We start from the raw sequence: 57671 nt of genomic DNA on the forward strand, positions 1-57671 counted from the left end.
CGCCGGGGGCGCTGACTGTTGTCTGTCCGTTTTCACTTCGTAAAGAAGCGATGGCGTACTGATATTCGCCATCAGCTAAAGGCGTCGGCTCGCCGTCGATGTAGCTTTCCGTCAACACGTCGTCGAATCGCTTCCATTCTGACAATTCAACTTCACCAGGAGCTTTACGATACAACGCATATCCCGCCGCACTGCCCACCAGACTCCAGTTCAAGGCAACTCGTCCGCCAGGTAAGGCTTTGCCCGTCAACTGATCCGGCGCGCCCAACGGAGGCAACTCACCTTGATAAACCTGGAAGCGTATATGCGCTGGCACAGGCTTGGCGGCGTTACCCAGATCATCCTGGGCGGAAAGTAAAAAGCCGAGTTGTTCCGCGTTGGGCTGACCATCCTGATCCTGCCCCGCCGTCAACGGCAATCGCATGCGCCCAACATAGACTGGGCGTCCTTCCTGGGAAGATCCGTCTTTGCTCAGCGTAATGCCGTCCTGATAATCAGCAATAACCGTTGGCGCGCCATTTTCCTCAATAAACGGAACCAGTTTCGGTTCCTCTCCTGGATTGACGTCATCCGCCAGGGTCAGGACAACTTCAACTTCTTTGCCGGCCGGATCATCGTTACGAATCGGCGCAGCGGGGTTGACTGTCAAAGTACGGACATCCGGCCCTTGCGTATCAATGCGCAGATCGCCGCCGCTTACCACTAGTGATCCACGATTGCCGACACTATCAAACGCCGCCAGCACAGGCGTCACCACACCAGTAGGCGTAGTAGCTTCGATTTCAAACTGGCCGCGGTATAAAAGCTCATCATCAAAATCCCGCTCCAGCTCTACTGTCAGCGGCAAGGCATTTTCCATCGCCAATGCAAAGTATGGGGGGTTACGCAAAGGCTCATCGAAGGTTACGGTCAGATCCACCAGGCCAGGACCAAATCGGCCGCTCGCTTCATCTTTGGCGCCGTACGCCATGTACTCAACTTTGATCGCCTTTGGCGCTTCGCTGTCAGCCCTTGCTTCTACGCTCTCGGATAGTTCACTCAGGCTACCCAGCTCATTGACGCTGGCCACGCGATAGAAATAAACACCATCGGTGAAAGGAACATCCGTATAACTGGTTCCAGTAATCAGCTTCTGATTTACCGGCGCGCCAGCTTCAGCAATCGTGCTAAATGAATCGGTAGAACGATACAGGTTATACCCTTTCACTCTGGGGTCATTGACCGGCATCCAGCCCAGCGCCACTTTCCCCAGCGCTTTTCCAACCGTCGACAAACTCTGCGGCGCGTTCGGCAGTGTGTCGTCCAGAGTCACGGACAGAGCGTCGCTGGCGGCGCTCACCTTGGTGCGCCCAACGTAGGTCGCCTTGGCGGCGATCTCATTCACGCCATTCTGCAAAGACACCACGCCAGAGAACACGCCCGCTTCCGCAACACTATACGTTTCACCTTGCGCTTCACCGTTCACGAACAACTGAACCAAAGTATTTGCAGTTGCAGTTCCCGCCACATCGACTTCAACCTTGTTGGTGGTGACGCCGTTGAGCGGCGCGGTCAACTGTGGGGCCGACGGCGCGGCCAAATCAACGCTGACAGGAATATCCTTGATCTGCGTGACATTATTGAGATTGTCATAGACGGACACACTGATCGTGTGAGCGCCGTCAGTCTCTCCCGCCAGCAACCAGGCGCGCTCAAAGTCAGGATCAGCGTTCAGATCCATTCCCCAGCTCTCGCCATCCTTCTCAAATTCAACTCGACTGACGCCGGCAGGGTCATTGGCTTTTACAACGACCTTTCCATCCATCGTCAACGTCGAGCCGCTCAGCTGCGCGGAACCATTCGCACTGACAAATTCGACAGATACAATCTCAGGGCCGACGTTATCTTCTTCCGGCTTGCCTGTCACAGCAGCCACTTGCGTTTCTTCACCGCCAGAGAGGTTCACAGCCGTCACGGCCACGTAATAGGTCACACCGTTAGACAGACCTGCAATGTTGCGTGTGAGCGCGCTGCCGCTGACGGTTGTTTTGGGAGCCATGCCTGCAACACTGGAAAATACGGCGTCTTGCGCATAGATACGATATTCCTTTACCAGATTGGCAGGCTGGGAGGCTTGCCAGCTTACCTTCAACTGACCGCTTAACGGATCAGTCGTCACGCCTGCTGGGTTAGCCAACAGCGTCACGCCAGGATTAGATACAGCATCGGACTCATTGCCAGCAAGATCATAAGCTGTAATGCGAATCGGGTTCGCAGTAGCAGCTTGTAAGCCTTCGACTTTAAGGCCCACACGTCCATCGGAAATATTCGCTGAGGCCAGCGGAATATCTTTAACCTCTTCGCTCCCCGCCTTGTTTACATAGACTCTGTAACCCGCCAAATCGCCCGCAGCGTTCGCATGTTGCGCCCAGGACAGATCGATGGAAGTTGATGCGGAAAGCGCTCGTAATTCAGCGATAGGTTCTGGTTTGACAATATCTTCAGGCGTAACTGCCTGAGCGGTTACAGCCGCTCTCTTCAGACCTGCTGCATCCTCCGCCACAACAGCCACATAAACTGTCGCGCCACGCATCAGGCCGGCGAGTTTGAATGTCTTGGCGCCAGATGAGGTTGACGCCGCCGGGGTCATTCCTGCGATATCAGAGAAGTTCGAGCCTGATACATAAATATGGTAAGCAGCGATGTCATTACCGTTGGCGAACTCGTCGTAAACGCTCCAATCCAGCGCCGCCTCCGTTCCGTTACCTTTTCCATTCACGGTCAACGCCACTTGCCCTGGCGCCGCATCATCGAAACGAATGTTGGCGATGGTGGGTGTGCTGGCGTTACCGGCCAAGTCACGCAGAGTAAATGGCAAAAGGTTGTCGCCAGATACCAGCGCCGCACTGTACTGCCAGGTTGTATCGGCGTTGGGTTTTATAATCTCAGTTTCACCGAGCCATACTCCTGAACCGGCTTCTTTCGTGCCTTTAAACAAATACTGATTAATCGTTGTTACTTCAGGATAAGCCTGCAACGTCACCGAAGCGGGAGGAACATTATCCAATTCAAAAACGTAATCCTTGGCAATGGACGTATTACCAGCAATGTCCTTAATTTCAGGCCGCACTTTGTAGTGTCCAGACAACAAAGTTGAAGCAGGGACAAATATAAGCTCATCGCCTTCAATTCTGGCATCGCCGGAAATCACCACGCCATCGCGCAGCAGCGTCATGGATGAAGTTGATGCATCGACATTTTCTTCAATGAAGCGGATACGAATCTGCTCTGGAGCGACGTTGATGAGGTCGCCAGGAGTCACTGCCAAAATCTGAGGCAAAGTCAAATCCACCTGGAATGAGAGATTTATCTCTTCAGATGAATTACCAGCTTCGTCTCTGGCGGAAATAACAAGAGTGTTAGTTCCCTCAGACAGAGAGTAATCAACGGCCCAAGCCCCCTCACCGTAACTTTTTACTTCTCTTCCATTTATCCAGACAGCGACGTTCGCTGATGTTTCACCAGTTAAAGTCACTACGTCCTGATTGAGTTGATACGTTTCACCCGCGCCATGAGAAATAACACTGACAGGCGCAGGAGGAGTACGGTCTACAGTAAATTCATGGCGATATTGATCTGCAAGTTCCCCTGTCGTCCCGTTACCGTTCTGGTCCATTCCTTCACCAGTAGCGGCAAGAATCCCCGGTCCGACCAGGAGGCTATACTTGCCTTCCTGCAGCTCCCCGTCCCAGGTCACACGGTAGGTCACCGCATTCTGCTTTTCAATCTGCAGAATGTTGCGCGCTACGCCAAGACTGTCGATAAGGGAAACATCTTCGATTGTGAAAGAGGTTGGATCAATTTCGTTAATAAACTCTATATCAACCCAAGTATCTCTGGATGCAGTGAACTTATCCAAACCTGTTCTTTTTACAGCAGTAGGCGTTTTTACGTGGGATGTGTAAACAGAGCCCTTCGCGGCTTCGCCTTCATATCCGCCGGACGCCATAATCTGAGCGGCAGGGGAAAAACCATTGATATTCTGGTAGTAAAGCGCTATCCGTCCACCACCGCCATGGCCTTTAGATTGATTTCCTGAGGAACCTGATGCTGAGATGATCCCCTCACCAGAAATGGTGCGTACATTAACCAGAAGAGAGCCGCCGCTGGCGCCAGCTGTATTCAGTTCCGCCACACCGCCATTCGCACGAATATCACCTTCTAAGATCAGCTCATCTACATGAAGCTTTAACGCCCCTCCCCCCAAAGAGAAGCCTGCGCCATTCACCCCACGACCACCAATACCATAGGCCGCAGGTTCTAACTTATCGCCAAATACCGGGTTCGTCGCAGCGTCAGTTTCCGTGTCAATATCGCCAGCGCCACCGTATGAGCCGCCGGCATCACCGATAACGTCATTGGTTGGCGGCAAACCCAGGCCCGAGACATCTATCAAGGCGCCGTGGTCTATCGCCAATCGCCCAATATTCCATTCAGGTATCGGCTGCGACTCGGATGTAGCCGCCGAGGTAGTCATAATCGCACCTTCGGTCAGCCTTACTTCTCCGAAGTCATGCTTTCCAAGCACCGTTAAGGTTGCGCCTTTAACCAGCAGGCTTTTATTGCGATAGCTGTCATCGTCAGCAGCGATGATCGTATCCCTGTCAATGACTTCATCCACAACTTCCATTTGAAAGTTAACGCGGAACTTATCGTCATCGGGTTCCCCAGATACGCCATCACGATCCTGATCCATCAAGCCGCCGCCAGTCCCCTTAATCTCAGGGCCGATTTCCAGAGAATAATCTCCACGAACGCTTATGGGGGTTTCAAATAACACGCGAGCAGTAAGTGAGTCGACCATCGAAACAGAGGCGACTTGCACAGAGACCGGGCCAGCTATGTTAACGTCAGCTTTTGTGAAAGACGTTGAGTCTATGGGGTGCAGAAAGCGAATAGTTGCTTCCGTTAAAGGACTTGATAATAGAGCGCCATTAGCAGGCGAACTTCCGACAGCAACTACTGCCATGTTCTTTTGCTCTATGTGGACTGTGCCGTCTTCACCGGAACTCGCTCTATTCCCTAAACCACCTTTAGCCGCGACTTGTGATAATACAAACCCAGCATTGTCTTCGTAGTAGACAGCAACTCGACCACCACCGCCACCGCCGCCAAAATAAGTTGCATCTCCGCCGTTGGCGAAAATTGTCCCTTTGCCCTCAATCGTTCCAGTATTAATCCAAATTGACCCGCCACTACCGCCAGCCTCTTCAGTCCCTCCCTGCTTTCCATCCGCGCGAAGCACGCCATCAAGCTTGAGAGCGTGGGTCACCAGTTTTATGGCGCCGCCGCCACGAACAGAAGATGTGGATTTGCCGCGCCCGCCTGCGCCAAAGTCAATCGGATATCTTGAGTCGCCATAAACTGGCCCACTATTGCTTGAGGCGCCACTGCCGCCTTTCCCTCCGTAGCTTCCACCGGCCTGTGTCCCAGTCCCTTCGATATAATTTCGACCAAAACCAGTCACATCTATCGAAGAGGTTTCATCGATCGTGACACTATCAGCAACCCAATCGATTCCTCTAATCGATTCATCCACCGCACTGCCATGACGCACACGTGAATTATTCGCCAACAAAATATCCGTCCACCTCTGAACTTTGCTTCTAGGCGTTACAGTCGCGACAATGTACAAGCTGGAATCCATCGTTAAGCTGGAATCAGAGACCTCCAACTCACCTTCCTGCGCAACTTGGGAGTCTTTAAAAACTTGGGCTGCATTTTGAATCTTTCTATCGTGCCTAAAACCGATATTTGCTGACTGAACAACAACTCTGGAGAGGTCCGATACATCCTCAGAAATAATCGTCCGTTCACTGTTTTTGCTTTTGGAGGCTAATATCAGCTCTTTTCTATGCAAAGTCCGGTCTTCAAGGTAAACCGTACCTGCGCCACCAGATTCGCCTGTGTGACCCAACCCTCCTAAAGCAGTGACTGCTTCCAGGTTAAAGTCGATATTTTTGTCATAATAAACAGCAACACGACCGCCGCCTCCGCCGCCAGCATAATGCAAGGCATCTGCCCCATTAGCGGAAATTGATCCAGAACCGCTTAGCTCCCTAACATCAAGCCAAATTGAGCCGCCGCTTCCTCCGCCGAAGTAATTACTCCCTTTCCATCCGTCCGCGCGGATAGCCCCGTCCAGCCTTAATTGATTAACTTTTAGCTTTACCGCCCCACCACCCCGGGTGAATAGATCCCCATATCTGCCGCCCGAACCGAAGTCCACCGGATGCAAATAGCTGCCATACTCTTCTGCGCTTGCCCCATTGTTCTGATAGTGACCGCCACGCCCGCCATAGCTTCCGCCGGCCCAATCGCCGACTCCATCTATGAACTCTCCACCATAACCAGATACATTGATAGCAGAAGTGGCGTCCACGGACATCTTGTCAACAATCCAATCCAATCCTCGCTGGGAGCCTTCGGTGACATAATAGTGTCCTAAGGCTGAATTATTGCGAAGAGTGACTTCGCTCCAGCTCTGCACAACTCCTTTACGCGTCAACGTTGATATAGCAAGTAACCCTTGATCCATCGACAAAACAGCGTCTTTAGCTACAAGGTCGCCTTTAATATTAATAGCGGCAGAGTTCACTTCCAACGAACTCAGCAAAGATACATCCTCTGAAATCGTCGTTTGCTCACTCTGGAGTCCCAGGGACTCCAGTCGTAATATGGCCGTCTCCTGCCCGCGGTCGACAACATAAATCGTTCCAGCTCCGCCTGCTTTGGCGCCAGATCCGTTGCCAGCTCCGCCTTTGGCGTTAATCTGACTCAGAGGAAAATCAACATTTCTATCGTAATAAACAGCGATGCGACCGCCTCCACCGCCGCCTGCGGCAGAATACGCCCCTCCACCGTTGGCCTCTATTGAGCCTGTTCCGCTCAATTCTTCAATGTCCAGCCAAATAGAGCCGCCGCTACCTCCGCCAACGCCCGCTTGACTTGCCGGCTGCCCGTTCGCACGAACAACGCCGTCCAGCCTTAGCTTCCTCACCGCAAGCTTAATCGCTCCTCCGCCGTGAGTCGTAGAAGAGTTGTACCGGCCTCCCGCTCCAAACTCCTGAGGCCGCATATAACTGCCCCGCTCTTCCAGGCCCAGTAAGCTTCCGCCATAACGTCCGCCTCGACCACCGTAACTACCGCCTGTCTGATTTTTCGCGCCATCCAGAAAGGTTGCTCCCCGCCCCCTAACATCCACTGCGGAACTCTGGTCCACCTGCATTGTGTCTACGCGCCAGTCAATCCCTCTTACCGAGTTTTCGCTTACAAAGTTATGACTCAACAACGAATTATTAATCAGGACAACGTCCGCCCAGCTTTGCTCTTTGCTCAAAGGGGTTATAGTGGGAAGAAAAAGCTGACTTTTATCCAGCTTGAGAGACGAGCCAATGGCTTCAAGCTCACCTTCTTGATGCACCACAGAATCAATGTAAACCTGAGGCGTATTTCGAATCGTTCTAGCGTGCTGAAATTTAACATTCGCTGAGTTCACTTCCAACGAACTCAGTGAGGACACATCCTCTGAAATCGTCGTTTGCTCACTCTGGGGTCCCAGGGACTCCAGTCGTAATATGGCCGTCTCCTGCCCGCGGTCGACAACATAAATCGTTCCAGCTCCGCCTGCTTTGGCGCCAGATCCGTTGCCAGCTCCGCCTTTGGCGTTAATCTGACTCAGAGGAAAATCAACATTTCTATCGTAATAAACAGCGATGCGACCGCCTCCACCGCCGCCTGCGGCAGAATACGCCCCTCCACCGTTGGCCTCTATTGAGCCTGTTCCGCTCAATTCTTCAATGTCCAGCCAAATAGAGCCGCCGCTACCTCCGCCAACGCCCGCTTGACTTGCCGGCTGCCCGTTCGCACGAACAACGCCGTCCAGCCTTAGCTTCCTCACCGCAAGCTTAATCGCTCCTCCGCCGTGAGTCGTAGAAGAGTTGTACCGGCCTCCCGCTCCAAACTCCTGAGGCCGCATATAACTGCCCCGCTCTTCCAGGCCCAGTAAGCTTCCGCCATAACGTCCGCCTCGACCACCGTAACTACCGCCTGTCTGATTTTTCGCGCCATCCAGAAAGGTTGCTCCCCGCCCCCTAACATCCACTGCGGAACTCTGGTCCACCTGCATTGTGTCTACGCGCCAGTCAATCCCTCTTACCGAGTTTTCGCTTACAAAGTTATGACTCAACAACGAATTATTAATCAGGACAACGTCCGCCCAGCTTTGCTCTTTGCTCAAAGGGGTTATAGTGGGAAGAAAAAGCTGACTTTTATCCAGCTTGAGAGACGAGCCAATGGCTTCAAGCTCACCTTCTTGATGCACCACAGAATCAATGTAAACCTGAGGCGTATTTCGAATCGTTCTAGCGTGCTGAAATTTAACATTCGCTGAGTTCACTTCCAACGAACTCAGTGAGGACACATCCTCTGAAATCGTCGTTTGCTCACTCTGGGGTCCCAGGGACTCCAGTCGTAATATGGCCGTCTCCTGCCCGCGGTCGACAACATAAATCGTTCCAGCTCCGCCTGCTTTGGCGCCAGATCCGTTGCCAGCTCCGCCTTTGGCGTTAATCTGACTCAGAGGAAAATCAACATTTCTATCGTAATAAACAGCGATGCGACCGCCTCCACCGCCGCCTGCGGCAGAATACGCCCCTCCACCGTTGGCCTCTATTGAGCCTGTTCCGCTCAATTCTTCAATGTCCAGCCAAATAGAGCCGCCGCTACCTCCGCCAACGCCCGCTTGACTTGCCGGCTGCCCGTTCGCACGAACAACGCCGTCCAGCCTTAGCTTCCTCACCGCAAGCTTAATCGCTCCTCCGCCGTGAGTCGTAGAAGAGTTGTACCGGCCTCCCGCTCCAAACTCCTGAGGCCGCATATAACTGCCCCGCTCTTCTAGGCCCAGTAAGCTTCCGCCATAACGTCCGCCTCGACCACCGTAACTACCGCCTGTCTGATTTTTCGCGCCATCCAGAAAGGTTGCTCCCCGTCCGACCAAATCGATGGACGACGTTGAATCAACAAATAGAACGCCTTCAATATTCATATCGAGCTTGCTGGCGGATTCCACAGTATGGGTAACCGAAGCGCTATTTCTAAGCTGTAAAGAATTAAACTTATGCGCACCATTTATCACGACGGCGGCTCCATCAATGACCACGTCCTGATTGTCGTATGTAGTATTATCCGGGCCTATAGTGGTCGCTGATTTTATATATACTTCCGCGTGAAGCTGAGCCGCTAGAAGGCTGGCTAACGTCAATAGGCTCAATATGAGCTTCTTCTTTATTCCGCCCAATTTGTTACTTCCTTTACAACTTAATAATTCAACGTTTGGCATAGTTCGGCTTGAAAACAGCTATTTGTTAATTGCGTATAAATTCTGTTCGAGGGCTACTCATTGCATTTCAATAACGACATTCTCGTTATCCACTGAAAAGCGACTTCGTCCTAATAGCTCAGCATTTTCGCTTTCACTTAAAATCCTGAAAGCGACATACTCTTCTTCCTGTTGGTCAAAAACGCCATTAAGAGGATCAGCAAGACGCCAGTGGCGACCATCATGGAATAAAGCCCAATTGTGATAGTCAACGCCGGAAATCACTGTAGCTGGTCGGGAGGCGACAAATCCGCCTAATGGAATGGCCGAGATGCCTAGCTTGCGTAGAATGGCGACATAGGCGTATGTGTATTCAGTACAATCCCCGGTTTTATTGCCGAGCGCCCACACCGCTCCTTTTTCTTCTTTTATGTAATCAGATGGTTGCAGATGCTGTGTTAACCAGTCAAAAACCGCTTTGGGTTGACGTTCAAAAGGGATATTTTCAAAGAGTTTCGCGACCTCACGAACTTCGGGACTATCGACCTCTATATATTTTTCATTCTTTAGCCATAACTTAGGATCTATTGTGATAGACGCTAAGGGCAGCATAGTTAGCTCTGCGTTAATAGTGATATTTCTGGCTTCATATGAGGCCAGTTGATCCATTTTATAAATGAGCGTTTGATTCGAAATTGCATCAGTGGTCTTTTCATATCCTTGGGGTCCGTTCAATGTGGCCAGACGTTGCATTGGATAATCAATAATTGGCGCAAATAAGTTGATAGATATGTCTCTTGCGAATGCTCGCCTTTTGTTCTTGACCGTAAACTGATATCGAATCAACTTTTTAGTAGGCGAAGAAAGACTACCCATGTGCGCGGTTACTTGCCTGTATAGATTCACTCCATTCCAGGCGCCCAAGCCTAAGCACAGGGTCAACGCGACAGGAAATATTACGACCGCTATAAATCGTATTGGCGTCATATAATTAGTGCTTCCTTTGGCCTACTCTCCGCCTCGACAACGGTATCGGTCAGGGATTGAGCGCCTTTTTTCCTGAACTTTCGCCAGGCTTTCAAAGTGCTGCTCAATGGTTTCTGGACTGGCGTCATATGTGTACAGATTGCGATATTGGCTTTCTGTGTATTCTTCCAATGTCCCTTCGAGCATGATTACAGGCAGATTGCGCGATACTTCATCGCCTCCAAGCGCTTTGGCCAAAGCCATAGCGAAACTCTTCTCTCCGACAATAGGCAACACAGGAATATTGTCAGGCACATAGCGACGAACACGGTCGTACCATGACTGCCCCGCTATTAACTTAGCGTCGCCGCCTGTTAGCGCCACGACGAACTCAATTTCTGTTAGTTTGGACAGCGCAGCAATATCTTCAGGCAGTCCGGCAAGTTTATTCCCTGATAGCCGCCAAGCATGCAGGCCTCCACGCACGATTTTGACATCAATAAATCCGGCTTCTTTAAGACGGGCGCAGAGCTGCGCATTTTGACGAGTCAATACGCCCTTATTAACAAGCAATAAAGATCTGTTTTTCAGAGTACGTTGATGAAAAAGGAAGTTACCCGGAAGGTTAATGGAGCCGGGTACGAAAGCTTTCTCGAAATCATTGGGGCTGCGAGTATCTACAACGGTAACTCTACCCAGATCTACCGCATCAATATCATCAAAGCATGAGTAATCTTCAGGTAACGCTGAAACTTCGTATGACGTCGCGTTATCTATATATTCTTGCTCCAGGCGACATGCACCAGAACGTTCTTCTGAATGAGCGGCTGTGGACAGAACAAGAGTCAGCGGGAATATGGAGGCAAGGATCACGCGAACGAAAAGCGTCGCCGAAAGATGTATGTAAAATTTAGACATTACGTCCCCTGTAAAGACACCGCTGACAGCAATAACACTATGCAGTCTTGATGGCTAACTCCCTTTAGCGGAATTTACCCCAGACACCTAACCGGCGCGCAATATATCAAAAGCTAACAGCAATTAAAATTCGTTAAGGTTTCCGTAATGTTTAATTTATCAAAATTTTACATTTCTACACATTACCTTACCCTAACCAAGCCTAAAAAATACTCCAGCACTCTCCACCCCGTACGCCGCCGTCCCTTCAATAACGCACTCTTCGGCCAGCTCAGCCAGTTGATAAAACACGTTACGTCCAATCAACGCCTCCATCCCTGAGCGCACTAAAACATAGGGGGACGGCTCTTCGGTGATGGAATCTATATGCACTCTGACCGGGTGTTCCTCGGAGACCAGAACGCTTTCGTCCAGATTGGTTGTGAGCATGATGCACGGCTGGTCTGCGTCGTTTTTATAACGCTCCATTGCAGTGATCACAAAAGGGGCGTCTTCCACTTCTATTCTGGCTTTTTCGACTGGCGTGACCAGAAAATATTCATTTCCCTCTTTCCTGAGGACACTGGCGAATAGCTTGACCAAGGCCGTGCGCTCAATAGGGTTACCTTGGTAGAACCACTTGCCGTCACGTTGAATTTTGATATCAACGCTGACCTCTACTGTCGGATTCCAGGACTCGATTGGAGGTCGCTTGGCGCTGGAAATGGCCGCCAATTGCTCTGACAGTTCCGCGGCGGAACGTATCGGGGAATGTTGATCACTCAAAATTGAACTCCTGTTAGCGCCCAAATAACGCCAGATAAGACCGGAATACTACAGACCACGCTGCCATTCCTGACGCAAGCGTATCTGTTCCGGATGACTGATGGTCATATCCACCTGCTGCAGCAATTTCTCTTTATCTTTTCCGAGTACGCCTTTAAGCACTAGATAATTGGAGGCATGATCGCTACGAAAGATGGTCTTGTTAAGTTCGGTAGCGGCGAGAAAAGTCCTGACTTCCCTGAACAGCTCTTGTTGAGTCGGCATATCAAAGTCATCAAAACTCGCGCGCAGCCGCTCTTCCCCCAGCGGAAAAGAAACAACTAACATGGAAAGGTAATCGGGCTGCGCTTCATTCACCAACCTGGCGCTGTTGAGCGCATGTTGCTCCGCGTATCGACGCCCGCCCAAGCCATTTAATATCATTACCGAGCTACGCAACCCCGCCTGTTTTATTTTCAGCAAGGCATCGACAGTGCTTTCCCGGGTTTCGCCTTTCATAACTTTGGCCAAGACCAAATCATCGCCGGATTCCGCACCTACGTATAGCAAATCCAGGCCAAGCGCTTTCAGTTCAGCCAGTTCTTCAGTGCTCTTCTTCTTGATATTCCTTGGCAGGCAGTATGAGGATACTCGCTGCAAATCAGGAAAATATTGATTCAGCCACTGCAATATCTGCTTCAGACGACGGGTCGAAAGCACCATCGCATCACCGTCCGCAAGAAAAACCCTGCGCACGTGGGACGCAGTGTGGGCCACTTTTATGATGTCTTGCAGCACATCGTCTTCCGGTTTTGCTTTGAATTTCTTCTGTGAGGAAGTGTACATTTACAGGATAGTACAAGAAAAAAGGTACCAAACCCGACTTTTACTATCCACTTCATGCGCTTGCATTTGGTACCCATACCAATAAAAAAGTACTAAAAGAAATTCAAACCGATAACTTTTTTCGACTTAAGTCACTCAGTTCAAATAGCTTTGCCTAAGGCTTATAACTTCACTCCGATACCGTCCATACAATCGCAGATTCTGATAGTAGCCGCTCTGAAGACTTGTTTGTCTTGTAGAAGTCAGACTATTAACCATCAGATCTCCTAACGGCGTAGAGTCAGGATTATAGCTATCAATTGATTCACCAAACCCTTGCCCCTGTGGGCTTTCGTCCAACAGAACTGGCTCTATTAATTGCTTTTGCTTGTGAACCACTCTTGCCTCAGGCAGATCCTCTGCTATTCGTTTTGCGTAGGCGATTAGTGTTGGTTCGGCCAGTGTGAATAAATATCCTTTCAAGTCCTGCGAACTTTCCCTACGCAAGACTCGCCCTAAAATTTGTCGGTAATGCAACTCCGTTTTTATGCGAGTTAAGTGACAACATACTTGCAACCTTGGAATATTAGTCCCCTCGCTGATCATTCCAACAGACACAATCCAGGGGGTATCATTGTTCTTAAACTGAGTGATAAGTGAAGCGGACTCAGATTCTTGATAGGTTACTAGAACCACTGGCTGTTCAGTTTTCGACTGAAGATAGTCCCGAATATACTCCGCGTGTGATACAGAAGAAGCTACAATGAGGCCTCCTGCACGGGGGTTAACTTTACGAAGTTGAAACAGTTTCTGTTGAGCTAGCTCAAGCAAGCCCTCCACAATGGAAGGATGCTCAATTAATTGATGATATGAATAGCTAGAATGTGAAAGAAGTTGCTCTATACTGGTAAAAACTTTAGAAGAGCCCTGGTCCGAGATCCATTTGATACAGTCATTATCTACCACAGTAATTTGAGGCAAGCGACAAACCCCATCGTCAATTGCTGATAGCATCCCATAGGTGTAATCGCACCGAATTTGAAGGTCTTCATTTGAGTACTGCGACAGCACAATTGGGAGCTGGTCAGAGCGCCAAGGAGTTCCTGTCAATGATAACGTATAAGAAGCTTGGCACCTGATACGCTGCAATATGGTCGCCCCCCAAGCATTGGCATTACTCATTTCACTCCCAGCGCAGTGATGAATTTCGTCGAAGATCACAAGTACACGATATTCTTCAATGATCTTCCATAGTTGGGGACTAATAGTTAGCATGGCTTGATAAGTCATTGACCAGCCACGAGCCCCTATTTGGCCATCAAACCTAGCGTTTAAGCGACACTCCAAAGCATCTCGAAAATCAAGGGCGACCACAACAGATGGAGAAAAGCAAAGGACATAGTCAACCATACCTGCCTTAACCATATGGTTTGCGACTTCAGTTGCTAGTACCGTTTTACCCGCCCCAGGTGTAGCGAGACACAGATAGTGCCGGCGAGTTCGATAGTGCTCAATCGCATGCTCAAGACAGTCACGCTGCCACTGACGTAGATTCATGGATGATAGTAACTTGTCAGGAGACGGCAATAAGCGCCTCAAGCGCTTTTACCTTTCCTAAAATCTTTGAACTCTGATCACGTACGCTATCGTACCGGCTTTGTAACTCGGACTTTAACTCAGGAAAAGCCTCATATAGAGCTTCATACTCTTCCGACTCCCCTAGGCTCGTTAATAAGTCCAAGCGATAGCCTTGTAATCTGTCGATAAGCTGATGCTTCAAACTATCACTGACAGAAGAGGAAGCTGATTCTTTACTGTCCTGACTTTCAGTAACGTTGACAGAAAGCGGAACTTTTTTCTCAATTGCGAGTTCGCGAAAATGCTCCGTTTTCTGATAACGATGCTCACGACAGTTTTCAGAAGAAGAAATCTTTTCTAACAGCCCATGCTTCAAAAGACGCAGTATCTGACGATACACGGTACGCCGAGCTTCTATTATTGATAAGTTTAAGGCTCTCGACTTTTCCAAATATGCGTCACGTAACTCCGTGACTGTAAAGCTATCAAAACCAGGATTACACAAGACATCAGCGATATCGACGTCGATCTTTATTTGGGACTGATTCATAACCACCTTAAATAAGCTTTCTCATGACTCTTAAAACAAGAGCCATCCACATGTCTCGAATTTCGAGACAGTCTACTATGTCTCTAATAATGAGACAATGCGCCAATCTAGAAACTCAATTGCCTATGAGACCCTGCGAGACTGGTTAAAAAGCAGACGCAAAGACTCTGGGATGAATATCCGCACGCTAGCTGAAAAGCTTGGTGTATCGCATAGTATTGTGGGAAAAATCGAAGATGGAAGCCGAAAACTAGACATCTTTGAGTTTGTTGAAATCTGCCAGGCTTTAGGCTTAGATCCTCAACAAGAGATGGGCATAATAGTTAATGCCTTAAAAGCATCTTCTCAAAGACTAAAACTTCAACATAAGATCTAATTTTATTCTCTGAGCATTCTGCTCAAAATGCCAGCCGACTAATGCAATTATACAACTGTTACAGATTAGCTTCCTACAACTGTCGGGCAAACCTCTGGAAAGAACAACTAACCAAACATAAACCTACTCTTACCAAGGGGGACGCACAATTGAAGATTTCAACCCCGTTATAATTGCCTAGTGGGGACTTAGCCCAGAGAGTTATGAGGCATCGAAAGTCGCTTAGTGACGTGTCTAATCTTTGTGGACAGGATCAGAAGCTTCTTGCCTCCTCAATATGATCAGTAGAAAGGGCGTTCATACCCAATTGGTAAGCTACATCAAGTTCGAAGGTGCGCGCAGTGGTTGACGAACAGATATTCCACAAACCCTGCGCAGCTCCTTTTTGGCATAGGCTAGTAAAAGTTTTCCATTGACCCTCGACGAACGTTATGGCAATCCCTATCGCCAGAACTAATACAATTATGGGATGGTTTAACGCGCGCTGCTTACTCTTTTCCCACAAGGTGGGGACGACTGTGACATTGCTTAGTTCCTGCTGTTTGCCAGAGTTCATTGTGGAGTCCCTTATTTACCAAGAGGAGCCTGCTGTTTAGAGATTATAGTTGAATCGTTATATAGGGACTGATGGTGTGAATAATCGGGCTTTGGTAATTAGGGGCACTACAAATACGCCTTAAAGATGCCGTTCAGTAACCTATTAGGTTAAAAATGAGGACGAAATTTCCGATATCAGTGTTATAACATTATGAATAAAAAGGAAATATCTGCACGGAAGGTCTTTTGTGTATTCCAACTTGGCTTTTACCCCGCAAAACAATAGTATCTTTCATAAGCTGTTATCGGTGGTGTCAGAGGGGCCGATACTTCAGAACGTGTCTTGCAACTCGCCCTGATGTCCTTCCTCTTCTTTCCCCGTCGTACCAGTGACAATCCACTTACACTGGAGGTTATATGAGATCTAATCTCATTCCCCTGGCTGTTGTGGTGCTCACTATGACTATTGCCCTGCTATGCTCGGCGTCGTTCATCTATTGGCTTTCGGGAGACCTTCGGGTTGCCTTCCTTGGGCTAATACCTGCTGCAGCGGCGACAAAAGCAATGGTGGCGGTGGTGAGAAAAGTAGGCACGTGACAACACGCGCCGGCGTTCGCGCCGGCGTTATTTGCGTGTCTGGGAGGTGTTATGAAATCAATGAGGGTGAAGATTAACTTCCGCCTTAAAAGCGATACTGGTACATGGAAAGTATTCACGGTTCAGAGAGTCCCAGGAAAGAACAGCCCGAAGCAGATTCATTTGGGATACGTCCCTAGTACCGATATCATCCGATCCCGTGATCGAGAAAAGCTTGTTAGTCAGTTACGGCGAAAATGTAAGGCGATATACGGCTTTTCAGAAGCAAGGCTCAAAAAGATGGATATAGACTGGAGCGATGCAGATGAGAAGTTTCGGAAGAAGATGGCTGCTGTGGTAGCAGAGAAAGCTACTGCTCCTGTGGCCCGCCTTCAGTATCCAGGAGCACGGAAAGGCTTGCTAATTGCCTTGGCTGAAGTAGCTCAGAATCTTGATGAAATACAGACAAAATCCTGGCTGTCGCAATACGCAAACACAGAGCCACTTTTAGCTGTGGTGTTAGCTGTGGCCTATTTAAATTCCGCGAACAAAACACAATTAGCGGAGATGACGGGCTATTCACAATCCAAGACATATCATTGGTTGGTATTTGCCCTATCAGAAGGTTTGATAAAAGAAAGTACAGGGGTCGATAATCGAACTAAGTATTTTGAGTTGGATGATTGGGGGAGATCCATCCTAACCACGCCACCTGCGGACATAGACATCCCTTTAACTCGGCAATTTAAACGAGAATGAGAATCAATATACAGGTAGTATATCCTACATTAAACTTAGGAAAGGGCTCTCCACCAGGGGAGCCCTTTTTTGATTCTGTGATTTGGCCATGTCAGATCGGCAAATACTTCAGAACGTGTCTTGCACTGAGGAGCCTATCTTTCTTGAAGTTGAGTAGTAAAGTTAGCTTTACTGATTTCGCGTAATTGGGGCACTACAAAACTACCCCGGCGGCCCTCTCCCCAGGTCTGAATTTTTGACAATTTAGTGCCGCAAAAAGATAGAAAGAGAGGCGTCAAGTTTTCGTTACTAGCTGGGTAGTATGTACTACTTTCATACAAAATGAACGATTTAAAATACTAATAAAAACAATAACATAAATTATTTCATAAAATATGAAATCCATTTTACACAAGCAGGATGACAAGGTATTGAAATCCTGGCTCGTCTAAAATGAGGAAATTTGATTTGTATGTGTTCCTAAATAGGTAAAATAGTGATAAACAAGGTGCAATGAGACATAACGAAAACGCAAAATGCGTAGTTGACAGGGGTTGGAATACGCTAGATGAAAACTATTTCCGTTGCTGGTTGCTCGTCTACCTATTTAAGGGACATTAACTGGGAACAGGCTATCTCTAGACGTCCTAAACTTCTGGATGAAGAAGAGGATCTGCCAAAGTATTTACTACTGCCAGAAGTTCAGCGAGTGCTAGCCGAGGCCCTTAACGATCACTTAAACCTATTTCTGGATACTCTGTGGCATACAGGGGCGAAGGTTGGTGAAGCGTTAGCTTTGACGCCTAGCTCGTTTCACCTCAGTGGTGATTCTGATGTATTACTACGGTCGGCGGGAAAACTTGGGAAGAGTGATAATGTAAGTGTAGAGCGCTTTGTTCCATTGACTGATGCAGATTATCTGCAGAAAGTTAGGCGATATATCGTTACTAACAAGGTGAGGCCGCAGGAGCCGTTGTTCAGATATTCTGTTCGGTACTACCGCAAACTACTCGATCAGCTAATTCTTGGCCTGGGCACAGCGATTGCCGTCCCCGTTACCCTACAAACCTTCCGTCACTCGTTTGCGGTTAACTTGGTGCTGCATGGTTTGGATATCCAGAGAGTACAAAAGTTACTAGGAATCGCACATATAAAGAACACTGTTGTCTATGCGAAGGTGTTGTCTGGTGATTTACATAGCCAGATGAAAGACGTGAGATTCCATTTATAAGGAGGCTCATACTTTGATTCGTTGGGTTCATCCGGTGAAAAGGCGTTTTTATCGAGCTTCCTTACAAGTAGACCTTTTTGGTGGCCTCTATATACAGCTTGCATGAGGAAGTTTGGATAGTAAACGTGGAAATTCGATGAGAGTACCCTGCCCTACTATATCTGATGCGAGGAGTGAGTTACGCCTTATTTTCAGGGTACGGCGCAAGCATGGCTATCTGCTGTTCCCTTAAAGGAGCCGAACTTCCGGGTTGAACATTTGTTCAATCTGGAAGTGTGGCCTGCCAGGGGTTCGGGGGGGGGCGGCAAAGAGCCCCCCTGAGCTACCGCGCTTCGCTTGCTGGCAAAGCGTACAGAACAAAATGAATTTTGCCCTATACGCTCCGCTTTTCGGGTATCTAAGCAGTGAATCGCTCCGGTTTTGTCGGAGGCAGTTTTATTTGAGTCTTGCGGGATGCTGCTCAGCTACAAACTCACTACGACTTCTCTTCCCAGAACAGTAAAGGGTCCAAGCCAGCCCAAAACATATGAGGGAGTTTCGGAATGTCAGCTCCCTTATTATTAATAGAGGCATGTTTAGCCATGGCTCCAGCATACTTTTTGAATATGGGCTCCACTAACTCCATGTACTTACTACTATTGAAGCTATAGGTTCGTATAGGTTTAGAAATCTGTCGAAACTGCAATGTCACATAGCTGTCTTCACCAGTCCCCTCTTTTTTGTTTTCATATACGAATGAGTCGTAATCGTTCTCAAGTGCCCACTGACGCAGTTTAACGGACAAATTGACCCAGACGATTTCATAGTATCTCTGATCCTTCGTATCAATCCCTAGGGTCTGTTGACGTTTCACATCGGCAGCCATAAATACCCACAAGCCATGGCTACCATACTTTCATAGTTCCTCTTCAACTTGTCATACCTCGTCGCGATGGCCCGGTACTGCTTGAGTCGGGCGAAGGCGTTCTCCACCAAATGGCGACACTTGTATAAACCCCAATCCATATCGTCATTGCCTTTGACAGAGTTTCGCTTTCTCGGTATCACGGCCCTGGCTCCCTTCCTTTCGATCTGTGCCCGCACTCGTTCACTGTCGTAGCCTTTGTCTCCGACAACCGCTTCTGACAAGGGAAGCTTTTCAATCAACTCCGCCGCTGCCGTACAGTCATTGACTTCGCCTCCTGTGATCTCAAATTCCACAGGAAGACCATAGGCATCCACGGCCAGATGCACTTTCGTGGTATTGCCCGCCCGACTCTTACCAATCGCCTGAGACTCTTCCGTGCAGGCTCCTGCGCTGTGCTGATGGGCCTTCACATAGCTGCCATCAATAAACTCCCATTCCAAATCCGGCTCGCGGATCAAGCCCCGGAAGATCCTCAACCACTTGCCTTGGGCAGACCAGGAATTGAATTTTTTGAACACCGAATTCCAGTCGCCAAACTGCCCTGGCAAGTCTCGCCAGGGACACCCCGTCCGCATTCGGTACAACATGCCTTCCACCATCATTCGTAGTGTGGGCTTGTTATAGATTCGCTCTTGCAGCATGATCTCTTTCAGCTTCGACCAAAGCTCGTCACTGAGCATCAATCGGGGCATCGCAAACTCGTCTTGTTGTTGGTGTGGGAACCGCAATATGACGAGTTTGCGCCTATCTATCACCTATGACGAAACGTCAACACGCCCTAGGGCTTTAAGCCTTTGCCTTCGCTTAGAAAATTCATGTTTGAAAACTTGATTGTCTTTTTGCTTTTTAAAGATGTAATCAATTTCTGGCTCCTTCATAAGACTAGCGATCTGAACAGGATAGATAATTCCGGTAAAGGGGGGAAAAAAGCTCAGCCAGCAGCTTTCGTTGTTCAGCCGTTATATCACTAGGGGCGAATATCCCCAATCCACCACTTGCTATGGGGTCATCATCCCAACTGTCTTCCAGTCTTAGCGATCTGGTTATGTTCACACCGACTTCATAGATTGATAGACGTGATGCGAATTCGCAGAATTCCCTGAGTGTTTGCGCAACGGTCTGAAACCTAGGGAGGCTATTGGAGGAGTGACCTCTTATTGCGAAAAGGCCGTCATTGGTAAGCGCTCGGTCAGCGAGTGCAGCAAACATACCCTCCACCCTTTGGACAGCGGCTAATTTAGAGCCAAGATGCCTCATTATTGATTCTGTAGAACTTGATGACGAGCTGAAAAATAGATTCATCCTATGTAACGCCTCATACAAAAATAATCCGTTAATGCTCCTGTTAGAAACCATATAGGATTACTATTCATACCATTCAAATTACCGATCACAACAAATATCGGGTGATAAAGTTTTCTGTGAGTGACTGGGCTTAAGTCCTCTGGCGGTAATGTAGGAAACTCCTACGACAACGCTCTGCCGACAATTATCAACCGCTTTCGCAAGGCACGGGTTATCCACAATAGCAGGCCCTCGAAAGGGCTGGATGAAATCGAACAGGCTACCCTCACTTGAGTGAAGCGGTTCCACAATCATCGATTGTTACAGCCGATTTGAGATGTACCTCTCGTCGTATACGAAAACCCGCGGATAACCCCAGGTAAGCTCAATGTCGGAAGGAATAAGACTGTGAATCAACTCTTCTTGCATGCCACTACAATCCCCTTTCCGATTAGTGAACCAGACCAATTATAGATTTCAGCTAACTGATCCTACCCACAAAGATTAGACACGTCATTAAGCGACTTTCGATGCATCATAACTCTCTGGGCTGAGATACCCATTTGCGCTATGAAGGCGGGTCCGATTGTAATCCACTTCGATATACTCAAACACGGCTTCACGCATTTCTTGTCGGGTTGCGTACCGCTCTCCGTGAATCGCTTCCACTTTCAGGGAGTGAAAGAAGCTTTCCACACAGGCATTGTCATAGCAATTGCCTTTGCCGCTCATGCTGCAACGAAGCCCATGCGCCTGAATCAACGTCTGATAGGCTTCTGAGCAATATTGGGAACCTCGATCTGAATGGACGATCACCCCTTTGGGCTGACGTCGACGCCACAACGCCATGCGCAAGGCGTCACAGACCAACTCCGATTTCATTCGCTCGCTCATCGCCCAGCCTATGACTTTACGGCTGAACAGGTCCAGCACGACGGCTAGATACAGCCAACCTTCTTCCGTCCACAAATAGGGGTGAGTAGGCCGGCGGACTCTCACCGCCAGCCCCTCGCAGAACCGTACATGACACTCTCGCGTCATACGGCTCCCATCATTCGGCCTTTTGCTTGGTTACTCCAGTGCACGAAGGCATGCGGGTAACGTTGTTTCAGTGTATCAAGGTATCGCCATGCTCTGGTTTTGCGCCTTGCGAAGGATTTGAACTTGCGCATTAGCCACCGAACCAGATATCCATCGAAGCCCTTACCAACAGCCTCCAGCTTTGAACGATAGAACCGTCCATAGTATTGCCACCACCCTCTCAGTACAGGGTTAAACATACGTGATAAATCCATCAGCGACTTGTCGTTCTTTAACTGCAAGCGCCAACTACGGATTTTCCGCCGCATGTCTTTCAAGGCTGCTGGACTGACTGCCGGTAAGAAGTTGACGTAAACGCGCCCGTATTTGTCCACTGCTTTTCGAGGACGAAAACTGTAACCCAGAAAGCTGAACTCAATGCTCTCGTGATTGGTCGTACGATTGACATCCTTACAATACACAATGCGCGTTTTCCCCGGATGGATCTGCAAGCCACAGTCAACCAATCGCCGACTGACTTGGGCAAGCACCCATTCAGCTTGACGCTGGCTTTTGCAGTGGATCACACCATCATCCGCATAGCGACACAATCGCACGCTTCGACAGCGCTCTTTGATCCAACGATCCAGTGCGTAGTGCAGAAACAGGTTGGCTAGCACCGGACTGATCACACCCCCTTGAGGGGTACCCCGATCGCGTTGCTGTTCTTGCCCATCTGGACCTACCATCGGCGCTTTTAACCAGCGCTCAATGTAGAGCGCCACCCAAGGTATCTGACAGTGGCGTCTCACCGCACGCATCAGCAGGTCATGGTCGATATTATCGAACAACCCTTTGATATCAAACTCAATCACCCAATCATACTCCCAGCATCGCCGCCGCACCGTCGTCAGCGCATCATGCGCTGAACGATTGGGCCTATAGCCGTAGGAGTTTTCATGGAAGATCGGCTCTACCAGGGGTTCAAAAATCTTCTTCGCCACTGTCTGCGCGATACGATCCGATACCGTCGGGATACCCAGAACACGCTCGCCGCCGCTCTTCTTTGGGATCGCGACACCCCTGACCGCCGGAGGAAAATAGCTCCCCGACGACAGGCGATTCCAGATCCGATAAAGGTTCGGCCCCAAACGCTGCTCAAACTGCTGCAGCGACTGTCCATCGACTCCCGCTACTCCTCGGTTCGCTCTAACATCTTTGAACGCCTCCCAAACTAGAGACTTCTCAATCACAAATGGCTTTGCCTTACTCATCAGTTCATCCTGCTCGCGCAGTTGACCAACAAGCTCGGCTGAATGACGCCGCCCCTTCGCTCCACGGCCATTACAGCCCCTTCAATGCTACTACGAGCGGCTCCGCCCCTTGATGACACATCGGTACTATCGGCCTCGCCTTGTGAGCTTGTGCTTTTCCCTTGGCATTGCCATCGAAGGTTCCCGCAGTTCCATGAGAGAGCCCAAAACAGGATCACGCCGCCTCTCTGCCGGATACCATGCGGCCCATCAACAGGCACTGTCCGCACTGATCCCGGAGCAACATCACTCCCCGGTTTTGGTATCATCTGAGTGGTTTCGACAATTGAACGGCGGTTCACGGTTGTTCGTCTTCCTGTTTCACACCTGACGCCTTATTGGCGCCTTTTCCTTATCGCTCACGACCACGGCTTTTGGCCATCGCCGCATAAGGTGGTTTGTCATCAGCACCTGTATGCCGATGACGAGGGGTCACAATCCCTCATCTCTCCCGCAGCTTGCTGCGGCACACTGATGTCACCCGCCCATTTTTGATTTATCTCCGTTGCATTAAAGTCCTGCTGAAGAAGGTTTTCCGCCACAGGCAGGCTATGCCTGGAGTGAGTGGTGGCCTTAAACTTTCTGGCGGCTTTCGCTCTCAAGCCCAAGCGTTGCATGCTTCTGGCCACCGTTTTACGGTTAGCATGGACTCCCTGTTGCGCCAAGTCTTTGGTCAGCCGAGGCGCCCCATTACGCTTTTTAGCTTTATCAAAAGCGGCCCCAACCTGGATGTCCAGGGATTGCTGACGCTGTCGTCGCAGAGAAGGGGCTTTCTGTCGATGGAGCCAAACATAGTAGCCGCTTCTTGAGACCTGAAGCGCTCTCGCCATGCAAGTGACGCGGAAAAGGCTCGTGTGAGAGTGCATAAAGGCGTACCTCACTTCACGCTTTTGGCGAAGTACGCCGCCGCTTTTTTTAACACGGCAAGCTCTTCCGCCTGTTCAGCCAACTGACGCTTCAGGCGGGCGTTTTCCTGGGCCAGTTGCTGTTCCGTTTCGCCACGATCCTGCGCCAGCCGCGCTTTACTGCGCCAATTGTAAAGTTGTGACTCGTGCAGACCCAATTGCCTTGCGGCGGCGCTCACGCCGATACGTTGAGCTAGCGCCAGGGCTTCCGCCTTGTACTCGTCGGAATAACGTTGGCGAGATTTGGAGTTTGATGTTTTCTGTTTGGTCATAGTTCACCTCTGTAGCTTAGTGTACTCGCTTAACAGGGTGTCTATCATTGGTGGGTAGGATCATTATTTAGCTGCAGCGGCGTTGGATAGTGGAACGCAGCTTTGGCTGAAAAGCGTGCTTTCGGCGGTTGAGCCGAGATTATGAGCGTCTGTCGGCCGCTTTCACTTCATTGCATTTGTGTGCCTGATGCTGCCGACGGAGATGAAGGCATTAGCAGCATCAGGGGTGTCTATGAATTAAGTGGGTTAATAACAGCCTCTAGTCCTCCCCCAATAAGTTTTTCCAGGGTCAGCAGACAGGTCTGCGCCATCATTATCGTCTATAGGGCTTCGCGGTTTTGAAAGCTCTTCGTTAACAGCAGATGGCTCTCTCTCAAGCACAGCCAAAACAGTTTGGAGTTTTTCTTGAGGGATCAGCATAAGTTCGCTATTAAGCCCTTTCGCAATGAGTTCCAGGGTATCCAGTCTGGGGTTTCCTCTGGACTCTAAGCGCTGATATTGCTGGCGGGAGACGCCTACGCGGAACATCATATCGCTCTGCTTTAGACCGAGCGTCAGTCGCCGCTTTTTTAACTGTTTGAGTAATGAGCTCATCTTTGTAAACTTATATGTTGCATTTGAGTGTAGTGGTCTAATAGTCCCGGACACATTAATAAGAGACAATACCTGTCAACGATTAAGGTGTCAGCATGAGTCAGAAAAGGTCGTATAAGCAGTATCCAAAAGAGTTTAAAGAAGAGGCCGTTTCCTTGGTGCGCGACCAAGGTTATTCCGTTCCAGAAGCGGCTAAATCCCTCGGCATTAGCGCCAATATGCTCTACAAGTGGAAGGAAAAAATTGAAGCTCAGCTTGAAAACCAGGTTCTGGCTGAAGACGAGCGCGCCGAGTTAAAACGGCTTCGCAAAGAAAACAAAGAGCTGCGCATGGAAAAGGAAATTCTAAAAAAGGCTTCGGCCTTCTTCGCGAAAGAAATGAAATAAAGTTCGCCTTCATTCAAGCAGAGTCGAGTCGCTTCCCAGTGAAAGTGCTTTGCCGGGCTCTGCGTGCAAGTCGATCAGCCTACTATGCCTGGCGTCGGCGCTGCGCGCCGGTGATCCGGTTTGATGAACTTCATCTGCATCGGCGAATGAAGCGACTGTTTAACGCTTCTCGAAGCAGTCTGGGCAGTCGAGAGATGATGAAGAAGCTACGCGAAGAAGGCTTTCAGATAGGGCGTTATCGGGTTCGCAAGCTCATGAAGAGGTTGGGTCTTCAGGTCACTCAACGCGTTGCTTACAAGGCCACGACAAGGCGCAAGCATCATCATGCGGTTGCGGATAACTTGTTGAATCAGAATTTTAATCCTACAGCGCCCAATCAGGTTTGGGCTGGCGATGTGACCTATCTAAAAACAGGGGAAGGCTGGATGTATCTGGCCATTGTCATGGATTTATATTCTCGAAGGATCGTCGGGTGGCGCATCGACAAGCGCATGACAACAAGCCTGGTCAGCCAAGCGCTGATCAAGGCTTACAATTTGCGGAAGCCGCCCAAGGGCGTGGTATTCCATAGCGACAGGGGCTCTCAGTACACCAGCGGACATTATCGAAAGCTGCTGGAAAAGTATGAAATCAGGGCGAGTATGGGTGATGTGGGAGCCTGTTGGGACAATGCGGTGGTTGAGCGCTTTTTTGGCAGCCTTAAGCATGACTGGATATTAAAAATCCCTCAGCCTACCCGGGAGCACATGAAGCAGGATGTGGCAGCCTACATGAGATATTACAACCTCGAAAGACTGCATACGGCGAACAATGATATGTCGCCGGTTAATTATGAAAACTCTCTCAGGAAAGTGTCCGGTGAGGTTTGACCAGAACACAGTTTCAGTCGCTGGTTTCGAGCCTTGATATGTAGGGAAGTTGTGACTACTCTTTTTTTTCTACCTTTGCCCATAATTATTTATCAAGGAGGCTGCGTGACTAAATTAGTATGCTTGCACTTATCCGACTTGCATTGGGGGCACAGCCAATTTACATATAATTGGCCAAAAGTACGGGAAAAATTAATAAAGGATCTTCCCTTACTTTTAAAAAAATACAGTCTATCAAATATTGATATTGTGTTATTCACGGGCGATCTAACGAATCATGGGACAAGGGAACATTTCGAAGGATTTCAGGGGTGCATTGATGATCTTTGGAGACAATTGGATCTTAGAGATGCCAAGTTATTAGCCATTCCAGGTAATCATGATCTAGAACGAAATCCTCAAGGCCACAAAGACAGCGATGAGTTAGCACTAAAACGAAGCTGGGAATTTATTAAAGAGCACTTTTGGGAGAACCAAAATGATCCTCGCCGAACATATGTAGAAAACCGTTTTTCCAACTACCGTGACTGGTGGAAAAACTGTCCTCAGCGAGCGGAGGTAGAAGATGGTATTTTGATTGGCGACTTCGCAGCCACAGTAAAGAAAGATGGGATCAATTTCGGTTTTTTGGGATTAAACACAGCTTTTCTTCAGCTCACAGGAGGCGACTTTGAAGGTAAGCTGGATTTTGGTTTACAACAATTTCATCAGCCTTGTCAATCAAACGGCCCTGAATGGGTACAACGACAACACATGAGTATTGTTCTGACACATCATCCAGTTTCATGGTTATATTCTGATCGAGGTAATAAGTTTAATGTAGAGGTTTTAGAGGGAATCAATATTCATCTCCACGGTCACATGCACGAGCATATTGGTAAATCGGAGCAGACTGGTGGGCTACCTCCAAGGCATCGTTACCAATGTGCATCCTTGTGCGGAATAAAGACTTATAAGGACCAAGGCCGAAGTTGTGTAAACCGCACTCACGGCTATGCTCTGATCGTCTTTGAGTACAATGACAAAGAAAGCGCCGTCAGGGTATATCCAAGAATATTGGAAGATAAAAGCGGAGCCTTGAGTTTCGAGCGTTATTCCCAACTCCTTGAATGCCAAAAAGATTGGTTCGAGTATAAGTTTCCAAGAAGCGGATCAACTGAATCTTCTGATAAAGGACCCAGCCCTGCAATTTCACCAGCTGGGTGCTATCCGCTCAATCATGAGTACCGTGTTTTTAACGGTAAACTCCCAACAGTTGGTCGATCCGAAGCTGAGGCTTTAGAGAAGGCTACGTTATTTGGAGGACGATCCAAGGAAAATTCATTACGATTCACTGCTATTAAATCGACTATTGCTAAGCACTCTTTTGATCGCCAATTGGTTGATACTGTTTGTGAAGAGATCAGAGACTTTAGTGCTTCGGTAAGAAGTTATTCGATCCGGTCTCCCCATGGTGCCGGATTATCAATTGCCCTCGCACAAGTTGTGCGGGATCTGTACCAGGAAGAACATATCAAAGTTTTTTGGACTATTGATGATCTCCCTAAAACCAGTGAATTGCTTGATAAGCTCTCGGAAGAAACAGCGGAAATGTACTATTCATATGTTTCAAGTCGATTTCAGCATATACAAAATATTGTATTTGTGATTGATGACGTATCGGAGGTAGAGCCTGCACTAGCCCATAATCTCCTGATATTTAGGGATCATTTGAAGGATTTGGTAAGCGAGTCTTCTTGTCCTAGTGTAACATTCGTGTTCGGTTCGTTTGGAGATATTCCCACCCTTAGCGAAGATGGTACTTTTGATCTAAAGCTTACTGAGGTGGATCGGAATCGGTGCTATGAAAAAATGGCATTACACGCCCCCCAAATGATTGAAGGGTTACCTGGCGGAGTCGCTGAGATACTGAAACTGCACCCGGAAAGCAAGGGGTTCCGTGATGATGCTCAGGCTTTCATAGATTTTCTTCTTGAGCATGGCCGCCCAAAGGTCGTAGCAGCAAATCACTGGCTTGCTCGGATTGATGATCTCTCTGAAAATGACAAGAATATACTCGCTAAAATTGCAACTTCTCAGTTGATCGGATTGAGCATAGAAGAATCGGTTGTTAAGAAATTATTTTCCTCGTATTTTCCAGCGGAGCTAGATAATGCTGAGCAGCTTGCTCGTCGGGTTCGAGGGTTGACCCTAGTCCCGGGAGAATGGAGTGGCATAGGATTATCTTGTGCGCGACGAGCGCGCAGTATACTAGAGAGATTAAGTAAGTTTTCTTTTGATTATATGCGAGCTACCTACTCTGAATTAATCGGTACTGCACTAGATAATGCTGATAAGAATACCAAGGCTTACTCATTGGAATTCGCTCGACACATTTTTCAGCGTCTCAGTAAAAATGAGTTCTACCAGTTCGAAGAAAAATCCCGCTTGTCTAGAGAACTTTTGGAAGAGCATCTTACCAAATTGCGTTTATCTTCCGAAGGATGGGAAATGTTTGAGAAAGCAAAGTGGGCTGGTACTTTATCAGCCGTTTTAACGCAGACACCAGCAATGATAAGGAGTTCTGACCTTTGCTTGACGGAAACATACACGTTCATTTTAGCTCTCTGCGAAAGCGCAAGAGTCCCATTGTCAGACCTTAACGATGCATCCGTTCCTAGAATTTTACTAAGCCTATATAGGGCGAATCGCAGAATGTTAATGTGGGCTAGTGAGGAAGATTTACAGAGTGTTCAGAGGGTGACCAAGGGCTTGCAATACTCCTGTACTACTGAAGATCTCTGCAGCATCGTGAATAATATTTTGTCAAGTGGCGCTGCGGAAAGAGCATACCGTGCAAACGAGCTTGTTCACGCCCGTTTCCAATTTGAGGACGCCGCCCAAGGGAAAAAGAATTATAGTTACTACAAGTCAATGAAACTCTTCTTTTCAAAAGTAGAGAACGTTTTTAAACAGAATGCTTGTGAAATCGATGCCGCAAATTGGCTCAAGAAATCGGAGTATGTGATACCCCCGAAGGAAAAAGCGAAATGTTTTATTCTAGCCAAGGAGTGCACAAGAAAACACCCAATAACTCAAGGAACATGGGAAGAGAAAATTGCTAAAGCCGTGACTCGGTTAATTGATAAAAACCCCGGCCTTGACGAGTTACTAGGTACGAAATTATTCGAAAGGCTCACATCATGAACACTACACGTATCGGGGTTATTGAGGTTGGTAGCCGCTCAGTCCGTTACCTTGTAATTGATGTTCCAGAGCGCCTTCAGGACTTTATACTTGTTAAAAATGCAAATGCAGAACATGGAGTGGATCCTCGTCAAGTGGAAGTGCGTGATATCGATAAATTAAACGCAGTTATAGAGCGACTTTCCACAGACTTACTAACGCACTCATGCGATATGACTTGTGTGTATGGAACTGCATTATGTCGGTTAATTGAAAAAGAGTTTCCGGGACGACTGTCAGAAAAAATCCATGTTCTTTCAACAGAAGAAGAAGGGAAAGCGGCGTGGATTACAGGATTTCTATGTCAGAACGAAGAAAGTAATCGTCAACCGATTTCTGTTATAGATCTCGGTAACGGTAGTACCGAAATAGTGCGGGGAGCTTGGGATGGTTCTGGAATTGTAGACTTAAAAACAGTTAGTTTTCCTGTAGGCAGCTCTTGGCTCGTTGATATCTACAGCAAAAACGAGAAAAAATATACGAAATTCCTACAAGACATATTATCCTCGGTGGCAAAAAATCTTCGACAGAAGGGCATAGAGAAGAGCAATGATGGTGTTGTCTATGTAGCTGGCGGTGTTGTGACGAAGATAGCTTGGCAAATGGTTCGAGAGAATGATACTGACCTGTACAGGCCAGAAGCGGTAAATGGTGTTATAGTCAAGCTAGATGATTTAACAGACTGGTTTGCGAAAACAAGTCGGGATTACAAACTCAGTCCACTAGCAGTACAGAAAACCATAGATCCCAGACGTAATACCGAGAAAGAGGCACTACGGACTTTATCCGGCGGCCCCTATATCTGGGGACTAGTGACCACAGTTCATGCCGGCGAAACGTTCTTAACAACTGGCTATGGTCTTCGGCATGGTATAGCATTCTTACTTAAAAATGAGCTGATACCGCATTAATCGAAGAATTTGCATTCGTCACGAGCCACTTGGTGCTGATTTTATGCAGCCTCATAGTCAACAGCACTTTCCGCAGGCAGGTCCACATCCTGAATCCGTAGCCCCGTCAGTAATATCAACCTTTAATACACTGAGTATTATGGCAAAATGTCCCCATCGTCCATTCGCCCAGTAAGCGCCATATCCCTAATTCATCTACGCTCCAGCCAGGACCAAGGTATTCCTCGATTTGTATGTTGTGGTAATAGATGGGAGCACCACTGAACGATGTAGTGGTCTAATAGTCCCGGACACATTAATAAGAGACAATACCCGTCAACAATTAAGGTGTCAGCATGAGTCAGAAAAGGTCGTATAAGCAGTATACAAAAGAGTTTAAAGAAGAGGCCGTTTCCTTGGTGCGCGACCAAGGTTATTCCGTCCCAGAAGCGGCTAAATCCCTCGGCATTAGCGCCAATATGCTCTACAAGTGGAAGGAAAAAATTGAAGCTCAGCTTGAAAACCAGATTCTGGCTGAAGACGAGCGCGCCGAGTTAAAACGGCTTCGCAAAGAAAACAAAGAGCTGCGCATGGAAAAGGAAATTCTAAAAAAGGCTTCGGCCTTCTTCGCGAAAGAAATGAAATAAAGTTCGCCTTCATTCAAGCAGAGTCGAGTCGCATCCCATTGAAAGTGCTTTGCCGGGCTCTGCGTGCAAGTCGATCAGCCTACTATGCCTGGCGTCGGCGCCGCGCGCCGGTGATCCGGTTTGATGAGCTTCATCTGCATCGGCGAATGAAGCGACTGTTTAAAGCTTCTTGAAGCAGTCTGGGCAGTCGGGAGATGATGAAGAAGCTACGCGAAGAAGGCTTTCAGATAGGGCGTTATCGGGTTCGCAAGCTCATGAAGAGGTTGGGTCTTCAGGTCACTCAACGTGTTGCTTACAAGGCCACGACAAGGCGCAAGCACCATCATGCGGTTGCGGATAACTTGTTGAATCAGAATTTTAATCCTACTGCGCCCAATCAGGTTTGGGCTGGCGATGTGACCTATCTAAAAACAGGAGAAGGCTGGATGTATCTGGCCATTGTCATGGATTTATATTCCCGAAGGATCGTCGGGTGGCGCATCGACAAGCGCATGACAACAAGCCTGGTCAGCCAGGCGCTGATCAAGGCTTACAATTTGCGGAAGCCGCCCAAGGGCGTGGTATTCCATAGCGACCGGGGCTCTCAGTACACCAGCGGACATTATCGAAAACTGCTGGAAAAGTATGAAATCAGGGCGAGTATGGGTGATGTGGGAGCGTGTTGGGACAATGCGGTGGTTGAGCGCTTTTTTGGTAGCCTTAAGCATGACTGGATATTAAAAATCCCTCAGCCTACCCGGGAGCACATGAAGCAGGATGTCGCAGCCTACATGAGATATTACAATCTCGAAAGACTGCATACGGCGAACAATGATATGTCGCCGGTTAATTATGAAAACTCTCAGTGTCGACCCTGTAAATAATTCTGTGTATCTGCCTGGTTATTAAAGATACTCCGTTAAGCGATCTTCGAACTCGATCATAAATCGGTTCAGCGCTGACTTCCAATTCCTGATCGGCATCGTCCATTTCTTCGACGCATCCATGATCGCCAGATACACCACCTTTCTCGCGGAATCATCCGTGGGGAACAGCTTCCGTTTCTTGATCACTTTCCTAATGACGCTGTTAAGGGACTCAATGGCATTGGTCGTGTAGATGGCCCTGCGAATGTCTTCCGGGTAGCGGAACAGAGTGTTGAGATTCTCCCAGTGAAGCCGCCAGGATCGGCTGATCTGGGGATATTTCTCATCCCATCGTTCGGCAAATTTGTCCAGCTCTGAGAGGGCTTCCTCTTCGGTGGCCGATTGGTAGATCCGCTTCAGATCTGTTGTGACCGGCTTATAGTCTTTCCATGGCACATACTTCACCGCATTGCGCACCATGTGCACGATACAGAGCTGTATCCGGGTTTGGGGATACACGGTATTGATCGCTTCGGGGAAACCCTTCAGACCATCCACACAGGCGATCAGAATGTCCTTCACGCCCCGGTTCTGTAACTCGGTCAGCACATTAAGCCAGAACTTCGCCCCTTCGGTTTCAGAGATCCACATCCCTAACAGTTCTTTGTGACCTTCCAGATTCACTCCCAAGGCAAGATAGATCGCCTTGTTGATCACCTGCTTATCCTGGCGGATCTTCACCACAATACAGTCCAGGTATACGATGGGATAAACCGCATCCAGAGGACGAGACTGCCATTCCACCACCCGCTCAATCACGGCATCCGTGACTTTGGAGATTAAGGTGGGAGAGACATCCGCGCCATACATTTCCTTAAAGGTGGCCACGATCTCTCGGGTGCTCATGCCTTTGGCGTAGAGGCTGAGAATCTTGTCGTCCATGGTGGTGAAGCGGGTCTGCTGCTTCTTGACCAGTAGAGGCTCAAAGCTGCCCTGACGATCTCTGGGAGTATTAACTTCAAACTGACCGTCCTCGGTACGGAGGGTCTTGCTGGAATAGCCGTTACGGCTATTGTCTGAATTTGAAGATTGATGTTTCTCGTATCCCAGATGCACATCCAGCTCTGCATTGAGCGCGGCTTCCACGGTCGCCTTGGTGAGCATCTGACGGAACTCGTTGAGATCCTTTTCTGTTTTCAGAGATTTGGCTGCCTCACGGGCAAATGCTTCTAATTCTTTCTGGTTCATTGTCTACCTATCCTTAACCCCGCTATAGGGTACTAGTGATAGGCAGATACACAAATTAAATTACAGTCTCCAAGGTCAAAGTATGAGTATTTTTTCTATTGCAGTAATATAATCTGGTCCATAGATTCTATTGCCATCAGCATCACAAACACGCCCTCGTGTGTCAGATGTCCATCCCATTTTTTTAAAAAACTCTCTATCTATTGCCCCCTTCAAAGCATCAAATTCAGAGTCTATGAAATCTGGTAAATCTTTCGCTATTACAGACTCTCTAAGGTCAATTTTAAGCTCGAGGCGGCTGAATTCCCGAATCTCTCGTTCCAGCTTTCTGTTCTTTGCAGCTAAGTCTTCCACCAGAAATCGCAAGCGAGGGTCCTGGATTTCTGAAATCCATTCATCAGCAGCACGTGTCCGCTTTGGTTTAGGTACAGTGTGTTGCCATGCCTTAATCAACGTCCTATAAGGTTCACCAGTTTTATTCTTTATGGTTTGCACTGTAGGAACGCCTTTTCCTTCCCCTAAACGAACTATCGTTGCAACTCTGAAGTCTGTAGCGCCTGTTTCTTTATGCATCTTACAAACTTCGTGAATAGCTTCCAAAGAGCGCAAGCTACGCCTTGTTTTCATTCTTTCACACAGCGATTCAAAAACAGTATGTGGATTAAGATCTATCATTTAAGCACTCCCAACTTTTTAAAGGTCGACTCTTCATCACGCAAAGCGCGAGCAATATCCTCCCTTAAGGGGGTCAGGGCCTCTTCGGAATCTAAATCAGAGAGTCCTATTTCTCCTATGACCAATCTCTCAGCCAAATTCCAATCATCATTTAATCGCTTTAGCAGGAGCCTTGATATTTGGTTTGCAGCGTTTCTCTGCTGCGCTTCAGATAGTTTAAATAAACCTGGTGCAAAACCATTTTTTTCCACGAACGCATCTATCATTTGCGCCAGTTTTGGTACGGCCCTGGAAGAGCTGCTTGCTTGATAAATTTCTGCGTCGCAGCAAATTGAGGACAATAGCCGAAATTCAGAACGGGATTCCTCAAGAGCGAAATCGATTGCTCCCTGTTCGCAGATAATGAGTTGATTCTTATTACTACTTTCACATTTCTCACCTTGGTTAAGCAGCTCAACACATTGCTGAATCAGCCTATATACGTGTTGAAAGTCTGTCACAAACATATCCAGCTTGTGAGCTCGCTCTTCCAATGCGGCGGTTGTCTGATTGAGTTCGCTAAAATTGCCAAACTCTTTGCCCTCACTTTCTGCGTCATACTTATCGTCCTCAAGTTTTCGTTGCTTCTCAACGAGATCGTGATATTCGTGACGAACAGAATTAATCTCCAGAATTATTTCGTTTACGAGCGCCTGCAAGCCTCCCAGCCATGCTGGTCCGGTAATGAAGAAACGACAGCGTGGACAGTTTCGCCTCCCTAGATAACCTGCCTCAACGGGTGCATAGATTGACTCAAATTGACGATGAATAATCAATTGCCCTCCCTTATCGCACCCCTGCCCCGACATTGGACATATTCCCCAGTCCATAAACTGGTAGGCAGCCAGGGGCCAAGACGCATCGATTTTGTCCATAAAATCACGATCCATGGCGATTAAGTGAGGTTTTGCAGACTCAATTTCTTTTGTAAATGCCAAATCTGACAACCGATCTACGTTTTCCTGCAGCGCCCGCTTCTCAGCCTCAGCCAATTCAGCCCTCATCTTTGATGGACCGACTTTGGCGTAATAGAGAGTCATAACAAGTGTCGCATGCCCAACTAGTTTCATCACAACGGCAGGTGGAGCTCCACCGTCTACAATAAAAGCAGTGATCATACTGGTACGTAGGCAATGCGGCGTAAACGGACTAACAAAGGATTTTTTTTCCGGTTGGTACTCAACCAATTCTTCATTTGGGCTCTGAATCGAGGCAAGTAACGCTGGTAAGCTTTGCGAGAAGGCAGTAGTGCTCTGAATAGGCGACTTTCGACTTATGTCGCCACCGCAAGGATCTCGAAAAAGGAAAGCTTGGTTGCCTCTTACTTTAAGAATATCTTTATTTATCCTTTGTCTAAGTTTAATTTGGGTCCATTTGGTCAGCTCACTGAGCGGATTATATTTGGACTGCCACTCTCGAAGTCGAATAACCCAGTATGCGAGCTCATCGACTATGTATGGAACTGCATAGCCACTATTAGAAGAGCCAGTTTTGTTAGTAGTTATGAACATCCCGAGTTGATTTTCTGGATACCTTTTTAAAAAACCTTGCTGTCTACCAGACCTTCTTATGTGAGAAGTATTTTTTACCCACTTAATACCAAGACCATCAAGCACAGGTATTTCCTCATCAGCTTCACCACTATCCAACCAGCAAATTTGCTGACCTCGCAATGGCGTCATCAATAAGGTGTAAAGAGCAACCAGTTTCACTGGCGACCAAACCTGAGTCACTCTCTCTCTATATCGTATATCTCCCCGTTTACGATCCAGAACACTATTTCGCCACACACAATCTCGGTCATTCAAATCAATAATTGAAGGGTCGACAACAAACCATGCATCATTTAAGAATGTATGCAAACCAAATAGATCTGAAAAGTAATGGCAGCCATTAGGTATAAGGCAGTTTCTGGCTCTCACTATGACTGACATTGGTAGAACCGGCTTAACTGACTCGGAAGGGCGGCAGTGTTGAATAAGTTCCGCCAAGTGGCCCATTAGCGTAACTAGAGGGTTCCTGAAGCCCGGCAAGCGGATCCGCTCTCCATATACGTTTTCTTCTGAACAGTAATGGTCAAGCAACCAATCAAAAAAGTACAGGCAGATGTTATGACGAACCTTTTTTCCAGTTGGCCCAGTATTATTCACATATGCTTCATAGATTTTCTTGGGGAATGGAAAATCAATATTTAAAAGGTCACTTGGTGACTTAGTGAAGTTCGAAGGAACTACCACTTCAGTCAAGAATGCACGTAAGTGAGTTATTTTTGTAGACTGACTTCGACTTTCCGTAATATATTTCTCAACAGCAAGTTTCCACTCAGGGCAAGCTTTTTTGAACACACTAAATGCACAGGAGAAAGGGTCATCATTGACTCCCAAGAAGTTTTGATAACTTATCCATTCTTCAGCAAAGACTTTATCTGGAAGGTAAGGCAGGCATGGATCTTCTTTATAGCGTCTTTTATATTCACTCAAGGTAGTGATGCCCAGTCGTTGGACCGCTGTACACGCCGCCGCCAACGTGGAATAAAATGGGCTCTCTTTGACAAAAAGATCTGAGAAGCCTAACCACTCCCTAGCGTATATTACGTTTGGACAAGAAGGCAGGCACGGATCTTCTTTATAGCGTTTTTTATATTCACTCCAAGCAGTTATACCCAGTCGTTGGACCGCTGCACGCGCCTCCGCCAACGTAGGATAAAACGGGCTCTCTTTATCAAAAAAATTCGAGCCGCCTGTCCATTCCTCAGCATATATGCGATTTGGACTGGAAGGCAGGTACAAATCTTCTTTATAGCGCTTGTTATATTCACCCCAAGTAGTGATACCCAGTCGTTGGACGGCTGCACGCGCCTCCGCCAACGTGGAATAAAAAGGGCTCTCTTTGACAAAAAGATCTGAGAAGCCTAACCACTCGCTAGCGTATATTATGTTTGGGCTAGAAGGCAGGCACGGATCTTCTTCATAGCGTTTTTTATATTCACTCAAGGTAGTGATGCCCAGTCGTTGGACCGCTGCACGCGCCTCCGCCAACGTGGGATAAAACGGGCTCTCTTTGACAAAAAAATCCAAGGCTCCAGCCCATGTTGCGTATATTGCGTCTGGGCAGCTAGGCAGTCTCGGATCTTCTTTATAGCGCTTTCTATACTCACTCCAGGTAGTGACACCCAGTCGTTGGACGGCTGTACGCGCCTCCGCCAACGTGGGATAAAACGGGCTCTCTTTGACAAAAAAATCCAAGGCGCCAGCCCATGTTGCGTATGTTGCGTCTGGGTGGCTAGGCAGTTTCGGATCTTCTTTATAGCGCTTGTTATATTCATTCCAAGTAGTGATGCCCAATCGTTGGACGGCTGCACGCGCCTCCGCCAACGTGGGATAAAACCCACTCTCTTTTCCAATAAAATCCAAGAAGCCTAACCACTCCCTAGCGTATATTGCGTTTGGGCTAGAAGGCAGTCTCGGATCTTCTTTATAGCGCTTGTTATATTCATTCCAGGTAGTGATACCCAGTCGCTGGACGGCTGCACGCGCCTCCGCCAACGTGGGATATAACCGACTCTCTTTTCCAATAAAATCCAAGAAGCCTAACCACTCCTTAGCATATATTCGGTTTGGATTAGAAGGCAGGTACGGATCTTTTTTATAGTACTTTTGGTATTCTAGTTTAGTAGTGATGCCCAGTCGTTGGACGGCTGTACGCGCCTCCGCCAACGTGGGATAAAACGGGCTCTCTTTGCCAAAAAAATTCGAGGCACCTGTCCATTCCTCAGCGTAAACTTTATTTGGGCAGGAAGGCAGGCATGGATCTTCTTTATAGCGCTTATTATATTCACCCCAAGTAGTGACACCCAGTCGTTGGGCGGCTTTCCTCGCCTCAGAAAGTGAAGGATATAGGCTCTTCATCATTACTTTTCATATACTAGATACTACCTCGTGTACAATTCAGAGCCCTTTCAGCAGCCATAAAGGCTTTGCGAATGTCTTTCTCAGTAGGCTCAGTGTAAGTCGCTTGAGACTCCAAGGATTTGTGGTGCATTGCCGTTTTGATGATTTCCGGACTTAGCTTTGCTCTAGCCAGAGCTTGGCCATAAGAATGTCTGTCGGCATGAGGCGTCGTACCTGCTTTTTTTGAATACTGCAATCCGATTCGCTCTACTGCTCTCTTTCTATTCGCTGTATATGCCTTAATAGAAAGTGGGCGGCCAGAAGCCACAGTGAAAGCGTATGGATGTGTTTTGGTGTTTACATACTGATGCTTCAGATAAAGCCCCCAAAGGAGTTTAAACCGCTCTCCAGCTTCTAGGGTCTGTTGACGTTTCACATCGGCAGCCATAAATACCCACAAGCCATGGCTACCATACTTTCATAGTTCCTCTTCAACTTGTCATACCTCGTCGCGATGGCCCGGTACTGCTTGAGTCGGGCGAAGGCGTTCTCCACCAAATGGCGACACTTGTATAAACCCCAATCCATATCGTCATTGCCTTTGACTGAGTTTCGCTTTCTCGGTATCACGGCCCTGGCTCCCTTCCTTTCGATCTGTGCCCGCACTCGTTCACTGTCGTAGCCTTTGTCTCCGACAACCGCTTCTGACAAGGGAAGCTTTTCAATCAACTCCGCCGCTGCCGTACAGTCATTGACTTCGCCTCCTGTGATCTCAAATTCCACAGGAAGACCATAGGCATCCACGGCCAGATGCACTTTCGTGGTATTGCCCGCCCGACTCTTACCAATCGCCTGAGACTCTTCCGTGCAGGCTCCTGCGCTGTGCTGTTGGGCCTTCACATAGCTGCCATCAATAAACTCCCATTCCAAATCCGGCTCGCGGATCAAGCCCCGGAAGATCCTCAACCACTTGCCTTGGGCAGACCAGGAATTGAATTTTTTGAACACCGAATTCCAGTCGCCAAACTGCCCTGGCAAGTCTCGCCAGGGACACCCCGTCCGCATTCGGTACAACATGCCTTCCACCATCATTCGTAGTGTGGGCTTGTTATAGATTCGCTCTTGCAGCATGATCTCTTTCAGCTTCGACCAAAGCTCGTCACTGAGCATCAATCGGGGCATCGCAAACTCGTCTTGTTGTTGGTGTGGGAACCGCAATATGACGAGTTTGCGCCTATCTATCACCTATGACGAAACGTCAACACGCCCTAGGGGAAACCAATGCAAAACAAAAAACTGGCCTGTGGAACTAGTTAGCATAGGCCCCTTCCAACCTGCATGGAATGAGCTTCCTTTGCGGTACAGTTGCCGTGGAAGTAAGTCATAATGTTTTTTTAGATAAGTGGCGCGATTACTTTTTCCATCAGGAGCCAATCCCTGGCTTGGGTGATAAACCTTCACAATACATTGCCCATCAACTACCGTCACATCATCGAGCCATATTTGAAAACATTCACTAATACGCAGGCCGCCATAGTACATCAGCATCGTAATAAGAATATCCCGCAGATTAAGTCGCTCAGCTAAATCGGGTGAGCCGGCATATCCCCGACGAATAAACCCTTGCGTAAGTAAATCTCCCATCCGGTTTTCAGGAAAAGACTTGGCGGCCTCCTGGTTCTTTACGACTTGTCGCAGCGGGAGTCGAACAAATCGTTGGTTATTGGCAGGCTTATTAACCAAAAGATGAGACAAGAAAGCATTCCGCTTTCGATGGTAGTAGGCGGCAAGATTCATCCGATCGCCAACGCTGTCTGGGACTATCTTCGGATTTATACAGAGCCCCCCATCCTCATTAACCTCAGCCAACCAATCGCAGTAGTGAGTGACGTGACCAACCAGTTGCCTGGCATCCAACTCCTTCCTAGGTTGCCACCTCAAACCAGACAGATCATCGCCCTCTTCGCCAATGGTCCCTGTGTAAAGTGATAAAGAAAACTCTCTGAACATATGCTTGGGATCTGGTATTGCATCTTGGTTTGCCACCCAAAACTCCAACAATAGCTTTACTGCAAATACGCTCCGATCGATCCAGCTCCTGGATCGGTTCCTAAAATTAATCAAATATTTGAGATGGCTCTTGAGAATGCCTCCTCGAACAACCAATACAGGAAGCTCAAGACGGAGACCAGTGTTATCGATCCTGACCTTTGCGTTGACTTTGATTGGCGTCATCTGTTTTAGTATTTAGGTACTTTGGTACTACTACTATTGGTAAATTCCTCTTTAAAAAGCGGAAAGCCATCCACTAATATTAGTCAAAAACTGCACTTTTGGTACCGAATAAAGATAGTACTAATCACAGAACAAACATTGATTCCAGGAACAGCCATTGGTGACTTGCAATATCAGTGATCCCGCCTCACTGGGGGGTCTGAAAACAGGTTCTACGTATTGAATCGGGATAGCCCCCATACTAGAGTCCTCCTTTTAAAGACGCCCATTATAACGGAATAAACGTCGCCGCTACGGCGACAAAACGCGGATATTACCCATGCCTTTAGACAAAGCCTCTTTTGACCGCTTGGTCGCCGATGAATTTCCTCTGGACGAGTCCATCACCTACCTCAACCACGCAGCAGTCGCCCCTTGGCCTTCGCGCGCCGTAGCCGCCATCGAAACGTTCGCCAGGGAAAACCTCAAGACTGGCGCCACCCACTATCCAGAGTGGCTAAAAAAAGAACGTTCATTACGTTTGTTGCTCAAAGATCTGGTAAACGCCGAGAGCATCAATGAGATCGCGCTGGTTAAGAACACATCAGAGGCGTTGTCTTTCGTCGCCTACGGCCTGGACTGGAAAGCGGGCGACGAAGTGGTGATCTCCGATCAAGAGTTCCCCTCCAATCGCATTGTATGGGAGTCCCTGCAGGAAAAATTTGGCGTCCGCGTCGTGCAAGCCAAACTGATGCAGGCCGAAACGCCAGAACAGGCAGTGTTGGACGCCCTTTCTGAAAAGACGCGCCTCGTATCCATCAGTTCCGTGCAATACGGCACGGGCTTGAAGATGGAGCTGACCTCTCTGGGCGCCGAACTGAAGCGCAGAAACATCCTGTTCTGCGTAGACGCCATTCAAAGCCTGGGAGTTTGCCCCACCGACGTTCAGCGGGACAATATCGATTTCTTAATGGCGGATGGTCATAAGTGGATGTTAGGGCCAGAAGGCCTTGGCGTTTTTTACGTTAACAAACAGCGCCTGGAAAGCCTGCAACTCACCCAATATGGCTGGCATATGGTGAAAGACCGGGGCGATTACAGCAAAGACACCTGGGAGCCTGCGCCCAATGCAACCCGCTTCGAGTGCGGCAGTCCAAACATGTTGGGAATCTTCGCTCTCGAAGCCAGTCTGGCGTTGTTAGCAGAAGTGGGCATTGAAGAGGTTTATAGAAAAATCAGCGACAATGTCTCCACGTTGAAAACCCTGCTATCCGACATCGATGGCATTGAATTCATCACGCCAAACAATGCAGACCGTTGCGCCGGTATTCTTACCTTCACCATCCAGGGACGCAGTATGCCTGAGCTTCACCAGCAGTTGATGGATAAAAACGTCATTTGCGCATCCCGTGGCGGCGGCGTTCGTTTCTCCCCTCACTTCTATACCAGGAAAAAAGATCTGGAAACTGCCGCTCGGGTGCTGAAAGAGCTACTGGCTTAATAAATACGGCTTTTCTCCATCGCGCACCCCAGCCCCCAGACCGGCATTTCGTATTCACGAATTTCGCTGGTCTGGAACCCGGTGGATGGGAAAGCGCCGCCATGCTCCAGCAACGCAGCAAGCGCCGCCACCAAAGGCATGTGAGTAACCAGAATAAAGTTCTGACTTGCAAATGGCTCCAGTGCAGTCAGACACGCCCTGGGGTCGTCATCAGGGGTCGCCATCTCGATCACATGCACCGACGTCATCCGGGAAAATATTTCCGCCACTATTTCGGCAGTCTGAGCAGCGCGCACATAAGGGCTATGCAATAGCGTCAACTCCCCTTCATGATGGCTCGCCAGCCGTTCCGCGACTTCTCGTGTGCGCGTGCGGCCATACGCAGTCAACTCGCGCAGACTGTCCGAGGGCGCTCGCATTTCCGCTTCACCATGGCGCATAAGAAAACAGGTTCGCATGAAAGATTCCCTCAATTGGCTTCCGAGCGCGGCAATACAAACTCGACATCACTGTTTTGCTCCCGCAGCATAAGCTGGGAAACCACTTCTTTAATGGGGAAATGCTCATAAATAATCTTATAAAGCCCCTCCACCAAAGGCATCTCCACGCCTAACTCCCGGGATTTGTCCCGCACCAGGCGAGTGGTATTGACGCCTTCCGCCACTTCCCCCAACGCCGCCACGGTATCCTCCAGCTTCTCGCCTTTACCTAAAGCGAACCCAACGCGATAGTTACGACTGAGAGGCGAGCTACAGGTCACCACTAAATCGCCTACGCCAGCCAACCCCAGGAAGGTCATTGGATTGGCGCCCATGAATACCGCAAAACGGCTCATCTCCGCGAGACTGCGCGTAATCAGCATTGCCTTGGTGTTTTCACCAAGCTCTAATGCGGAGGCCAGCCCTGCAATAATCGCATATATGTTTTTCAGTGCGCCGCCCAGCTCTACGCCATACATGTCTACATTGGCGTAAACACGAAAGTAACGACAGCTAAGGACGTCCTGCACCAGAGTCCTTACCGGCTCGCTGTTGCTGGCGACCACTGTGGCGGCCAGACTTTCCTGCCCAATCTCCTTCGCCAGATTGGGGCCACTGATTACGCCAATTTCCTGCTCAGTCAACTCTTCACGCAGGATATCGCTCATCAGCTTGAAGCCTTTCTCATCAATGCCCTTGGTCGTACTCAACCAGAACTGCCCTGGTTTGGCGTACTGCTTCGCATCCCGCACCACATCGCCGAAGGACTTGCTCGGCACAGACACCAAGACCAAATCGCTGTTCGCCACCGCCTCTTCCATGTCGGATGTACAGATAAGATTTTCGTTCAGCCGCACTCCGGGAAGGTATCGGGCGTTCTCCCCTGTCTTGCTCATTTCCGCTGCGCGCTCTTGGTCCCGCATCCACAGAACGGTGAGGTAGCCGTTACCCGCCGCAATATTCGCTAATGCAGTACCAAAGCTGCCGCCGCCAAGGACAGTGACTTTTTGTGATTTTTCCATAGAACTAACTGTGTTTAGGTTGTCTTTAAGCGCCAGTGTAAGCGTCCAAGTGGAAGTTTTCTAACACTTTTCGGTTGTTTAGAAACCATATGCCGCCGGCTCTTACGCCAACTTTCACTCCACAATCAGAATATGGAGGCAGGCAGCATGATTAAAAGCTTAGCTATAGATACTTATACAAAAAAGTTATGACAGTCTGAGAAGAGATGATTTGGAAGGTACTGAGAGACTGAGAGCGCTTACCAGCAACGCCCTCTCGTCAGTATTTATGAAAACAGGAATTAGTACGATACGGAAGATGCAGGGCCCTGATCACATTCCAGCGCCTGCACCAAGTCTTTAAAGGCAGCTCGATTACTCTCATTCAACTCCATCAGAACTTTGTGCGCAGCGAGAACTTTCTCACGCACTTCCTGCTCTGACGCCAGCAGTATCGGAATTTCTGAGAGATGCTCAATATCCGTAGCGGCTTTTTCAACAATAATGAACAGTTGATCAAACCCCATCGACAACACTAAGCGAGTAATATCCTCGTTGGTGGATACGATAGTGGGAAGAATTTTGCGGTGCTTTTTGGCGAAAATCCCAATCTTTGCGAGAAGCCCAAGCGTCGTACTGTCGACAATACTCGTCTCAGTAAGATCAATGACCACCGTTATGAAAGACTGATCCTCTTTCATCTCGTCGATCAAATGGTCCAATGTAGAACACAAATTCAGTCGGATCTCTCCGATAAACTTCAGTACGTAAACACCCTGCTTTTCCGCCTGGAGTATTTTATACCCTGACATCAATTACACCGTCGTTTCCATAATAGACACGATTGCTATGTCATCGGGCAATTCGGTAATCCACCTCAACCCGAACGCTTTTTCCAGTTCAGGTATAGTGTGACGCGCCTCCTGCACGGTTTCAAGCAATGCTTGCTCCTTTTCTGCGAGTGATTTGGCATTAATCACCTCAAGCAGGCCGTCTGAGCAGATAACAAGGGAGAATCCCGGCGCCAGCGGCTCTTCGTACAAGGGATAAACCGGATCGTCAAATAAGCCAACGGGCGGTCCCTTTCCGTCCAGATAACGACTGACGCCGTTCACAGACATCACCGGCATGGGAAAGTGGGCCCCCATGGAATAACTCAACATCCGGGTTTGCAGGTCAATGACGCCGGCGAACATCGTCAGGTGCTTGCCAAGATCCGTATCCAGCAACTCAGCGTTGACCCGCTTCAAAAAACGGTCCGGATATAAAATGTCATCGCTGGACTGTCTGCGCAGGTTGCGTTGCAGCCGGTTGCTCAGGTTTTTGAGCAGCACGGTCACGAAGGCGGATGAAGCGCCATGGCCGGAGACATCAGCGAAATAGAAAGCAATTTTGTCGCCGCTCAAACGGAAATAATCAAAAAAGTCGCCACTAAGATATAGAGACGGTTTGATGCAATGATCAAATTGAATGCCGCCGTACTCCACTTCCCGTTCAGGCAGCATTTTCATCTGCACATGACGGCCTGCGCGCTGATCCGCCTGCAACTCCTCCAGCCCTGCGCGCAACTCTTTATTGGCTAGCTCCAGGTCATATCGATATTGCTGATTTTCGCGATATACGCGAACTTGATCGATTTGTCGTTGAATTGCCTCGTCCAACACCGCGACATCCGCCACAGGCTTGACGATATAGTCGGAGGCGCCAGATCGCAGAGCGCCTAAGATATCTTCTGCGCCTGCGCGCTTGCTATGTATGACGATGGGAGGTCTGGGGTGAACGTCTTTTAGTAGGGAATACAACGACTTAATGTCGTCCGAAGTGAGATCGCCAATAATGATGTCAGGACTAACCTGCGCTTTGAGATCCGTAAAACACTTGACCGACGCACAATGCACCACATGAAACCCCTTGGATGTAAGGTGTTCCTTCATGTGACGGGATACATCCTCGTCGGAGTCGATTATGAGAAGGGCTTCCTCTAGATCAGCCATGGCTCATGCGCCACTTACTTATTAAGCTATTTTTATACACTGGGGTAGGTCGACAGCTGGCATAGTGAATATTATTGTAGCTCGTTACTTTGTTTTTAGCGGACAACCGCTCGACCTGCAAGATACATTTGCAACATAATGTCAAAAATTAGAATTATCATACTAATTGCCCCTATGAGATTTTATACGCATTTCTCTCTATCCAATTTCTTAATAATTCAGCATGGATAAGTTCTTATACGATCTTTTTGGCGTCAGAGATCGCCTCATAATGGATCCCGTACATGGTGCAATTACGCTGTTTGAGCACGAAGTTCGCGTCATTGATCACCCACTTTTCCAACGTTTACGCCACATTTGCCAAAACGACATTCTTTCGCTGGTGTTTCCTGGCGCCACCCATTCACGCTTCCTACATAGCATTGGCGTCATGCATGTTGGACATAAAATGTTCCGGGGCTTGATGGAATCCTGCATGCGCAGGCACAGAACCACGCAAGCATCCTCCTCTCTGCCGCTAGAGTCGATTGATTTTTTCAATAAGTTGACGCGGCTAGCGTGCCTGTTGCACGACTGCGGGCATAGTAGTTTCTCTCATCAGTTTTCGAAAGTCCCTAGTATCGCCGCCATGTTGGGGACCAGTGAACCGTTTCAGCGTCTGTGGGCGCAAGCCAATATAAGCGACAGCGACATGGCGGCCTTGTATCCAGAGCGCCCCGAAAAGCTGGAGCATGAACATTATTCCGTTCGGTGCGCCTGGGAAATCCTCCACTCTCCAGGCGCCGGACAATCGCCCTTTTCCGCCCTGGATGTCAGCGCTTTGATGGAGACGACCGCCGGCGCGGTGACAGCGGAATTTTCACGACATGCGGCGTTAATCTGGCCATTGCTCAGTGGCTCTACGGAGACTCCCGAACAGCCAGAGCGGCATATTGTCCGCCTGCTACGCCTGATTGTATCCGGTGAGATCGACGCTGATCGCGCGGATTATATGCTGCGGGACGGATTCCACTCGTCCGTGACAATAGGCGGTTTCAACCTGGATCATCTATTGAAAAATCTGCATGTGGGTTGGGATCCCGAGTCTGATTGGATGGGCCTCGCCATCACCCCCAAAGGCCTGGGCGCGCTGGAGGATTTCGTCTACTCCCGCCATCAGATGTATCGCAAAGTTTATGGACACAAGACTTCCATAGGCTTTGACTGGCTGTTGCGGCAGGCGATGGAGGAAGTAATCGGTCAACCAGACGTGGGCGAATATGTGAGGTCCTGCCTCACTGACATCGACGAGTTCTGTTACTTAACGGATAACTACTTTTGGGAGCAATTCAGGCTGCTCGCCAGAAAGCAGCCGAAAAGTTACTCGCAAATGATGATAAACCGAGTTCGTCCTCACCATCTTCATACGGAAGAAAGCACGGAATCGGTTGATCAGGAATCAATCAAAATGATGCTGGCTGAACGCAATAATTTACGGCCGGAACAAGTCGTCTGTTGTGCGCTGAAAGCGCGTTTCTCCAAGATCAAAGGCGCTTACGAAGATATCAAGGTCATGCAAAAGTCTTCTGATCCAAGAACCCCGCGTCCTAGCTACACTCGCATTGGCGACGTAAGCACCTTCTTCCATAAGTTTGAAGACGAAACCATCGCCCACTTTTACCGCAAACCTTGATGACATGGGGAGGCATCGCCTCCCCATCAACCGGCGATACGTCCCTTAGATAGCGTTTCGTAATCCCAAATGAGAGGGATAAGGTTGCAAGTAAGCCTGCTCAGCGAGAAACCCATCTTGCGCCGCAGAGCAGTAGTGTTTAAGCAGCGTCAATGGCGCCACCAGTGGAATGACGCCATCGCGATAGTCCGTCAGCACCGCATCCCATTCTTGCTTCTGCCAGCCATTCATTGTTTTGCGCAGCACTTTGGAAATATTGATAAGGACATGGAAGTGGTTTTTTCTCTGCGCCCGGTGAGACAGACAACGCATCAAAGCGGTTTCGTAAAGCGCAAGAGCCTCCTTCATCGCACCCACCCTGGCTTGAGCGGCAATATTGCCCAATTGAATTTGATCCTGGGGATGGTGCGCCATCAATAAATACTTATATCGGCGGTGAAATAACTGCAATCTTTCCGGTGAAGGACTGGCCAGAACCTGATCTTTCCACTCTCTATAACAGCAGACCCGGACGACGAAGTTTTCCAACAAGGCCGGCTCATTCAGTCGTCCCGCTTCCTCTATCGGCATATTGGGATGCGTCTGCATTACTTTCGCTGCAAATATTCCCGCCCTGGAGCCAATAACGGCGTCGCCGCTTTCATTGTATACCTTCACCCTGAAGGCACCGCAGCTGGGCGACTTCTGCATAAAAACATAGCCGTCCAAACGAGAAATTCTGTCTTCCAGCGATACGGCGTAATTCGCCAGCTTGTCAGTGACATCCAGATCCGCATTCTTCGAGCCTACCGCCCTCACCAGCCCATCACGTTCGATCAGGCGAATGGGACGACGCGGAGCGCCCATACCGATAGCCACTTCGGGACAAAAAGCCTGGAAGTCAAATACATCCCGCAGCCGATCAGTCAGCAAAGAAGACTTCTTATGGCCACCATCAAATCTGACCTGCTCTCCCATTAAACATGCGCTGACGCCAACCTGAGGGCGCTTGCCGTTTTCCACTTTCAGCCTCCAAGAAACAATGAACCTATGAGACGCAACCAGCGGGATAGAAATCCCACTCCCACCTGCATGGTTTATATACGTCCTCCACATGGATTTGGTTCTTCATATAGACAACGTTGTTCGGTATATTGGCCCGCAACATGTAGAAACTATTTCCCTTTTCCGGTAGGTACTTATCATGCGGATCGTCTCATTCAACGTAAATGGCGTACGTTCACGTCTTCATCAGCTGAAAGAACTTATCAGCCAATACCAGCCGGACATCATCGGCCTGCAGGAAACCAAGGTCATTGACGACCTGTTTCCATTGGAAGCCATTCAGGAAATGGGCTATCAGGCGGAATATTATGGGCAAAAAGGCCACTACGGCGTCGCGCTACTGAGTAAACAGCCGGCTTTGCGCTGCTTCAAAGGGTTTGAAGGCGACGGCGAGGAAGCTCATAAACGATGGATTGTCGGCGAGTACGCGGCCGGCGGCCAAACCCTCGTTGTTTGCAACGGCTACTTTCCTCAAGGCGAGAACCGAAGCCATCCCGACAAATTCCCCAATAAGCAACGCTTTTACGCCGGAACACTGAACTTCCTGAAACAACGCTCCCCGGATCAACCGATAGTGGTGATGGGCGACATGAACGTTTCGCATACGGATAACGACATTGGTATCGGCGAAGAGAACCGGAAGCGCTGGCTAAGAACCGGAAAGTGCAGCTTTTTGCCCGAGGAGCGCGAATGGCTGAACCGCCTTTTAGACTGGGGATTGGTGGACACATTCCGTCAACATTTCCCGGACGTCAAAGACCGCTACAGCTGGTTCGACTACCGTAGCCGCGGATTTGAGGACGATCCCAAGCGCGGCCTGCGCATCGACTTGATTCTCGCCACTCGCCCCTTGGCCGCTCGCTGCGTCGACGCCGGCGTATCCTACGAGATTCGGGGAATGGAGAAAGCGTCCGACCACTGCCCAATCTGGGCTGATTTTGACCTGGGATGACGCAACTCATCCCATAGAGTTTGGGGTGTGATTATCGATTTTCGTCGTCCGGAATTGCCTTAAACACACGAAAAGTGAATTATTATCGGGACTTGGAAACCACAGGATGCTAAGAAAGGTTGCATGAAAACAAGGGAGCGCATCATCCACATCAGCCTGGACCTGTTCAACCGGTTCGGCGAACCCAACGTCACCACCCTGCAGATTGCGGACGAACTCGATATCAGCCCCGGCAACCTTTACTACCATTACAAAAATAAAACCGAAATCCTGCATGAGCTTTTCGCGCGCTTTGAACAGCAGATGCTGGAGTTGTTGGACGTCCCCAATGTAGAGATCAGTATTGAAGATCAGTGGCTATTTCTGCATCTGATATTTGAAAGAATCGCCGAATACCGCTTTTTCTATAAAGACTTGGTTAATATTCTGCAGCGCTACGAGCGCATCCGCCCCCGCTTTAAAAAAATCCTTCATAAAAAGACGGAAGCCTCGTTGACGATATGCTCCAGCCTTCGCGATCAAGAGATCCTGATCGGCACCAGTGAAGAACTGGAAGCGCTTTGCAACAATATCGTTCTGACCATTACTTACTGGCCAAGTTTCGACCTCATTCGCCACCCCGCGGACGCGCAGGACATCGATTTATCGCATGGGGTATATCAGGTCATGTCGCTGGTGGCGCCCTACCTCCGCGACGGGGAAAGGCAGGCGCTGATGACTATGAGCCGGGAGTATCTCACCTAGCGCCCAGCGATGGGATTTAAGAGCGCTTCCCACTCTACTCGCCGCTCTTTTTCGATGCCTCCAGCTCGTCGATTTTCGCTTTCAGTTCTTCGATTTCCCGGCGTAACGCCTCGAACTCTTTATAAGTAGGCATGCCCAAACGGTGCAACGCGCGCGAAACCCTTTGATCAAAGACCTGCTCCAGTTTATCCCAAGTGGTGTTGGCCTTGTCTTTCACCTCTTCCACCCGGTCCTCAACCGCCTTCAACTGCTTTTCAAACACCCCCCGGGTTTTCTTTTCCAACTCTTCTCCCTCCTGAACTAACTTCTCAAATACTTTGCCTGCGTCTTCTTCCGCCTTATTGTAGGCGCCCAGACCGGCCAACCAGATTTGCCGCGCTGAGTCCTTTATTTTTTGTGACACCTGCTTTGGAGAATTAGGGTTGTTGTCCTGATCAGTCATAGTCGTGCACTCAATTCGCCGCCGATTCCATTTTCCATTCTGTTTTACCGCGTCCACGCGCCTATTTTTTTAAACGCTTCGCACCAAATAATGCGACATACTAACGTGCGTGAACGCCTTTATTAAATAGGCTAGCCGTGTTATCTAATTAAATAAACACAACTTCAAGGAGCGCTGTTTGCTAAAAGTCGACTACGAGCACCTCAGGCAAAGCCGCCAGGGAATATGGATCGCCCTCGATCTGTTCATGCTCTTCTTGCTGATCATTAACCTGTCCCTGATCATTATTGACGCTCTATTCGATACAGCGGCGATGCAGTTCCTGACGCGCAACTATACGCCTTGGCTACATGAGCCCCTGGTGTTGATGCATGAGAACTTTTTATTGGTGGACCTCGCCTTCGTCTCGTTGTTTATCTCGGAGTTTATGCTGCGCTGGTTTGTCGCCATAAAAGAGAAAACATTCGAGCGCTGGTACTTCTTTCCGTTTCTGCACTGGTATGACCTGCTTGGCTGCATACCGTTAGGATCCACCCGGTTACTGCGCTTCCTGCGCATCTTTTCCATTATCTATCGCCTGCACAAATATAAAATTATCGACATCACCAGCACGCGACTGTTCACGTTTTTCGCCTTTTATTACAACGTATTCCTGGAAGAACTCAGCGACCGAGTGGTAGTCAAAGTTATTTCCGGGATCCAGGAAGACCTGCGTCATGACTCCGAGATTGGACGGCGTATTGCGGAAAAAATTGTTGAACCGAGACTGCCCGTGCTGGCGGAAACCTGGTCGCACATGGTGACCCAACTGTCCGGCAACATGCGCTCCAACCCGGACAATCCTCTCGTCGCAAAACTGCGTCGTAGTCTCACTGACGCCATGCAGTCCCACGCCAATTTCAGACGGGTCAACGCCATCCCGTTTATTGGCAGCAATATCACCGGCAGATTGGAGGACACCATCGCCGACATCGTAGTCAGCACCATCGCCAACCTGCTGGAAGACTTGGAGATTCCCGACAACATTGAGGGCGTCAAAAGCAGCTTTGAGCAACTTAACCTGCGTAGCGGCGGAGCCTTAATGCAGTTGGACAATCAAGTGATAGAGCTCATTGTCGACATTCTTGAGCTGTCTAAAGAACAGGTGGCGGTGCAAAGCTGGAAAAGAGAGCTGCGAGCCGCCCAGAATGCAGGTCCAGTAGATAAAAGCGTTAAAGATATATAAACCCACTTTTTCATTCTATGCGGCGATATAAAGCCCATGCTATATATTTAGTATAAAGTGATAAGAACTGTCACTGGCGACACAATCAACACATAATGGATTTTCACAGGTGGGCGCAGAGTAGAAAAAATGGGCGCGGGCATAAAAACCGGAGTTTTCGACACGCTTGTGGATTGGCTGGTCAAAGAAAAACCAGTCGCTGAGATCCCCTTGAGCAATTTCGACCGCCTGCGTCATGAGATCCGCCCCTGCGACGTCATTCTGGTGGAAGGCCGCTCCCGTGTCAGCGAAGTTATCAAGGTCGTCACCCAAAGCCGCTGGTCCCACGCCGCCTTGTATATCGGTCGCCTACATGAAGTTGAAAGCCCCTTTACGCGCAAGAGAATTTCCGAATACTACGATGGCCAACCCAATGTGCAGCTTATCGTCGAAAGTGAGTTGGGCCGAGGCACCGTGGTGCGGCCGTTATCCAGTTACGACCGTGACCATGTCCGCATATGCCGTCCCAGGGAGCTGAATTATCAGGACGCGCAGAATGTGCTGAATTACGCTATCCGACAACTGGGCGCCAACTACAATATTCGCCAGATCTTCGACCTGTTTCGCTTTCTACTGCCCTGGACCATCCTGCCCCGACGCTGGCGCTCCTCTCTGTTTCGCTCTCACCCTGGATTGCCGACGGAAACCGTCTGTTCCACCATGATCGCGGAGGCCTTTAACTCAATTCAGTACCCTATTCTTCCTCTGGTCAAAAAGACCTCTGCGCAGGGTATCCAGCTTTTCCGCCGCAACCCCAAACTGTGTACGCCCAGTGACTTTGACTACTCCCCCTACTTCGACATCATCAAGTACCCATTTGTGGACTTTTCGCACAGCAAGTCTCGCTATCGATTATTGCCATGGAAAGGCAACGAGAAACTTTCTCCCGAAGAGAGCAACTTTTATATCGATGATCTACCGGGTTATCAGGATAAACTGGAATAATTGATCCATCTGCCTGCCTATATATCATTCATGAAAGGCTTCTTATATTGTTATAAGAAAATATGATTAAAAAACAACCTCTTTCAATTTGTAAATATGTGTAAAAGATCAATACTTAAGATGACTGACTTGCTCAACCCTGCTGGTCAGTCATGTAGGAAGTCTTTCATGGATACTACTCACACCTCTAGCCCGAAGCCTCTCCCTGGGTTTCGGGTTTTTTTGATCTCGCTCACAAACTCATATAACGAAAGTAATTAGCGCCAAAATCAGAAGCTTATGATGCAGCTTCAGATTTCATCAATGCGTCCTTATCGATATACTAGCGTCCCATAAGACATAAGAAAAACGCTGCAATGTCGCCAAGGATAAATGACATGAAATTACGCCCCCTTTTAAGAAGGATTTTTGTTTCAGAGGAACTGGAGCGCCAATATACAAACATCGCAAAACCTGTCGGAACTCTCGGATACGATCCCTGGGGTCTCAATGTAGACACTAACATCGTCGCAATGGCTCTTTTCAAACCCATCTTCGAGAAGTATTTCCGGGTTGAGACTCAGGGCATTGAAAATATCCCCGCATCCGGACCTGCGCTGATCGTCGCCAATCACAGTGGTCAGCTCCCTATCGACGGCGTTCTCATCGCCTACGCGCTAGCCACACGCAAAATCAATCCCCGCATTCCCCGCGCCATGATCGAGCGCTTCTTCCCCACGGTTCCTTACATTGGCAATCTGCTCAATCAAATGGGAGCGGTGCTGGGTGATCCCGTTAATTGCGCCAAGATGCTGGGACGGGAGGAAGCCATCATCGTTTTTCCGGAGGGCGTCCGCGGATCCGGCAAGTTATACAGGGATCGATATCAGCTGAAACGTTTCGGCAACGGCTTCATGCACCTCGCCATGCAACATAACGCACCAATTATTCCTGTTGGCGTCGTTGGCTGTGAAGAAACCATCCCCGCCATCGCCAATATCGCTCCGCTGGCGAAGATGCTGGGCATTCCTTACGCCCCCATCGCAATTCCGTTTATTTTCCCGGCGAAGGTCATTTTGAACTTTGGCGAACCACTACATTTCGAGCCAGGAGATATTACGGAAGACGAAGTGACCAAACGCGTGGATAAAGTGAAGACAGAGGTCAACCGCCTGATCGACAAGGGACTGCACGAACGGAAAAGGGTATTTTAATGGCAGCGAGAAGAAAAAAGACCAAACCAGAGTTACTTGTTACCGGAGCGGCCGGGGCTCTCGCCCAACAGGTCATTACGCGCCTGCGGGAAAAATATAAAGTCATCGCGGTGGATTTCCGCGAACAAGTGTATCTGGGCGATGACGTTCCCAGCTATCGGATCGACGTCAATAAGCGCGGATTCGAGGACATTTTCCGTAAGCACGAAATCACCGGCGTCATCCACCTCGGCAGAATGATCGCCAGTGAAGAAAACAGAATGCGCCGCTACAACTCCAACGTGCTTGGCTCCCACCGTCTTTTGGATCTGTGTCATAAATACCACATCCACAAGGTGATTATTCTCTCCACCTACCATGTTTATGGCGCCAATGCTTACAACCCAGCGCTAATTGATGAAGGCGCTCCTCTCAAAGCTGCGGAGTTGACCATGGACTTGATCGACTCGGTGGAGCTGGAGAATCTCGCCAACATTTATCTCTGGAAGTATCCGGATTTAAACATCACCGTCCTGCGCCCCTGCAATATCGTCGGCCCTGACGTCAGAAATACCATGTCTCTGCTGCTTTCAAGCAAATATTGTCCTGTGCTGGCGGGATTCTCCCCGATGATGCAGTTCATCCATATTGAAGACATGGCGGACGCGATTGTCGCCGTCATCAACAGCCGCGATCATCGAGGCATCTATAATGTGGCGACGGAAGACTGGGTCGCCTATCAAGAGGCGCTGGACCGCTGCGATTGCGTAAAAATCCCAATCTGGTCCATTCCGCCTATTGCGCCAAGACTGATAAGCAATATGCTGCAACTTAAGTCGTTCCCGTCCTATTTGCTGAACTATTTCAAATATCCAGTGATCATCGACGGCCAACTATTCAGGTCGACTTTCGGGTTCACCCCTAAATATTCACTGGATGAAATTTTCAGTTATTACCGTAACTTAAAGGGGTAACGCTGAGAACCTTCGGTAGACCCATACTTGCCCTGTGCGGCTTCTTCACGTATGTACTAGACTTTTTATTTAAGGCGAACGCACACGCGGAGAAGTCGACATGGGGCACTTCGATCTGATGGACTACGCACTGAAGCGATATTACAACCCAGGCGCAGTCATGACAGAAGAGGAAGCGAGCAGGCATCCGAGCCTGCGCCGAACGACAGGGTTGTATAAGTGGAAGAAGAAAATAGTGCGGAATGTCTGGTTAATATCCGGGCTGTTTATGTTGGCTAACCCATCCCTGCCGGTTATTGTCGCCACAGCGATATTTACAGCCTTCATTTCCTTCAGCATACTTGACGAATCCATCTAATCTGACTTTGACATCTTTGACGGGCCTAGTATTGCAGTATGGTTATTAATTTCGGAGCCATCAGTCACGCAACTGGCGCCCTGGTTTACTTTCTTATTACGCTTCTGCTCGCAAGGGGTTATATGCGCCGCCTTGTGGACAGAGCGTTGTTGACCGCTTGCCTGGTCACTTCTATCTGGCTGGGAGCGCTTGCCGCGCAGCAGGCTATCGGGGCCCCCTCTTTCGTCACCCGTTACAGCCTGGAAGTCGTTCGCAACGCAGCCTGGATTGGCGTGCTTTTCATCATACTGGGCATTAATCTCAGCCCCAGGAAGAGCAATACGCCAACCCAGTACTGGCTTGGAATGTCTATCATCGGCGTATTGGCGATCATGCTGGTGGCGGGCTTCACCCGCAGCTTTACCGACGAACCGCTGATTTCGGGCCAATGGCTGCTGCTAGGTCAAATCAGCGTCTCCCTGGCGGGGCTGGTCATGCTGGAACAGGTATGGCGCAACGCCACTGGCTATAAGCGCTCAAATATCCGCTACCTCTGCCTGGGCATTGGCGCTTTTTATATTTACGACTTCTTTTTGTATTCTGACGCACTGCTGTTCAATAAGATCTCCGCCCCGTTCTGGGATGCCCGAGGCGCTGTAAACACTATCTGCGCACCGCTGGTTGCGCTCACCATGGTCAACACGCGCAAGCAACCCATTGACGTACAGATATCCAGACAGTTCGTCTTCCATACCAGCGCTCTCGTGTTCGCAGGTCTGTATCTCCTCATCATGTCCGCCGGCGGCTACTACATCAATACCGCGGGCGGTTCCTGGTCCGAAGCGCTGCTGATTATTTTCTTCTTCTCTTCCACCATCATTCTGGTGCTGCTGGGCAGCTCCGCCTGGTTGCGCGCCCGATTGATGGTCTTCATCAGCCAGCACTTCTTTAACTACAAATATGACTACCGGGAAGAGTGGCTGAGCATCACCCGCTTACTCACCGCGCTAGATTCCGATGAAGCGCTGGAAAAAAGAATTATCCGGGTCATGTCCAACCTGGTCGAAAGCCATGCTGGCGCCTTATGGCTGAGAGATGAGGACAACAGCTTCTCGGCGAAAGCCTTCTGGAATATGGGTGAAATCAAGTTCGACAAAATCGACGTTAGCTCCGAACTGATAGAGTTTTTGAGTCAGGGCGACTGGGTCGTTAATTTGAAGGAGTACCAGATCGACCCTACCCGCTATCACCTCATGGAAATACCTGACTGTATTTGGAACACCAAAAAGCCCTGGCTTATCGTTCCGTTGTTCGTTCGAGAAAGTCTGTTTGGTTTCGTCTTAATCGCAGAGCCCATCGCCAAAATAGAGCTCAACTGGGAAAACTACGATCTGTTGAAGATCGTCGCCCGTCAGGCTGGCGGCTATCTGGCGCTGCTGCAGACTCAGGACAGGCTTTCTGAGTCGAAGCAGTTTGAAGCGGTAAATAGAACTTCCGCCTTCATGGTGCACGATTTAAAAACGATCATCGCCCAGCTATCGTTACTGGTTAACAATGCAGAGAAACATAAAACCAACCCAGTCTTCATTGACGATATGATACGCACCACCGAACATGCCTTGAAAAAAATGAACCATCTGCTGGTGCAAATCAGGAACCCCGTCACCAAAGACGAAATTACCCAGTTTGATCTGGTCGGCCTGATCAAGGAAGTCATCGCCAACGAGTCCAAACGTGAGCCCCACCCATCCTTCAGCGGTGAAAGTTCAGCAATTTCCATCACCGCTGACCGCGATAAACTGAAGAGCGTATTTGTGCACCTAATCCAAAACGCACAGGACGCTACGGACAAAACGGGCGAAGTCAGCATTTCCGTAAAACGTAGCGCCGGCTGGGTCGTCGTGTTTGTACAAGATACCGGCTGCGGCATGACGGATGAATTTATCAAAGGCCAGTTGTTCAAACCCTTCGAAAGCACCAAAGGGTTAACAGGTATGGGTATCGGCGTATACCAAAGCAGAGAATATATACGCAAACTCGGAGGGTCGGTCGATGTGACTAGTCAAGTTGGCGTAGGGACCTGTTTTACGATCAAAATTCCCATTGTTGGCGCAGCCGTTCCTACCCCTGGATTCAGCAATACGAAGGCGGTTAACCAGTAAAGACAAGCAAAGTAGTAAAATATCCTGACAGGCCATTCTTCCTCTGTTGTCTTTGGGGATTTCCCTGTTAACATGTACCGCCAAAAACTACATACCTCCGTTCATGGATATTTAAGGTTCGATCAGTCTGTGAAGAAAAAACTACTCATTGTTGAAGACGACCCGGGTCTTCAAAGCCAGATGCGTTGGTGTTTTGAGGACACAGAAGTCTTCGTCGCCGACGACCGTGAATCAGCCCTGTCGCATCTTCGACGCGTCGAACCGCAGGTCGTTACTCTTGACCTGGGTTTACCTCCCGATCCTGGCGGAGCCAGTGAAGGTTTTGCGTTGCTTCAGGAAATTCTTACGCTTGCGCCGATGACCAAAATCATAGTCGTGACCGGTCGCGAAGAACGCGAGAATGCGGTGAAAGCTATCGGTATGGGCGCCAGCGATTTTTATCAAAAACCTCTTGATGCGGACATTCTGTCATTCGTCGTCAATCGCGCCTTCCGCCTGTATGAACTTGAGCATGAAAACCGGGAGCTTCAGCAAAGCAAATCCACCTCCCGCCTGAAAGGCATCATCGCTTCCAGCACTCAAATGTTGGAGGTATGTCGAACGGTGGAGAAGATCGCTCCTGCTGACGTCACCACACTCATCCTTGGTGAAACAGGTACAGGCAAGGAAGTGCTCGCACGTGCGATTCATGATCTGAGCCCCCGCGCAGACCACAATTTCGCCGCAATCAACTGCGCCGCCATTCCTGAAAACCTGCTGGAAAGCGAGCTGTTTGGCTATGAAAAAGGCGCGTTCACCGGCGCCACTCAAATGAAAAAGGGAAAAATAGAGTTAGCTCACGGCGGAACTCTATTTTTGGATGAGATCGGCGATATGCCAATGTCTCTGCAAGCCAAGCTGCTGCGTTTCCTACAGGAACGCGTCATTGAGCGCGTCGGCGGGATGAAAGAAATCCCAGTCGACGTTCGCGTCATCTGCGCAACTCACAGAGAAGTCACCCAGCTTATCGCCGAAGGTCATTTTCGGGAGGACCTGTACTACCGGGTCAGCGAAATCACCTTAAAAGTTCCTCCTTTGCGCGAGCGCATGGGCGATTCCATTGTTATCGCCAGATCGCTACTGGAGAACTTTACGAAAACGCTTGATAAGGGCGTCATTGGGTTCAGTGACGACGCCATCCGCGCCATTCAATGTTACGAGTGGCCGGGTAACGTTCGTGAGCTGATCAATAAAATAAAGCGCGCAACCATCATGTGCGACGAAAAGAAAATAACAGCCAAGGATCTGGAGCTCGGCGAACAACCTCAGTTCGCCGGGGATATTCTGAATCTTCGCCAAGTCCGCGAAGAGGCGGAAAAGCAGGCTATA

Annotated in this window: 43 protein-coding genes and 2 pseudogenes (2 of these 45 running past the window's edge); 18 read left to right on the forward strand and 27 right to left on the reverse strand. The window is 48.9% G+C overall.

Annotation, left to right across the window (positions count from 1 at the left end; genetic code table 11):
• The 7 genes from O5O45_RS12820 to O5O45_RS12850 form a co-directional block, all read right to left on the reverse strand.
• On the reverse strand, nucleotides 1–9085 hold the 5' portion of the coding sequence (locus O5O45_RS12820; RefSeq protein ID WP_305905615.1) for a hypothetical protein. 3305 nt of this gene lie to the left of the window's left edge; the window shows 9085 of its 12390 coding nt (coding positions 1–9085); the start codon lies at nucleotides 9083–9085; the stop codon falls past the left edge of the window.
• 351 nt (nucleotides 9086–9436) lie between these two features.
• Nucleotides 9437–10345, reverse strand: coding sequence for a transglutaminase-like domain-containing protein (locus O5O45_RS12825; protein ID WP_305905616.1), 909 nt, complete (start codon nucleotides 10343–10345; stop codon nucleotides 9437–9439).
• A 21-nt stretch (nucleotides 10346–10366) separates the two neighbouring features.
• Nucleotides 10367–11242 (reverse strand): rhodanese-like domain-containing protein, encoded by an 876-nt coding sequence (locus O5O45_RS12830; RefSeq protein WP_305905617.1) that lies wholly within the window; start codon nucleotides 11240–11242, stop codon nucleotides 10367–10369.
• A 192-nt stretch (nucleotides 11243–11434) separates the two neighbouring features.
• The gene (locus O5O45_RS12835; protein WP_305905618.1) at nucleotides 11435–12007 is read right to left on the reverse strand and encodes a DUF1285 domain-containing protein; all 573 of its coding nucleotides are present in this window, start codon (nucleotides 12005–12007) and stop codon (nucleotides 11435–11437) included.
• A gap of 48 nt (nucleotides 12008–12055) precedes the next feature.
• Complete coding sequence (locus O5O45_RS12840) at nucleotides 12056–12832, reverse strand: radical SAM protein (protein ID WP_305905619.1); 777 nt, start codon at nucleotides 12830–12832, stop codon at nucleotides 12056–12058.
• 135 nt (nucleotides 12833–12967) lie between these two features.
• Nucleotides 12968–14368: a DEAD/DEAH box helicase gene (locus tag O5O45_RS12845; RefSeq protein WP_305905620.1), complete on the reverse strand. Its 1401-nt coding sequence runs from the start codon at nucleotides 14366–14368 to the stop codon at nucleotides 12968–12970.
• Between the two features lie 16 nt (nucleotides 14369–14384).
• Nucleotides 14385–14939 (reverse strand): hypothetical protein, encoded by a 555-nt coding sequence (locus tag O5O45_RS12850; protein WP_305905621.1) that lies wholly within the window; start codon nucleotides 14937–14939, stop codon nucleotides 14385–14387.
• 97 nt (nucleotides 14940–15036) lie between these two features.
• Here O5O45_RS12850 and O5O45_RS12855 point away from each other — a divergent pair, with 97 nt between their 5' ends.
• Nucleotides 15037–15315 (forward strand): helix-turn-helix domain-containing protein, encoded by a 279-nt coding sequence (locus O5O45_RS12855; RefSeq protein WP_305905622.1) that lies wholly within the window; start codon nucleotides 15037–15039, stop codon nucleotides 15313–15315.
• 253 nt (nucleotides 15316–15568) lie between these two features.
• Here O5O45_RS12855 and O5O45_RS12860 read toward each other — a convergent pair whose 3' ends face one another.
• Entirely contained in the window at nucleotides 15569–15871 is a 303-nt protein-coding gene (locus O5O45_RS12860; RefSeq protein ID WP_305905623.1) for a hypothetical protein, read from the reverse strand.
• A gap of 629 nt (nucleotides 15872–16500) precedes the next feature.
• Here O5O45_RS12860 and O5O45_RS12865 point away from each other — a divergent pair.
• Together O5O45_RS12865 and O5O45_RS12870 are read left to right on the forward strand one after the other, a co-directional pair.
• A complete protein-coding gene (locus O5O45_RS12865) occupies nucleotides 16501–17187 on the forward strand; it encodes a hypothetical protein (RefSeq protein WP_305905624.1) in 687 nt (228 codons plus the stop codon).
• Nucleotides 17188–17734: 547 nt separating this feature from the next.
• Nucleotides 17735–18397 carry a tyrosine-type recombinase/integrase gene (locus O5O45_RS12870; protein ID WP_305905625.1) on the forward strand — a complete coding sequence of 221 codons (663 nt, stop codon included), beginning with the start codon at nucleotides 17735–17737 and terminating at the stop codon, nucleotides 18395–18397.
• A 475-nt stretch (nucleotides 18398–18872) separates the two neighbouring features.
• Here O5O45_RS12870 and O5O45_RS12875 read toward each other — a convergent pair whose 3' ends face one another.
• From O5O45_RS12875 to O5O45_RS12900, 7 genes and pseudogenes are all read right to left on the reverse strand, one after another.
• Nucleotides 18873–19262 carry a hypothetical protein gene (locus tag O5O45_RS12875; protein WP_305905626.1) on the reverse strand — a complete coding sequence of 130 codons (390 nt, stop codon included), beginning with the start codon at nucleotides 19260–19262 and terminating at the stop codon, nucleotides 18873–18875.
• Entirely contained in the window at nucleotides 19247–19996 is a 750-nt protein-coding gene (locus O5O45_RS12880) for an IS5 family transposase (protein ID WP_305902294.1), read from the reverse strand. Before O5O45_RS12880 ends, O5O45_RS12875 begins: the two co-directional genes overlap by 16 nt.
• Nucleotides 19997–21104: 1108 nt before the next feature.
• Nucleotides 21105–21560, reverse strand: a pseudogene (locus tag O5O45_RS12885) (IS3 family transposase); the annotation flags it as partial.
• Between the two features lie 65 nt (nucleotides 21561–21625).
• On the reverse strand, nucleotides 21626–22882 hold the full coding sequence (gene ltrA / locus O5O45_RS12890) for a group II intron reverse transcriptase/maturase (protein ID WP_305902285.1): 1257 nt from the start codon (nucleotides 22880–22882) through the stop codon (nucleotides 21626–21628).
• A gap of 443 nt (nucleotides 22883–23325) precedes the next feature.
• Complete coding sequence (locus O5O45_RS31975) at nucleotides 23326–23787, reverse strand: IS3 family transposase (protein ID WP_371747977.1); 462 nt, start codon at nucleotides 23785–23787, stop codon at nucleotides 23326–23328.
• An 11-nt stretch (nucleotides 23788–23798) separates the two neighbouring features.
• Entirely contained in the window at nucleotides 23799–24098 is a 300-nt protein-coding gene (locus O5O45_RS31980) for a transposase (RefSeq protein WP_371747976.1), read from the reverse strand.
• A gap of 246 nt (nucleotides 24099–24344) precedes the next feature.
• A complete protein-coding gene (locus O5O45_RS12900) occupies nucleotides 24345–24692 on the reverse strand; it encodes a helix-turn-helix transcriptional regulator (RefSeq protein WP_305905627.1) in 348 nt (115 codons plus the stop codon).
• A 95-nt stretch (nucleotides 24693–24787) separates the two neighbouring features.
• Here O5O45_RS12900 and O5O45_RS12905 point away from each other — a divergent pair.
• From O5O45_RS12905 to O5O45_RS12920, 4 genes and pseudogenes are all read left to right on the forward strand, one after another.
• Nucleotides 24788–25947 (forward strand): IS3 family transposase gene (locus O5O45_RS12905; protein ID WP_305905628.1). Its coding sequence is split into 2 segments (ribosomal slippage): nucleotides 24788–25052 and nucleotides 25052–25947, totalling 1161 coding nucleotides; the frame shifts between segments, so codons are not numbered across the junction.
• A 105-nt stretch (nucleotides 25948–26052) separates the two neighbouring features.
• Complete coding sequence (locus tag O5O45_RS12910; protein WP_305905629.1) at nucleotides 26053–29133, forward strand: metallophosphoesterase family protein; 3081 nt, start codon at nucleotides 26053–26055, stop codon at nucleotides 29131–29133.
• Complete coding sequence (locus tag O5O45_RS12915; protein ID WP_305905630.1) at nucleotides 29130–30083, forward strand: hypothetical protein; 954 nt, start codon at nucleotides 29130–29132, stop codon at nucleotides 30081–30083. The genes O5O45_RS12910 and O5O45_RS12915 overlap by 4 nt, the downstream gene beginning before the upstream one ends.
• A 335-nt stretch (nucleotides 30084–30418) precedes the next feature.
• Nucleotides 30419–31572, forward strand: a pseudogene (locus tag O5O45_RS12920) (IS3 family transposase).
• 21 nt (nucleotides 31573–31593) lie between these two features.
• Here O5O45_RS12920 and O5O45_RS12925 read toward each other — a convergent pair.
• The 6 genes from O5O45_RS12925 to O5O45_RS12950 all read right to left on the reverse strand — a co-directional run bounded on the left by O5O45_RS12925 (nucleotide 31594) and on the right by O5O45_RS12950 (nucleotide 39452).
• Entirely contained in the window at nucleotides 31594–32802 is a 1209-nt protein-coding gene (locus O5O45_RS12925; protein WP_305900391.1) for an IS256 family transposase, read from the reverse strand.
• Nucleotides 32803–32877: 75 nt separating this feature from the next.
• Entirely contained in the window at nucleotides 32878–33477 is a 600-nt protein-coding gene (gmtX, locus tag O5O45_RS12930) for a gamma-mobile-trio protein GmtX (RefSeq protein WP_305905631.1), read from the reverse strand.
• Entirely contained in the window at nucleotides 33474–37427 is a 3954-nt protein-coding gene (gene gmtZ / locus O5O45_RS12935) for a gamma-mobile-trio integrase GmtZ (RefSeq protein WP_305905632.1), read from the reverse strand. The genes gmtX and gmtZ overlap by 4 nt, the downstream gene beginning before the upstream one ends.
• A gap of 13 nt (nucleotides 37428–37440) precedes the next feature.
• Nucleotides 37441–37854, reverse strand: a complete 414-nt coding sequence (locus tag O5O45_RS12940) for a tyrosine-type recombinase/integrase (protein WP_305905633.1) — start codon at nucleotides 37852–37854, stop codon at nucleotides 37441–37443.
• Nucleotides 37839–38588 carry an IS5 family transposase gene (locus tag O5O45_RS12945; protein ID WP_305905634.1) on the reverse strand — a complete coding sequence of 250 codons (750 nt, stop codon included), beginning with the start codon at nucleotides 38586–38588 and terminating at the stop codon, nucleotides 37839–37841. Before O5O45_RS12945 ends, O5O45_RS12940 begins: the two co-directional genes overlap by 16 nt.
• 63 nt (nucleotides 38589–38651) lie before the next feature.
• Complete coding sequence (locus tag O5O45_RS12950) at nucleotides 38652–39452, reverse strand: site-specific integrase (protein WP_305905635.1); 801 nt, start codon at nucleotides 39450–39452, stop codon at nucleotides 38652–38654.
• A 508-nt stretch (nucleotides 39453–39960) separates the two neighbouring features.
• On the opposite strand from O5O45_RS12950, the gene O5O45_RS12955 reads away from it, so the two are divergent.
• On the forward strand, nucleotides 39961–41121 hold the full coding sequence (locus O5O45_RS12955; RefSeq protein ID WP_305905636.1) for an aminotransferase class V-fold PLP-dependent enzyme: 1161 nt from the start codon (nucleotides 39961–39963) through the stop codon (nucleotides 41119–41121).
• Here O5O45_RS12955 and sixA read toward each other — a convergent pair.
• From sixA to O5O45_RS12975, 4 genes are all read right to left on the reverse strand, one after another.
• Nucleotides 41118–41579, reverse strand: a complete 462-nt coding sequence (gene sixA / locus O5O45_RS12960) for a phosphohistidine phosphatase SixA (protein WP_305905637.1) — start codon at nucleotides 41577–41579, stop codon at nucleotides 41118–41120. The two genes, O5O45_RS12955 and sixA, sit on opposite strands and share 4 nt — an antisense overlap.
• An 11-nt stretch (nucleotides 41580–41590) precedes the next feature.
• Nucleotides 41591–42622, reverse strand: coding sequence for an NAD(P)H-dependent glycerol-3-phosphate dehydrogenase (locus O5O45_RS12965; protein ID WP_305905638.1), 1032 nt, complete (start codon nucleotides 42620–42622; stop codon nucleotides 41591–41593).
• Between the two features lie 281 nt (nucleotides 42623–42903).
• Nucleotides 42904–43413: an STAS domain-containing protein gene (locus O5O45_RS12970; RefSeq protein ID WP_216739185.1), complete on the reverse strand. Its 510-nt coding sequence runs from the start codon at nucleotides 43411–43413 to the stop codon at nucleotides 42904–42906.
• A 3-nt stretch (nucleotides 43414–43416) separates the two neighbouring features.
• On the reverse strand, nucleotides 43417–44595 hold the full coding sequence (locus tag O5O45_RS12975) for a SpoIIE family protein phosphatase (RefSeq protein ID WP_305905639.1): 1179 nt from the start codon (nucleotides 44593–44595) through the stop codon (nucleotides 43417–43419).
• Between the two features lie 271 nt (nucleotides 44596–44866).
• Between O5O45_RS12975 and O5O45_RS12980 the strand changes: the two genes are divergently transcribed.
• Entirely contained in the window at nucleotides 44867–46267 is a 1401-nt protein-coding gene (locus O5O45_RS12980; protein WP_305905640.1) for an HD domain-containing protein, read from the forward strand.
• Nucleotides 46268–46312: 45 nt separating this feature from the next.
• Here the strand turns inward: O5O45_RS12980 and O5O45_RS12985 are convergent, their stop codons facing one another.
• A complete protein-coding gene (locus O5O45_RS12985) occupies nucleotides 46313–47269 on the reverse strand; it encodes a YbgA family protein (RefSeq protein WP_305905641.1) in 957 nt (318 codons plus the stop codon).
• Nucleotides 47270–47450: 181 nt separating this feature from the next.
• Here O5O45_RS12985 and xthA point away from each other — a divergent pair, with 181 nt between their 5' ends.
• Both xthA and O5O45_RS12995 read left to right on the forward strand, forming a co-directional pair.
• A complete protein-coding gene (xthA, locus tag O5O45_RS12990; RefSeq protein ID WP_305905642.1) occupies nucleotides 47451–48263 on the forward strand; it encodes an exodeoxyribonuclease III in 813 nt (270 codons plus the stop codon).
• Nucleotides 48264–48386: 123 nt separating this feature from the next.
• The gene (locus O5O45_RS12995) at nucleotides 48387–49007 is read left to right on the forward strand and encodes a TetR/AcrR family transcriptional regulator (RefSeq protein ID WP_305905643.1); all 621 of its coding nucleotides are present in this window, start codon (nucleotides 48387–48389) and stop codon (nucleotides 49005–49007) included.
• Nucleotides 49008–49041: 34 nt separating this feature from the next.
• On the opposite strand, the gene O5O45_RS13000 is transcribed toward O5O45_RS12995, so the two are convergent.
• On the reverse strand, nucleotides 49042–49449 hold the full coding sequence (locus tag O5O45_RS13000) for a phasin family protein (RefSeq protein ID WP_305905644.1): 408 nt from the start codon (nucleotides 49447–49449) through the stop codon (nucleotides 49042–49044).
• Nucleotides 49450–49627: 178 nt separating this feature from the next.
• Here O5O45_RS13000 and O5O45_RS13005 point away from each other — a divergent pair, with 178 nt between their 5' ends.
• From O5O45_RS13005 to prsR, 7 genes are all read left to right on the forward strand, one after another.
• Complete coding sequence (locus O5O45_RS13005) at nucleotides 49628–50674, forward strand: hypothetical protein (RefSeq protein WP_305905645.1); 1047 nt, start codon at nucleotides 49628–49630, stop codon at nucleotides 50672–50674.
• Between the two features lie 129 nt (nucleotides 50675–50803).
• Nucleotides 50804–51658, forward strand: a complete 855-nt coding sequence (locus O5O45_RS13010) for a YiiX/YebB-like N1pC/P60 family cysteine hydrolase (RefSeq protein ID WP_305905646.1) — start codon at nucleotides 50804–50806, stop codon at nucleotides 51656–51658.
• A gap of 377 nt (nucleotides 51659–52035) precedes the next feature.
• Nucleotides 52036–52851 carry a lysophospholipid acyltransferase family protein gene (locus O5O45_RS13015; RefSeq protein ID WP_305905647.1) on the forward strand — a complete coding sequence of 272 codons (816 nt, stop codon included), beginning with the start codon at nucleotides 52036–52038 and terminating at the stop codon, nucleotides 52849–52851.
• Nucleotides 52851–53804, forward strand: coding sequence for an SDR family oxidoreductase (locus tag O5O45_RS13020; protein ID WP_305905648.1), 954 nt, complete (start codon nucleotides 52851–52853; stop codon nucleotides 53802–53804). The genes O5O45_RS13015 and O5O45_RS13020 overlap by 1 nt, the downstream gene beginning before the upstream one ends.
• A gap of 100 nt (nucleotides 53805–53904) precedes the next feature.
• Complete coding sequence (locus O5O45_RS13025; protein ID WP_305905649.1) at nucleotides 53905–54162, forward strand: hypothetical protein; 258 nt, start codon at nucleotides 53905–53907, stop codon at nucleotides 54160–54162.
• Between the two features lie 38 nt (nucleotides 54163–54200).
• Entirely contained in the window at nucleotides 54201–56303 is a 2103-nt protein-coding gene (gene prsK, locus O5O45_RS13030; protein WP_305905650.1) for an XrtA/PEP-CTERM system histidine kinase PrsK, read from the forward strand.
• 129 nt (nucleotides 56304–56432) lie between these two features.
• Nucleotides 56433–57671: the 5' portion of a PEP-CTERM-box response regulator transcription factor gene (gene prsR / locus O5O45_RS13035; RefSeq protein ID WP_305905651.1), read on the forward strand. It continues 114 nt past the right edge of the window; only the first 1239 of its 1353 coding nucleotides appear in the window; its start codon is at nucleotides 56433–56435; its stop codon lies off the right edge, out of view.

Origin of the sequence: Hahella sp. HNIBRBA332 (genome assembly GCF_030719035.1) — a bacterium.
In the GTDB taxonomy this organism is placed as follows: Bacteria; Pseudomonadota; Gammaproteobacteria; order Pseudomonadales; family Oleiphilaceae; genus Hahella.

Bases quoted from the DNA above. Each gene is read 5' to 3' on its own strand.
- O5O45_RS12825 (WP_305905616.1), bottom strand. From the start codon at position 10,345: ATGACGCCAATACGATTTATAGCGGTCGTAATATTTCCTGTCGCGTTG.
- O5O45_RS12830 (WP_305905617.1), bottom strand. From the start codon at position 11,242: ATGTCTAAATTTTACATACATCTTTCGGCGACGCTTTTCGTTCGCGTG.
- O5O45_RS12840 (WP_305905619.1), bottom strand. From the start codon at position 12,832: ATGTACACTTCCTCACAGAAGAAATTCAAAGCAAAACCGGAAGACGAT.
- O5O45_RS12845 (WP_305905620.1), bottom strand. From the start codon at position 14,368: ATGAATCTACGTCAGTGGCAGCGTGACTGTCTTGAGCATGCGATTGAG.
- O5O45_RS12850 (WP_305905621.1), bottom strand. From the start codon at position 14,939: ATGAATCAGTCCCAAATAAAGATCGACGTCGATATCGCTGATGTCTTG.
- O5O45_RS12855 (WP_305905622.1), top strand. From the start codon at position 15,037: ATGCGCCAATCTAGAAACTCAATTGCCTATGAGACCCTGCGAGACTGG.
- O5O45_RS12860 (WP_305905623.1), bottom strand. From the start codon at position 15,871: ATGAACTCTGGCAAACAGCAGGAACTAAGCAATGTCACAGTCGTCCCC.
- O5O45_RS12865 (WP_305905624.1), top strand. From the start codon at position 16,501: ATGAAATCAATGAGGGTGAAGATTAACTTCCGCCTTAAAAGCGATACT.
- O5O45_RS12870 (WP_305905625.1), top strand. From the start codon at position 17,735: ATGAAAACTATTTCCGTTGCTGGTTGCTCGTCTACCTATTTAAGGGAC.
- O5O45_RS12875 (WP_305905626.1), bottom strand. From the start codon at position 19,262: ATGGCTGCCGATGTGAAACGTCAACAGACCCTAGGGATTGATACGAAG.
- O5O45_RS12880 (WP_305902294.1), bottom strand. From the start codon at position 19,996: ATGCCCCGATTGATGCTCAGTGACGAGCTTTGGTCGAAGCTGAAAGAG.
- ltrA (WP_305902285.1), bottom strand. From the start codon at position 22,882: ATGAGTAAGGCAAAGCCATTTGTGATTGAGAAGTCTCTAGTTTGGGAG.
- O5O45_RS31975 (WP_371747977.1), bottom strand. From the start codon at position 23,787: ATGCACTCTCACACGAGCCTTTTCCGCGTCACTTGCATGGCGAGAGCG.
- O5O45_RS31980 (WP_371747976.1), bottom strand. From the start codon at position 24,098: ATGACCAAACAGAAAACATCAAACTCCAAATCTCGCCAACGTTATTCC.
- O5O45_RS12900 (WP_305905627.1), bottom strand. From the start codon at position 24,692: ATGAGCTCATTACTCAAACAGTTAAAAAAGCGGCGACTGACGCTCGGT.
- O5O45_RS12915 (WP_305905630.1), top strand. From the start codon at position 29,130: ATGAACACTACACGTATCGGGGTTATTGAGGTTGGTAGCCGCTCAGTC.
- O5O45_RS12925 (WP_305900391.1), bottom strand. From the start codon at position 32,802: ATGAACCAGAAAGAATTAGAAGCATTTGCCCGTGAGGCAGCCAAATCT.
- gmtX (WP_305905631.1), bottom strand. From the start codon at position 33,477: ATGATAGATCTTAATCCACATACTGTTTTTGAATCGCTGTGTGAAAGA.
- gmtZ (WP_305905632.1), bottom strand. From the start codon at position 37,427: ATGATGAAGAGCCTATATCCTTCACTTTCTGAGGCGAGGAAAGCCGCC.
- O5O45_RS12940 (WP_305905633.1), bottom strand. From the start codon at position 37,854: ATGGCTGCCGATGTGAAACGTCAACAGACCCTAGAAGCTGGAGAGCGG.
- O5O45_RS12945 (WP_305905634.1), bottom strand. From the start codon at position 38,588: ATGCCCCGATTGATGCTCAGTGACGAGCTTTGGTCGAAGCTGAAAGAG.
- O5O45_RS12955 (WP_305905636.1), top strand. From the start codon at position 39,961: ATGCCTTTAGACAAAGCCTCTTTTGACCGCTTGGTCGCCGATGAATTT.
- sixA (WP_305905637.1), bottom strand. From the start codon at position 41,579: ATGCGAACCTGTTTTCTTATGCGCCATGGTGAAGCGGAAATGCGAGCG.
- O5O45_RS12965 (WP_305905638.1), bottom strand. From the start codon at position 42,622: ATGGAAAAATCACAAAAAGTCACTGTCCTTGGCGGCGGCAGCTTTGGT.
- O5O45_RS12970 (WP_216739185.1), bottom strand. From the start codon at position 43,413: ATGTCAGGGTATAAAATACTCCAGGCGGAAAAGCAGGGTGTTTACGTA.
- O5O45_RS12975 (WP_305905639.1), bottom strand. From the start codon at position 44,595: ATGGCTGATCTAGAGGAAGCCCTTCTCATAATCGACTCCGACGAGGAT.
- O5O45_RS12980 (WP_305905640.1), top strand. From the start codon at position 44,867: ATGGATCCCGTACATGGTGCAATTACGCTGTTTGAGCACGAAGTTCGC.
- xthA (WP_305905642.1), top strand. From the start codon at position 47,451: ATGCGGATCGTCTCATTCAACGTAAATGGCGTACGTTCACGTCTTCAT.
- O5O45_RS12995 (WP_305905643.1), top strand. From the start codon at position 48,387: ATGAAAACAAGGGAGCGCATCATCCACATCAGCCTGGACCTGTTCAAC.
- O5O45_RS13000 (WP_305905644.1), bottom strand. From the start codon at position 49,449: ATGACTGATCAGGACAACAACCCTAATTCTCCAAAGCAGGTGTCACAA.
- O5O45_RS13010 (WP_305905646.1), top strand. From the start codon at position 50,804: ATGGGCGCGGGCATAAAAACCGGAGTTTTCGACACGCTTGTGGATTGG.
- O5O45_RS13015 (WP_305905647.1), top strand. From the start codon at position 52,036: ATGAAATTACGCCCCCTTTTAAGAAGGATTTTTGTTTCAGAGGAACTG.
- O5O45_RS13020 (WP_305905648.1), top strand. From the start codon at position 52,851: ATGGCAGCGAGAAGAAAAAAGACCAAACCAGAGTTACTTGTTACCGGA.
- O5O45_RS13025 (WP_305905649.1), top strand. From the start codon at position 53,905: ATGGGGCACTTCGATCTGATGGACTACGCACTGAAGCGATATTACAAC.
- prsK (WP_305905650.1), top strand. From the start codon at position 54,201: ATGGTTATTAATTTCGGAGCCATCAGTCACGCAACTGGCGCCCTGGTT.